General features: G+C 43.9%; 56 protein-coding genes and 1 pseudogene (2 of these 57 cut by a window edge). 41 read left to right on the forward strand and 16 right to left on the reverse strand.

Annotation, left to right across the window (positions count from 1 at the left end; genetic code table 11):
- From BMX69_RS01190 to BMX69_RS01200, 3 genes are all read right to left on the reverse strand, one after another.
- A protein-coding gene (locus BMX69_RS01190) for a YgeY family selenium metabolism-linked hydrolase (RefSeq protein WP_100041320.1) crosses the window boundary here: on the reverse strand, positions 1-1,063 show its 5' portion. 248 nt of this gene lie to the left of the window's left edge; 1,063 of the gene's 1,311 nt are visible here — the first part of the coding sequence; the start codon lies at positions 1,061-1,063; the stop codon falls past the left edge of the window.
- Between the two features lie 118 nt (positions 1,064-1,181).
- A complete protein-coding gene (gene dpaL / locus BMX69_RS01195) occupies positions 1,182-2,387 on the reverse strand; it encodes a diaminopropionate ammonia-lyase (protein ID WP_029701503.1) in 1,206 nt (401 codons plus the stop codon).
- 34 nt (positions 2,388-2,421) lie between these two features.
- Positions 2,422-3,066: a helix-turn-helix transcriptional regulator gene (locus BMX69_RS01200; protein WP_054791407.1), complete on the reverse strand. Its 645-nt coding sequence runs from the start codon at positions 3,064-3,066 to the stop codon at positions 2,422-2,424.
- Between the two features lie 330 nt (positions 3,067-3,396).
- Between BMX69_RS01200 and ssnA the strand changes: the two genes are divergently transcribed.
- From ssnA to BMX69_RS01295, 19 genes are all read left to right on the forward strand, one after another.
- Positions 3,397-4,731, forward strand: a complete 1,335-nt coding sequence (gene ssnA, locus BMX69_RS01205; protein ID WP_054791408.1) for a putative aminohydrolase SsnA — start codon at positions 3,397-3,399, stop codon at positions 4,729-4,731.
- Between the two features lie 110 nt (positions 4,732-4,841).
- Complete coding sequence (gene ygfK / locus BMX69_RS01210) at positions 4,842-7,832, forward strand: putative selenate reductase subunit YgfK (protein WP_100041321.1); 2,991 nt, start codon at positions 4,842-4,844, stop codon at positions 7,830-7,832.
- A 180-nt stretch (positions 7,833-8,012) separates the two neighbouring features.
- Positions 8,013-9,398 (forward strand): dihydropyrimidinase, encoded by a 1,386-nt coding sequence (gene hydA / locus BMX69_RS01215; RefSeq protein WP_100041322.1) that lies wholly within the window; start codon positions 8,013-8,015, stop codon positions 9,396-9,398.
- Entirely contained in the window at positions 9,389-10,186 is a 798-nt protein-coding gene (gene yqeC, locus BMX69_RS01220; RefSeq protein ID WP_100041323.1) for a selenium cofactor biosynthesis protein YqeC, read from the forward strand. The genes hydA and yqeC overlap by 10 nt, the downstream gene beginning before the upstream one ends.
- A 12-nt stretch (positions 10,187-10,198) precedes the next feature.
- The gene (locus BMX69_RS01225) at positions 10,199-10,558 is read left to right on the forward strand and encodes a winged helix-turn-helix domain-containing protein (protein WP_025231753.1); all 360 of its coding nucleotides are present in this window, start codon (positions 10,199-10,201) and stop codon (positions 10,556-10,558) included.
- A 133-nt stretch (positions 10,559-10,691) separates the two neighbouring features.
- Positions 10,692-11,726, forward strand: a complete 1,035-nt coding sequence (locus tag BMX69_RS01230) for a molybdopterin-binding protein (protein ID WP_025231754.1) — start codon at positions 10,692-10,694, stop codon at positions 11,724-11,726.
- Between the two features lie 31 nt (positions 11,727-11,757).
- Positions 11,758-12,258 (forward strand): cyclic pyranopterin monophosphate synthase MoaC, encoded by a 501-nt coding sequence (moaC, locus tag BMX69_RS01235; RefSeq protein WP_054791410.1) that lies wholly within the window; start codon positions 11,758-11,760, stop codon positions 12,256-12,258.
- Positions 12,255-13,223, forward strand: coding sequence for a GTP 3',8-cyclase MoaA (gene moaA / locus BMX69_RS01240; RefSeq protein WP_100041324.1), 969 nt, complete (start codon positions 12,255-12,257; stop codon positions 13,221-13,223). Before moaC ends, moaA begins: the two co-directional genes overlap by 4 nt.
- 4 nt (positions 13,224-13,227) lie before the next feature.
- Positions 13,228-13,671: an MOSC domain-containing protein gene (locus BMX69_RS01245; RefSeq protein ID WP_054791411.1), complete on the forward strand. Its 444-nt coding sequence runs from the start codon at positions 13,228-13,230 to the stop codon at positions 13,669-13,671.
- The gene (locus BMX69_RS01250) at positions 13,650-14,141 is read left to right on the forward strand and encodes a MogA/MoaB family molybdenum cofactor biosynthesis protein (protein WP_092240100.1); all 492 of its coding nucleotides are present in this window, start codon (positions 13,650-13,652) and stop codon (positions 14,139-14,141) included. The genes BMX69_RS01245 and BMX69_RS01250 overlap by 22 nt, the downstream gene beginning before the upstream one ends.
- 22 nt (positions 14,142-14,163) lie before the next feature.
- Complete coding sequence (yqeB, locus tag BMX69_RS01255) at positions 14,164-14,976, forward strand: selenium-dependent molybdenum cofactor biosynthesis protein YqeB (protein WP_100041325.1); 813 nt, start codon at positions 14,164-14,166, stop codon at positions 14,974-14,976.
- A 22-nt stretch (positions 14,977-14,998) separates the two neighbouring features.
- Entirely contained in the window at positions 14,999-15,574 is a 576-nt protein-coding gene (locus BMX69_RS01260; RefSeq protein ID WP_054791412.1) for a nucleotidyltransferase family protein, read from the forward strand.
- A 71-nt stretch (positions 15,575-15,645) separates the two neighbouring features.
- A complete protein-coding gene (locus BMX69_RS01265; RefSeq protein WP_100041326.1) occupies positions 15,646-16,152 on the forward strand; it encodes a flavin reductase family protein in 507 nt (168 codons plus the stop codon).
- Positions 16,153-16,311: 159 nt separating this feature from the next.
- Positions 16,312-17,991: an HD domain-containing phosphohydrolase gene (locus BMX69_RS01270; RefSeq protein ID WP_100041327.1), complete on the forward strand. Its 1,680-nt coding sequence runs from the start codon at positions 16,312-16,314 to the stop codon at positions 17,989-17,991.
- A gap of 159 nt (positions 17,992-18,150) precedes the next feature.
- Positions 18,151-19,080 (forward strand): tocopherol cyclase family protein, encoded by a 930-nt coding sequence (locus tag BMX69_RS01275; protein WP_100041328.1) that lies wholly within the window; start codon positions 18,151-18,153, stop codon positions 19,078-19,080.
- 101 nt (positions 19,081-19,181) lie between these two features.
- Positions 19,182-19,682 (forward strand): C-GCAxxG-C-C family protein, encoded by a 501-nt coding sequence (locus BMX69_RS01280; RefSeq protein ID WP_054791416.1) that lies wholly within the window; start codon positions 19,182-19,184, stop codon positions 19,680-19,682.
- On the forward strand, positions 19,675-20,580 hold the full coding sequence (locus BMX69_RS01285; protein ID WP_054791417.1) for a TDT family transporter: 906 nt from the start codon (positions 19,675-19,677) through the stop codon (positions 20,578-20,580). Before BMX69_RS01280 ends, BMX69_RS01285 begins: the two co-directional genes overlap by 8 nt.
- An 89-nt stretch (positions 20,581-20,669) precedes the next feature.
- Complete coding sequence (locus BMX69_RS01290; protein ID WP_100041329.1) at positions 20,670-22,124, forward strand: NADP-dependent glyceraldehyde-3-phosphate dehydrogenase; 1,455 nt, start codon at positions 20,670-20,672, stop codon at positions 22,122-22,124.
- 255 nt (positions 22,125-22,379) lie between these two features.
- Positions 22,380-22,592: a hypothetical protein gene (locus tag BMX69_RS01295; RefSeq protein WP_100041330.1), complete on the forward strand. Its 213-nt coding sequence runs from the start codon at positions 22,380-22,382 to the stop codon at positions 22,590-22,592.
- A 24-nt stretch (positions 22,593-22,616) separates the two neighbouring features.
- On the opposite strand, the gene BMX69_RS01300 is transcribed toward BMX69_RS01295, so the two are convergent.
- Positions 22,617-22,874: a TfoX/Sxy family protein gene (locus tag BMX69_RS01300; protein ID WP_100041331.1), complete on the reverse strand. Its 258-nt coding sequence runs from the start codon at positions 22,872-22,874 to the stop codon at positions 22,617-22,619.
- An 82-nt stretch (positions 22,875-22,956) separates the two neighbouring features.
- Positions 22,957-23,850, reverse strand: coding sequence for an AraC family transcriptional regulator (locus tag BMX69_RS01305; protein WP_054791418.1), 894 nt, complete (start codon positions 23,848-23,850; stop codon positions 22,957-22,959).
- A 125-nt stretch (positions 23,851-23,975) separates the two neighbouring features.
- On the opposite strand from BMX69_RS01305, the gene BMX69_RS01310 reads away from it, so the two are divergent.
- The gene (locus tag BMX69_RS01310; RefSeq protein ID WP_100041332.1) at positions 23,976-25,202 is read left to right on the forward strand and encodes an MFS transporter; all 1,227 of its coding nucleotides are present in this window, start codon (positions 23,976-23,978) and stop codon (positions 25,200-25,202) included.
- Positions 25,203-25,308: 106 nt separating this feature from the next.
- A complete protein-coding gene (locus BMX69_RS01315; RefSeq protein ID WP_100041333.1) occupies positions 25,309-25,767 on the forward strand; it encodes a GyrI-like domain-containing protein in 459 nt (152 codons plus the stop codon).
- Positions 25,768-25,815: 48 nt separating this feature from the next.
- Here BMX69_RS01315 and BMX69_RS01320 read toward each other — a convergent pair whose 3' ends face one another.
- Complete coding sequence (locus tag BMX69_RS01320) at positions 25,816-26,826, reverse strand: hypothetical protein (RefSeq protein WP_054791420.1); 1,011 nt, start codon at positions 26,824-26,826, stop codon at positions 25,816-25,818.
- 350 nt (positions 26,827-27,176) lie between these two features.
- Here BMX69_RS01320 and BMX69_RS01325 point away from each other — a divergent pair, with 350 nt between their 5' ends.
- Both BMX69_RS01325 and BMX69_RS01330 read left to right on the forward strand, forming a co-directional pair.
- Positions 27,177-27,605, forward strand: a complete 429-nt coding sequence (locus BMX69_RS01325; RefSeq protein WP_100041334.1) for a DUF5684 domain-containing protein — start codon at positions 27,177-27,179, stop codon at positions 27,603-27,605.
- Between the two features lie 26 nt (positions 27,606-27,631).
- Positions 27,632-28,366 (forward strand): DUF1266 domain-containing protein, encoded by a 735-nt coding sequence (locus BMX69_RS01330; protein ID WP_100041335.1) that lies wholly within the window; start codon positions 27,632-27,634, stop codon positions 28,364-28,366.
- A gap of 154 nt (positions 28,367-28,520) precedes the next feature.
- Here the strand turns inward: BMX69_RS01330 and BMX69_RS01335 are convergent, their stop codons facing one another.
- Complete coding sequence (locus BMX69_RS01335) at positions 28,521-28,748, reverse strand: hypothetical protein (RefSeq protein WP_025231775.1); 228 nt, start codon at positions 28,746-28,748, stop codon at positions 28,521-28,523.
- A 141-nt stretch (positions 28,749-28,889) separates the two neighbouring features.
- Here BMX69_RS01335 and BMX69_RS01340 point away from each other — a divergent pair, with 141 nt between their 5' ends.
- From BMX69_RS01340 to BMX69_RS01380, 9 genes and pseudogenes are all read left to right on the forward strand, one after another.
- A complete protein-coding gene (locus BMX69_RS01340) occupies positions 28,890-29,852 on the forward strand; it encodes a helix-turn-helix transcriptional regulator (protein ID WP_100043738.1) in 963 nt (320 codons plus the stop codon).
- A gap of 23 nt (positions 29,853-29,875) precedes the next feature.
- A pseudogene (locus BMX69_RS01345) lies at positions 29,876-31,114 on the forward strand (endonuclease Q family protein); the annotation flags it as partial.
- A gap of 73 nt (positions 31,115-31,187) precedes the next feature.
- Positions 31,188-31,817, forward strand: coding sequence for an endonuclease III (gene nth / locus BMX69_RS01350; RefSeq protein WP_100043739.1), 630 nt, complete (start codon positions 31,188-31,190; stop codon positions 31,815-31,817).
- Between the two features lie 23 nt (positions 31,818-31,840).
- Positions 31,841-32,317, forward strand: a complete 477-nt coding sequence (locus BMX69_RS01355; protein WP_092240082.1) for an LURP-one-related/scramblase family protein — start codon at positions 31,841-31,843, stop codon at positions 32,315-32,317.
- A gap of 570 nt (positions 32,318-32,887) precedes the next feature.
- Positions 32,888-33,268, forward strand: a complete 381-nt coding sequence (locus BMX69_RS01360) for a hypothetical protein (RefSeq protein ID WP_054791423.1) — start codon at positions 32,888-32,890, stop codon at positions 33,266-33,268.
- A gap of 115 nt (positions 33,269-33,383) precedes the next feature.
- Positions 33,384-34,022 (forward strand): tetratricopeptide repeat protein, encoded by a 639-nt coding sequence (locus tag BMX69_RS01365; RefSeq protein ID WP_054791424.1) that lies wholly within the window; start codon positions 33,384-33,386, stop codon positions 34,020-34,022.
- 26 nt (positions 34,023-34,048) lie between these two features.
- Entirely contained in the window at positions 34,049-34,564 is a 516-nt protein-coding gene (locus BMX69_RS01370; protein WP_100041337.1) for a hypothetical protein, read from the forward strand.
- A gap of 477 nt (positions 34,565-35,041) precedes the next feature.
- The gene (locus BMX69_RS01375) at positions 35,042-35,788 is read left to right on the forward strand and encodes a LytR/AlgR family response regulator transcription factor (RefSeq protein ID WP_100041338.1); all 747 of its coding nucleotides are present in this window, start codon (positions 35,042-35,044) and stop codon (positions 35,786-35,788) included.
- Between the two features lie 9 nt (positions 35,789-35,797).
- Positions 35,798-37,132 carry a sensor histidine kinase gene (locus tag BMX69_RS01380; RefSeq protein WP_100041339.1) on the forward strand — a complete coding sequence of 445 codons (1,335 nt, stop codon included), beginning with the start codon at positions 35,798-35,800 and terminating at the stop codon, positions 37,130-37,132.
- A gap of 38 nt (positions 37,133-37,170) precedes the next feature.
- Here BMX69_RS01380 and BMX69_RS01385 read toward each other — a convergent pair whose 3' ends face one another.
- Genes BMX69_RS01385 through BMX69_RS01395 form a run of 3 tightly spaced genes read right to left on the reverse strand, consistent with a single transcriptional unit; the run spans position 37,171 to position 39,515 of the window.
- Positions 37,171-37,842, reverse strand: a complete 672-nt coding sequence (locus BMX69_RS01385) for an IbrB-like domain-containing protein (protein ID WP_100041340.1) — start codon at positions 37,840-37,842, stop codon at positions 37,171-37,173.
- Positions 37,793-38,260, reverse strand: a complete 468-nt coding sequence (locus BMX69_RS01390) for a GNAT family N-acetyltransferase (RefSeq protein ID WP_054791431.1) — start codon at positions 38,258-38,260, stop codon at positions 37,793-37,795. Before BMX69_RS01390 ends, BMX69_RS01385 begins: the two co-directional genes overlap by 50 nt.
- A complete protein-coding gene (locus BMX69_RS01395; RefSeq protein ID WP_242941336.1) occupies positions 38,238-39,515 on the reverse strand; it encodes a DUF3440 domain-containing protein in 1,278 nt (425 codons plus the stop codon). The genes BMX69_RS01390 and BMX69_RS01395 overlap by 23 nt, the downstream gene beginning before the upstream one ends.
- Before the next feature lie 361 nt (positions 39,516-39,876).
- Here BMX69_RS01395 and BMX69_RS01400 point away from each other — a divergent pair, with 361 nt between their 5' ends.
- The 4 genes from BMX69_RS01400 to BMX69_RS01410 all read left to right on the forward strand — a co-directional run bounded on the left by BMX69_RS01400 (position 39,877) and on the right by BMX69_RS01410 (position 43,321).
- Positions 39,877-40,227, forward strand: coding sequence for a polymer-forming cytoskeletal protein (locus BMX69_RS01400; RefSeq protein ID WP_100041341.1), 351 nt, complete (start codon positions 39,877-39,879; stop codon positions 40,225-40,227).
- A gap of 530 nt (positions 40,228-40,757) precedes the next feature.
- Positions 40,758-41,264, forward strand: coding sequence for a hypothetical protein (locus tag BMX69_RS01405; RefSeq protein WP_100041342.1), 507 nt, complete (start codon positions 40,758-40,760; stop codon positions 41,262-41,264).
- A 47-nt stretch (positions 41,265-41,311) separates the two neighbouring features.
- Positions 41,312-41,476: a hypothetical protein gene (locus tag BMX69_RS24015; RefSeq protein ID WP_157724378.1), complete on the forward strand. Its 165-nt coding sequence runs from the start codon at positions 41,312-41,314 to the stop codon at positions 41,474-41,476.
- A 450-nt stretch (positions 41,477-41,926) separates the two neighbouring features.
- On the forward strand, positions 41,927-43,321 hold the full coding sequence (locus BMX69_RS01410) for an L-cystine transporter (RefSeq protein ID WP_100041343.1): 1,395 nt from the start codon (positions 41,927-41,929) through the stop codon (positions 43,319-43,321).
- A gap of 188 nt (positions 43,322-43,509) precedes the next feature.
- Here the strand turns inward: BMX69_RS01410 and pdxR are convergent, their stop codons facing one another.
- Complete coding sequence (gene pdxR, locus BMX69_RS01415; RefSeq protein ID WP_242941416.1) at positions 43,510-44,916, reverse strand: MocR-like pyridoxine biosynthesis transcription factor PdxR; 1,407 nt, start codon at positions 44,914-44,916, stop codon at positions 43,510-43,512.
- A gap of 167 nt (positions 44,917-45,083) precedes the next feature.
- Here pdxR and BMX69_RS01420 point away from each other — a divergent pair, with 167 nt between their 5' ends.
- Entirely contained in the window at positions 45,084-45,698 is a 615-nt protein-coding gene (locus tag BMX69_RS01420; protein WP_166433159.1) for a hypothetical protein, read from the forward strand.
- On the forward strand, positions 45,688-46,599 hold the full coding sequence (locus BMX69_RS01425; RefSeq protein WP_054791436.1) for a DMT family transporter: 912 nt from the start codon (positions 45,688-45,690) through the stop codon (positions 46,597-46,599). The genes BMX69_RS01420 and BMX69_RS01425 overlap by 11 nt, the downstream gene beginning before the upstream one ends.
- Positions 46,600-46,820: 221 nt before the next feature.
- On the opposite strand, the gene BMX69_RS01430 is transcribed toward BMX69_RS01425, so the two are convergent.
- The 4 genes from BMX69_RS01430 to BMX69_RS01445 form a co-directional block, all read right to left on the reverse strand.
- Positions 46,821-47,912, reverse strand: coding sequence for a rhamnose ABC transporter substrate-binding protein (locus BMX69_RS01430; protein ID WP_100041345.1), 1,092 nt, complete (start codon positions 47,910-47,912; stop codon positions 46,821-46,823).
- A 63-nt stretch (positions 47,913-47,975) separates the two neighbouring features.
- Positions 47,976-48,971, reverse strand: a complete 996-nt coding sequence (locus tag BMX69_RS01435) for an ABC transporter permease (RefSeq protein ID WP_100041346.1) — start codon at positions 48,969-48,971, stop codon at positions 47,976-47,978.
- Between the two features lie 3 nt (positions 48,972-48,974).
- Entirely contained in the window at positions 48,975-49,970 is a 996-nt protein-coding gene (locus BMX69_RS01440) for an ABC transporter permease (RefSeq protein WP_100041347.1), read from the reverse strand.
- Complete coding sequence (locus tag BMX69_RS01445; protein WP_100041348.1) at positions 49,970-51,463, reverse strand: sugar ABC transporter ATP-binding protein; 1,494 nt, start codon at positions 51,461-51,463, stop codon at positions 49,970-49,972. Before BMX69_RS01445 ends, BMX69_RS01440 begins: the two co-directional genes overlap by 1 nt.
- 193 nt (positions 51,464-51,656) lie before the next feature.
- Here BMX69_RS01445 and BMX69_RS01450 point away from each other — a divergent pair, with 193 nt between their 5' ends.
- From BMX69_RS01450 to BMX69_RS01460, 3 genes are all read left to right on the forward strand, one after another.
- Complete coding sequence (locus tag BMX69_RS01450) at positions 51,657-53,219, forward strand: response regulator transcription factor (RefSeq protein WP_100041349.1); 1,563 nt, start codon at positions 51,657-51,659, stop codon at positions 53,217-53,219.
- Positions 53,216-55,060: a sensor histidine kinase gene (locus BMX69_RS01455; RefSeq protein WP_100041350.1), complete on the forward strand. Its 1,845-nt coding sequence runs from the start codon at positions 53,216-53,218 to the stop codon at positions 55,058-55,060. Before BMX69_RS01450 ends, BMX69_RS01455 begins: the two co-directional genes overlap by 4 nt.
- 176 nt (positions 55,061-55,236) lie before the next feature.
- Positions 55,237-57,369 carry an EAL domain-containing protein gene (locus BMX69_RS01460; protein WP_054791443.1) on the forward strand — a complete coding sequence of 711 codons (2,133 nt, stop codon included), beginning with the start codon at positions 55,237-55,239 and terminating at the stop codon, positions 57,367-57,369.
- 127 nt (positions 57,370-57,496) lie between these two features.
- On the opposite strand, the gene mgtA is transcribed toward BMX69_RS01460, so the two are convergent.
- Positions 57,497-57,671 carry the end of a magnesium-translocating P-type ATPase gene (gene mgtA / locus BMX69_RS01465; protein ID WP_100041352.1) on the reverse strand. The gene runs 2,543 nt beyond the window's last position, so only the last 175 of its 2,718 coding nucleotides appear in the window; its start codon lies beyond the right edge, outside the window; the stop codon is at positions 57,497-57,499.

Raw genomic sequence — 57,671 nt, forward strand, 5'->3', positions numbered from 1 at the left:
TCTTGTAAGCTTCTTCCAGTGCCTTGGTAACATCGTGATCCTCCGGAATAACCCAGGTTGGGAAGTAGCACTCGATCGGATAAGTAAGTCCTGTGTAGGAAGGACGGGAATATTCGTACATGGAAACAGTAACGTCATTGCCGTATTTCTTAACGTTTGGAAGATTGCGGATCTCTTCCAGGCAGCTTTCCCATGTTTCGCCTGCGGTCATACGACGGTCTAAGGATACGGAACAGGAGTCAGCAACTGCACAACGGCTTGGGGAGGTGAAGAAGATCTCGGAAGCAGTAACAGTACCGCGGCCTAAGAAGTTTGCTTCTTTCCACTCTTTGTTGTACTTCTCATCAAGCATTTTTACAAGGCCTTTGATTTCCTTGTCATCAGCAGCATCGTTCTCGTTAAGAGAGCGAACGTTCTGAAGAATATCAGCCATCTTGTAGATTGCGTTGTCACCGCGCTCTGGTGCGGAACCGTGGCAGGAGACACCCTTTACGTCGATACGGATTTCCATACGGCCTCTCTGTCCGCGGTAGATACCGCCGTCGGTTGGCTCTGTGGAAACAACGAATTCCGGACGAACCTTGCCTTCGTTGATGATATACTGCCAGCAAAGACCGTCACAGTCTTCTTCCTGAACAGTACCGGTAACTAATACGGTGTATTTGTCATTTAAAAGACCTAAGTCCTTCATGATTTTTGCACCGTAAACAGCAGATACGATACCGCCGCACTGATCGGATACTCCGCGGCCGCCGATTTCTGTATCATTCTCGTAGCCTTCGTATGGATCAAATGTCCAGTTGCTCTTGTTTCCGATACCAACAGTATCAATGTGAGCGTCAAAACCGATTAAAGTCTTGCCGGTTCCCATATAACCTAATACGTTGCCCATGCCGTCGATTTCTACTTTGTCGAAATCCAGCTTCCGCATTTCTTCTGCGATGCGGTCGATGTGAGCCTTCTCATCACAGCTCTCGCCTGGGAATTTAACGATTTCCCGTAAGAATTTTGTCATGTCGGCTTCATAATTTTTTGCTGCTTCTTTGATTTTGTTGTAATCCATGTTTTTGTCCTCCATATTTATAATTTATTTAAGAAGTTCGATTCGCCTTTGGCTCATCGAACGGCTAATTTTCTAAGTTCAGTCCGCACTGTGTTTGCCTTTACTAAGAAAATTATGCCTAACGTTCTTTTCCGTCCCAGACAATTGCTTTGTAACGCTCTGGATCGGTGTCACCCTCAGTAGAGAAGAGGAGAACTTTTGAATCCTTATTAAGTCCTAAATGCTCTTTTAACTCCTTGTATTCATCAAGAAGCATGATGCAGGCAAGAACTCCGAAAGGAGCAGCGCCTGATTCGCCGGAAGTTACCGGTGCATCGCCTTTGATAGGAGCAGCAAGCATTCTCATGCCCTGGGCAGCTACCCAGTCAGGAGCAGATACAAAGGTATCTACGTGATTCTTTAAAATATCCCAGGAAATTGTGTTTGGCTCTCCGCAGGCAAGGCCGGCCATAATGGTCTGCATATCGCCGTCTACGATGCGGATATCTCCGTCGCCGGCTTTTGCACCCTTATAGAGGCAGTCAGCTACATCAGCTTCCACAACGACTACCTTAGGAGGATTCTCTGGATAACGGTTTGCAAAATATCCCTGAACAGCTCCTGCAAGAGAACCTACACCAGCCTGAACAAATACATGGGTCGGTCTGTCGCAGCCGTTTTCCTCAAGCTGTTCATTCGCTTCCAGTGCCATGGTTCCGTAGCCCTGCATGATCCAGGCAGGAATCTCTTCGTAACCATCCCAGGCAGTATCCTGTACCACAACGCCGTTCTTTGTTTTAGAAGCAGCATCTGCAGCCATGCGGACACATTCGTCATAGTTGACTTCTTCAATGGTAACAGTAGCGCCTTCTGCTTTAATATTGTTGAAACGGGTGATCGTGGAGCCCTTTGGCATATAGACTACGGATTTCTGGCCTAACCGGTTTGCTGCCCATGCAACACCACGTCCGTGATTACCGTCGGTAGCAGTGAAGAAGGTCGCCTGGCCAAACTCTTCTCTTAATGCGTCAGATGTGAGGACACTGTAGGGAAGATCGGAAACATCTTTTCCAGTCTGCTTTGCAATGTACTTTGCAATAGCAAAGGATCCGCCTAATACCTTGAATGCATTTAAGCCGAACCGGTAAGATTCGTCTTTCATGTAAACCTGGCCAAGGCCTAAATAATCTGCCATGTGATCCAGCTTTACAAGAGGAGTCTTGCTGTACTGAGGAAAGCTTTCGTGGAAAACTCTTGCTTTCTTGATTTCATCAGTAGCCATAACCGGTAAATTTTTATCATCGGTCTTTGGCATGGTGTTTACAACCCATTGGATTGGTTTCATGATTTTTCATTCTCCTTTTTTCTACATTAATATATTACTTATCTTTATTTGTATCCATATAACTGTATAAAGTGAATTTGGATATGCCAAAATAATTGGAAACCTTGTCGCCTGATCTGGTAATAAGGAAAGCACCGGCATCATTTAAATACTGGATTGCCGCAACTTTGTCATCTTTGCTCATAAGAGCGACCGGTTTGCCAACCAAGGCAACAGACTGTTCGATCAGTGCATCAAGTAAATCATTCACATTATGGGTGATTCTTTTTGGCTGCTTCTCATCGTCTCCTGTTTCCGAGGTGGAGAGAAGAGATTTTAAGGAATTGTCTATGGTAAGCAGTCCTGTGATATCATAGTTAAGAGCCAGAATGTAATCAATGGTATTATTTTTGCCTCTTATATACATGGTGCTGGATTTAAGGATCCTGCCGTCATCGGTTCTTGTTAAATAGGATAAGCGGTCTTTTAAAAGATCCGGGTTCTTTTTTAACGTTTCAAGAACGATTTCAGAGGGACCATCCCCCAGCTTTCTGTTGCTTACCTGGCCGTTCTCAATATAGACAATAGAACTCTCTATATCTTCTTTCCTAATGTCGTGGATAACTACCTCACAGTTGTTACCAAAATGAGCAGCAATTCCACTAGCGATTTGCGTTAACAGTTCAAGCTTTGTATCCATCGTTTGCCCTCCCCTCATCGGAACATCTTATACACTCATCATAGCATAAAAAATTAAAATTACAAGTGGTTTTCTAAAAATTTTTTAGGTTCGCTAAAATTTTTTTGTTTTTTCACTTGCATTTCTTTATATGAAATGATACACTGTACCTAGTGAGGGATTTATGGTGTAATCTGTATAGAAAATGTCGAATTATAGGAGTGAGTATAAGCAGATTGCAAAAATTGAGTACAGGCATAGGATTGGTTCTTATGTGAGGTTTGTACAGTCGAATATTTTAAGGTTTAACCTAAATTATGATTAGAAAATGGAAAAAAAGGAGATGGAAACATGCTGATTATCGGTAATGGAAGAATGATTACAAGAGACCCCGGGAATCCGTTTTTTGAGAACGGCGCAGTTGCAATGGAGGGGAACGTGATCCGCAAAGTTGGAACCACAGAAGATATGAAGAAAGCATACCCGGATGCGGAGTACATCGACGCAAAGGGCGGAGTTATCATGCCAGCCTTTATTAATGCCCACGAACATATTTATAGCTCTTTTGCCCGAGGCTTAAGCATCAATGGATATGATCCTCACGGATTCTTAGAGATCCTTGACGGAATGTGGTGGACCATTGACCGCAACCTCACTTTAGAAGAAACACGGTTAAGCGCCATGGCGACTTACATCGATTCCATTAAGAACGGTGTGACGACAACCTTTGACCATCACGCAAGCTTCGGCCATATTACAGATTCTCTGTTTAAGATCGAAGAGGCTGCGAAAGAGACCGGTGTCCGTTCCTGTCTGTGCTATGAGGTTTCTGACAGAGACGGCAAAGAGAAGGCAAAAGAAGCAGTTCTTGAGAACGAAGCATTTATTAAGCACGCTTTGGCAGATGACAGCGACATGATTGCAGGAATGATGGGTATGCATGCCCAGTTCACCATTTCTGATGAGACCATGGAGCTTGCAGCTTCCCATAAGCCTGAAGGTGTTGGTTATCACATCCATGTAGCAGAGGGGATCGAAGATCTTCATGACTGCTTAAAGAAATATGGAAAACGTATCGTAGACCGTCTCATGGACTGCAATATCCTGGGAGAAAAGACCCTCCTTGGACACTGCATCTATATCAATCCTCATGAGATGCAGCTGATTAAGGATACGGATACCATGGTAGTTCACAATCCGGAATCCAACATGGGCAATGCATGCGGATGCCCGCCAACCATGGAACTGGTTCACAGAGGAATCTTAACAGGTCTTGGAACTGATGGTTATACTCACGACATGACAGAATCCTATAAAGTGGCCAATGTTCTGCACAAGCATCATTTATGCGATCCCAATGCAGCATGGGGCGAAGTTCCGAAGATGCTGTTTGAAGGAAATGCAAAGATTGCAGGACGTTACTTTAAGAAGCCATTGGGCGTATTAAAAGAGGGCGCGGCAGCAGATGTGATCGTTACCGACTATATTCCGTTAACCCCTATGAATGGGGATAACTGCAACAGTCATATCCTTTTCGGAATGACAGGACGCAGCGTGGTAACCACAGTAGGCAACGGAAAAGTGCTGATGAAGGATCGTATCCTTACGGCCATTGATGAAGAAAAGGTGATGGCAGACTGCAGACAGGCAGCAGCTGAACTTGCAAACCGGATTAATTCCAGATAATATTACTTTCATAAAATCAAAAAAAAGAGTAATATAAATAAATATAGAATATTCACGGAGGGTTGTCTGAGGAGAAATAATGCGGACAACCCCGTTACAGGAGGTAAAACATGGGAGATAGAATGACTCCAATGCCATTTGGGCAGTTAGTGGACTGGATCGTAAAAGAACAAGAAAAGAATGATACTGTTTTTGGTGTCTACAGACCTTATAAAGCAGACGAGAAAAACAACCGCAAAATATTCGGACGTAATTTGGAGACACCTATGGGACCGGCAGCCGGCCCTCATACCCAGCTTACACAGAATATTGTAGCTTCCTACTATGCCGGAAGCCGTTTCTTTGAATTAAAGACTGTCCAGATCTTAGACGGAGAAGATCTGCCTGTAAGCAAACCATGTATTAAGGCAGATGACGAGTGCTATAACTGTGAGTGGTCTACAGAACTTTATGTTCCACAGGCTCAGGACGAATACATCAAGGCATGGATCCTGCTTCACATCATTGCCAAAGAATACGGCCTTGGAGCAATGGATGGCTTCCAGTTCAACATGAGCGTTGGATATGATCTGGAAGGAATTAAATCCCCGAAGGTGAACTCCTTTATCGATAACATGAAGGATGCAAAAGATACAGAGATGTTTAAGGATTGCATAAAATATCTTTTCGATCATTTGGATCAGTTTAAGAACGTGACCAGAGAAGATATCGAGAGCATTCCTTCCGAAATCTGCAATTCCGTAACCCTTTCCACTCTTCACGGATGTCCTCCTCAGGAGATTCAGAGAATTGCTACTTACCTGATTGAGGAAAAGGGACTGAATACCTTCATTAAGTGCAACCCGACCCTTCTTGGATATGAATTTGCCAGAAAGACCATGGATGACATGGGATATGATTATGTATCATTCGGTGATTTCCACTTCCTTGATGACTTACAGTACGAGGATGCAATTCCCATGTTAAAGACCCTTATGGCTTTGGCTGGGAAAAAGAACTTGGAATTCGGTGTTAAGATTACCAATACCTTCCCGGTTGATGTAAAAAATAAAGAGCTTCCAAGCGAAGAGATGTATATGTCCGGAAAGTCTTTATATCCTCTTTCCATTACACTGGCAGCCAGACTGGCAAAGGAATTTGACGGAAAGTTAAGAATTTCCTTCTCAGGCGGTGCAGATTACCACAACATCAATGCAATTGTAGATGCAGGAATCTGGCCTGTAACCGTGGCAACCACTCTTTTAAAGCCAGGCGGCTATCAGAGACTTTACCAGATCGCAGAGAAGTTAGAAGGCGGACAGGTGGAGTTTACAAAAGTTGATCCGGAAAAGACTGCGAAACTGGCAGCAGATGCAGTTCATGATCCTCATCACAAAAAGGCAGTAAAACCACTTCCTATCAGGAAGATGCCTAAAAGCGTTCCCCTTATTGACTGTTATGTGGCTCCATGTAAGGAAGGCTGCCCCATTCATCAGGATATCACCACCTATTTACAGCTTTCCGGTGCAGGCAAATATGAGGATGCGATGAAGGTAATCGCAGAGAAGAATCCGCTTCCATTCATAACAGGAACCATCTGTGCCCATAACTGTATGAGCAAGTGTAACAGGAACTATTATGAAGATCCGGTAAATATCCGCGGAGTTAAGCTGGTCTGTGCAGAAGGCGGCTATGATGCCTTCATGAAGGAGATCAAAGCAGGTGAACTGAAGGGCAAAAAGACAGCAGTAGTAGGCGGCGGCCCGGCTGGCCTTGCAGCAGCTTATTTCCTGACAAAGAACGGAATGCCTGCAACCATCTTTGAAAAGAGCGGCAGCTTAGGAGGCGTGGTAAAACATGTGATCCCTGGATTCCGTATTCCGGATGAGGCGATTGATAAGGATGCAGCTCTGTCTCTGGCATATGGTGCTGAAGTTAGATTCAATGCTGAAGTGACAGATTTAGAAGCCTTAAAGAAGGAAGGATTCGATTATATTATCCTTGCAACAGGCGCGTCAAAACCAGGCGTGTTAAAGCTTGAAGCAGGAGAGACCATAAATGCTTTAGATTTCCTGGCTCAGTTTAAGGAGACCGACGGAAAACTAAACATCGGTAAAAATGTAGTAGTCATCGGCGGCGGCAATACTGCCATGGATACAGCCAGAGCGGTAAAGAGAACAGAAGGCGTGGAACACTCCTACCTTGTTTACCGCAGAACCAAGCGCTATATGCCTGCAGATGAGGAAGAATTAGAGATGGCACTGGAAGACGGCGTGGAATTCAAGGAACTGCTGTCTCCGGTAGAGCTTAAAAACGGTAAACTCCTTTGCAAAGTGATGAAGCTTGGTGATACCGATGCTACCGGCAGAAGAGGTATTGTAGAAACAGAAGAAACTGTAGAGATTCCTGCAGATACAGTGATTGCAGCAGTAGGCGAGCAGGTTCCCACTGAATTCTATGAATCAAACGGCATTAACGTAAGCAACCGCGGCAAAGTCCTTGTAAACGAGGAAACGTTAGAAACCAGCGCTGCAGGCGTTTATGTGGTAGGCGACGGACTCTTTGGACCGGCTACAGTAGTAGAGGCTATGAGAGATGCACGTGTGGCTGCAGAAGCTATTTTAGGCAAGAAAGCTGCGGTGGACTTTGATGACACCGTAGATAACTTAGATAAGATTTATGACAAGCGCGGTATCCTTGAAGGAACAAAGGATTATAAGGTAGAAGATGCAAGATGCCTTGGCTGCTCCAACGTTTGCGAAAACTGTGCTGAGGTCTGTCCAAACCGTGCAAACCTTGCGCTGAATATTCCAGGCCTGTCCATGCACCAGATTGTCCATGTGGACTATATGTGCAATGAGTGCGGAAACTGTAAGAGCTTCTGTCCATATGACAGTGCTCCTTACCTGGATAAGTTTACCTTATTCGCCAATGAAGCTGACATGGAAAACAGCAAAAATGAGGGCTTTGTTGTATTAGATAAAGAAGCAGCAGCCTGCAAAGTACGTTACCTTGGCAATATTCTCAATTGGAAAGCCGGTGAAAAGGACAGCGTGATTCCGGAAGGACTTAGAAAAGTTATGGAAACTGTCTGCAGTGACTATGACTATATCTTAGGATAAAAAAAGTCCCGAAAGAAGCAAAAAGAATAAGTAGTTGTATTGGTAATGAATCGGCGCAGTCGGAGAATGAGTTTCTCCCTGCGCCTTTCAAGCTTTGAAAATGACTGCAGCCAATACAAAAAATGAAAAGCAGGCCAAAAGAATGGCCGATACAGCTGAAAGAAAGGATGTAGATATTTTATGAAGACGCTATTAAAGGGTGGAACTGTAGTATCAGGAAGCGGCATAATCCAGGCGGATGTCCTTATGGATGAGGGAAAGATCCAGGCAGTGGAAGCAGGAATCCAGGCTGAAGAAGCGGAGGTTATTGATGTGACGGGAAAGCTTTTGTTCCCGGGCTTCATCGATGCACATACGCATTTTGATCTTCATGTGGCAGGTACCGTTACAGCAGATAATTTTGAAACGGGAACAAAGGCCGCTTTGTCAGGCGGAACTACGATGATCATTGATTTTGCCACCCAGTATCAGGGAGAGACCCTGGAAAAGGCGCTGGAAAACTGGCATAAAAAAGCAGATGGAAACGCATCCTGTGATTATGGTTTTCACCTGGCGATCTCCGACTGGAATCCTTCTATCAGCAAGGAACTGGAAGAAATTGTTGCAGGCGGCGTAACCTCCTTTAAGCTATACATGACTTATGATGAGATGTACTTAAATGATAAGAAAATATATCAGGTACTGAAGCGGCTGAAGGAAGTCGGCGGAATTGCCGGTATCCATTGTGAAAATATGGGACTCATAGAAGCACTGGTGGAAGAAGAGAAAGCAAAAGGCAATTTGTCCGTCAGCTCCCATAAAAAAACCAGACCGGCTGCAGTAGAGGCAGAAGCCATTGGCAGACTGTTAAAAATCGCAGGCCTTGCAGATGCTCCGGTGATCATCGTCCACCTAAGTTCCGGTGAAGGTTATCAGGAAGTAAAGTATGCAAGGGAAAGGGGCCAGGAGATTTATCTGGAGACTTGTCCCCAGTACCTGCTTCTTGATGAGAGCGTTTATGACCTTCCCGGCTTTGAGGGAAGCAAGTATGTGATTTCTCCTACGATTAAGAAGGAAAAGGACAGCACCAGACTGTGGAATGCCCTTCTTAAGAATCATATCCAGACCATTGCAACAGATCACTGCAGCTTCACCACCAGCCAGAAGGCGGCGGGAAAAGAAGATTTTACAAAGATTCCAAACGGAATGCCGGGAGTGGAATCCCGTCCTGTCCTCATCTACAGCTTCGGTGTGCTGGAGCATAACTTAAAACTGGAGCAGATGTGCAGTGTGCTGTCAGAGAATCCGGCTAAGCTTTACGGTGTTTATCCCCAGAAAGGAGCCATTGCTCCCGGAAGCGATGGGGATATCGTCGTGTGGGATCCGGATGTCCAGTGGACGATGTCTGTAGAAAACCAGGTGGCAAATGTAGATTATTGTCCTTTTGAAGGAACCTCTGTCAAGGGAAAAGCTGAGCTTGTATTCTTAAATGGCCGCCTGGCTGCAAAAGACGGTCAGGTCGTATTGGAGAAAACCGGTTCTTATGTCCCCAGAAAGAGACGTATGGAGCTGTATGAATGGGATTAAAGAAAGTCTATACCTTAAATGCCTGTGGAGAAAAGACGGCCGTGGTAAGAAGAGATTCCCTGTGGGAAGCCCTGGGATTTCCTCTTAAGGATCATATGGTCATTTGCTTAACCGGCGGAGGCGGTAAGACGACCACCATGTTTTCCCTGGCCGATGAACTGGCGGCCAGGGGAAAACGGGTGATAGTCACCACCAGTACCCATATCTTCTATCCTGAGGACCGGGAAGTAGTGCTGGCGGACCGGGCTGAAACCGTAAAAGATTACTTAAAAGACAGGAAAGAGTGGCATTCCGGCCATACAGGCCAGGTTCTGGTAACAGGGCAGACTGCACTTCATGGAAAATTAAAAGGCATGGATCTCCTGGAAATGGAGCAGCTTTCAGGCCTTTCCGATGTGCTTCTTGTAGAGGCAGACGGTGCAAAACGTCTGCCTCTGAAGATCCCAAGGGAAGGGGAACCTGTTCTTTTAAAAGGCACCCATGGGGTGATTGGCTGCGCCGGTCTGGATGCCATTGGTAGCCCATGGGTAGAAACTTGCTTCCGGTGGGAACTTGCGGAGTCCGTATTTGGCTGGAAGACGGAAAAAGAGCTTATTACGCAGTCCCAGGCAGCCAGAATACTTGTAAGCAGCCAGGGAACCAGAAAGGGAGCGGAATCCATGGAATACCGGATTTTGTTAAATAAAGCTGATAATGAATACAGGCTGTCCGATGGGATCCGTGTCATGGAGTGCATGGGAGAAGAATGGGCCGGCCGCTGTGTGATGACCAGTTTCCATACATCGTAGAAAAGGATTGAAATGGAAGAAATAAAAAAAGAGGAAAGAACGCTTAAGTATCATTTAAAACTCCGCGTTTACTATGAAGAGCGCAACTTCGGTCCTGGAGTGGCAGCTTTAATGAAGCTTGTAAGGGAGAGGGGGTCCCTTTCGGCTGCCTGCCAGGAACTGCATATGGCATATTCGAAAGCGTGGAAGATTATTAACAAAGCAGAAGAGGATCTGGGACTTTCATTGATGGAAGGAAGAAGAGGTGGGGAAAATGGGGGAACCACCGTTTTAACCGAAGAGGGTGAAAAATTCTTAAACCAGTATCTGGCTTTTGCTGAGGAAGCAGAAGCTGCAGTGGAAGAATTATTTTACAAATATTTTCCCGGATGATATAATGAACGGATATGAAAAATTTCTGCAAAGATGGATATTCTTACTTGAGAATAACATTAATTTTCTAAGCACAGCCGTGCTGCGCCTGCGCTAATAAGTAAATTATGCCAAGAACGAAAGGAGAGGGAAAATGAAGGAAATCAAGACAGTAGATGCGGTAGGACAGGTTCTCTGCCATGATATGACTCAGATCATACCGGGAGTAATAAAAGATGCAAGATTCAGAAAAGGACATGTGGTGACAGAGGAGGATATTCCGGTGCTGCTGTCTATGGGAAAAGAACATATTTATGTTTGGGAAAAGGATGATTCCCTTTACCATGAAAATGAAGCTGCTGAAATCCTGTGCAGCCTTTGCCTGGGTGACCATATGGACCGCAGTGAGGTAAAGGAAGGTAAAATTGAATTGAAATCAACCGTCCGGGGCTTATTAAAGATAGATACCGGACTTTTAGATAAAATAAACAGCTTAGGGAATATGATGATCGCTTCCAGACATCCTAACACTCCCGTGGAGCCTGGGGACAAGCTGTGCGGGACAAGGATCATTCCCCTTGTCATTGAAAAGGAAAAGATGGAAGAGGCCAGAGAAGTTTGCGCGGGTAAAAAGATCTTTGCCGTGCTGCCCTACCTGGATAAAAAGGTGGGAATCGTAACCACAGGAAGCGAAGTATACCATGGCAGAATAAAGGATTCCTTTGGACCTGTATTAAAAGCAAAGGTGGAAGAACTGGGCGGCCAGATTCTTGGCCAGACAATCACAGATGATAAGCCGGAGCATACCACGGATGCGATTCTTGACCTTATCCGTCAGGGGGCTGACATGGTGCTTGTCAGCGGAGGCATGAGCGTTGACCCGGATGACAAGACTCCGCTTGCTATCCGTAATACAGGTGCAGAGGTGATATCCTACGGCGCTCCGGTGCTTCCGGGAGCCATGTTCTTACTTTCCTACTACAGGCAGGATGGGAAAAATATTCCCATAGCCGGACTTCCCGGATGTGTCATGTATTCTAAGAGGACTGTATTTGATCTGGTGCTCCCAAGGCTTATGGCGGACGATCCGGTAACAAAGGAAGACCTTGATAAGCTGGGAAAAGGAGGGCTCTGTCTCTCCTGCGACGTATGCTATTATCCAAACTGCGGCTTCGGAAAGGGCTGGTAAAGCACTACAGAAGGAAAGGTTGAACGAAAATATGAATGGACTGACACATTTTGATGAACAGGGAAATGCCCGCATGGTAGATGTTGGAGAAAAGTCGGAGACAGACCGGATTGCCGTTGCCCATGGGTTTATTACGGTCAATCATGAGGTTTTTGAAGCCATTTCCCTTGGTACCGCGAAAAAGGGCGATGTTCTGGGAGTGGCCAGGGTGGCTGGTATCATGGGAGCGAAAAGAACTTCTGAACTGATCCCTTTGTGTCATGGACTGATGCTAACAAAATGCGCGGTGGATTTTGTACTTCATGAGGAACGGCTTTCTGTAGAGGCGGTTTGTACGGTGAAAACCCAGGGAAAGACGGGCGTGGAGATGGAAGCTCTGACAGGGGTGAACATAGCACTGCTCACCATATATGACATGTGTAAAGCCATGGACCGGGGGATGGTGATCAGTGATATCTGCCTTTTGAAAAAGGCTGGCGGGAAAAGCGGACTTTATGAAAAGGACTCAGGCGGCAGGGGGAGCGGATTATGAAAGACAGCTGCAACAGAACCATTGATTATATCCGGATATCCGTTACAGACCGGTGCAATTTAAGGTGTCTCTACTGCATGCCGGAGGAGGGGATAGCCCCTCTTCGTCATGAGGACATCCTCACGTATCAGGAAATCGTGAGAATCTGTGAGGCCGGCGCCCGCCTTGGAATCCATAAGGTAAAAGTAACCGGCGGGGAGCCTTTGGTGAGAAAGGGCATAGAGGTCCTGATCAAAGAATTGGCGGAAATCCCGGGAATTGAAGATGTGACCATGACAACCAATGGCTGCCTGTTAAAGGAAAAGTCAGAAGAGCTGAAAGCTGCGGGCTTATCAAGCGTCAATGTAAGCCTGGATACTCTGGATCCCCGGCGGTTTGCCAGGATCACAAGAAGAGACTGCTTTGAATCCGTTATGGAAGGAATCGACAGCGCATTGGCAGCGGGGCTCAAGGTAAAAATAAACTGTGCGGTCATGGAGGACTTAACAAAGGAAGAGGTACTGGCCTTTGCCCGTTTTTCCATGGAACGCAGGATCCCGGTCCGTTTTATCGAAATGATGCCCATTGGTCAGGGAAAAAATTATAAAGCACTGGAAAATGATGACTTGGCAGGGATTCTGTCAGAGGCATTTGGAGAGCTTAAGGAAAGCCGTAAGGTGAAAGGCAACGGTCCTGCCGTTTATTATACATGGGGAGATGAAACCGGTTTTATCGGCTTTATCAGTGCCGTCAGTCACAAATTCTGCCATAACTGCAACCGGGTCAGGCTGACATCTGACGGATTTTTAAAGCTTTGCCTGGACAGTCCCGCAGGAGTGGATTTAAAAGGGCCTTTGCGGGAAGGAATTTCTGATGACGGTCTTTTCGATTTGATGAATGAGAGTATCCGTAACAAACCGGAGAGCCATCATTTTGAAGAAGGCCAGGGAGAAGCAGGCCTGAACATGAACCAGATAGGAGGATAAGCAGATGGGAAAGGTAATGGCTGTCTGTATCAGTGAAAAAAAGGGAACCCAGAAAACCAGAGTGGATGAAGGGCATTTTATAGAAGAATTCGGGATAGAAGGGGATGCACATGCAGGCAAATGGCATAGGCAGGTAAGCCTGTTATCCTTTGATACCATAGAGGACTTTAAGGCAAGAGGCGCAGAGATCGGAAACGGAGCCTTTGGGGAAAATGTCATTGTACAGGGAATTGACCTCATTCATCTTCCTGTCGGCACCAGGTTAACGTGCGGGGATATCCTTTTGGAGGTGACACAGATAGGAAAGGAATGTCACAGCCACTGTGAGATATACAAGAAAATGGGAGAATGCATCATGCCGACAAACGGAATCTTTACAAGGGTTCTCCATGGAGGATTCATGAAGGAAGGGGATGAAATCACAGTATGTACCGAGCTGGAATCGTAACCTTAAGTGATAAAGGGGCTGCCGGAGAACGGGAAGATGTAAGCGGCGCAGTCATAAGAGAGATATTGGAGAATGCAGGCTTTGAAGTGGTCAGCTATAAACTCCTTGCCGATGAAGGAGAGGACTTAAAAGAGGAACTCATGCGCTTAAGCGATGAGGTGGAATGCGATCTGGTTCTGACCACCGGTGGGACCGGCTTTTCTCCCAGGGATGTGACTCCGGAGGCCACTCTGGCTGTTGCGGACCGCAATGCACCGGGAATTGCCGAGGCCATACGGGCTTACAGCATGACTGTGACCAAGCGGGCCATGTTAAGCAGAGGCGCCAGCGTCATCCGGGGATCGACCCTTATCATCAACCTTCCGGGAAGTCCTAAGGCGGTGAGAGAGAGTCTGGAATATATTCTGGATACTCTTTTCCATGGTCTGGAAATCCTGTCGGGCCGGGGCGGAGAATGCGCCAGAAAATAAACCAAAAGATCAGGAGATTATAATGAAGGTACTAATAAAAGGAGCCGGTGATCTGGCATCAGGCATTGGATGCCGGCTGCAGCGCTGCGGCTTTGAACTGGTCATGACGGATATCGCCGTTCCCACTACAGTGCGGCGGACGGTGGCCTTTTCAAGGGCAGTCTATGAGGGAAAGGCAATGGTGGAGGATGTCACCGGAGTTTTATGCCACAGCCTGGAGGAAATCCATGAGGCCATAGCAGGGGATCAGGTTGCAGTTGTGGTCGATGAGGAATGCAAAATCCGGGAAACCTGGAAGCCGGATGTAGTGGTGGATGCTATTATTGCCAAAAAGAATTTGGGAACCAGGATAACGGACGCAGATGTGGTAGTAGGTGTTGGCCCCGGGTTTACGGCAGGACTTGACTGCCATGTGGTGGTGGAGACAAAAAGAGGCCATAACCTGGGCCGCTGTATCTGGGAAGGAAGCGCGTTTCCCAACACAGGAGTTCCAGGCATGATCGGCGGTTATGATAAAGAACGAATTATCCGTGCAACGGCTGACGGAACCTTTAAAGGCCATGTCATGATCGGCGATCTGGTGGAAGAAGGCGGCCTGGTGGGCTATTCAGGCGATGCTCCCATATATGCCCAGGTGGGCGGCGTTGTCAGAGGGCTGCTTCAGGATGGTGTAACAGTGACAAAGGGAATGAAATCAGGAGATGTTGATCCCAGAGGAAACGCCCAAAACTGCTACACGATCTCAGACAAGGCGTCCTCCATAGGAGGAGGCGTCCTTGAGGCGATTTTAAGCATGAAGAAGAAAAAAGGGGCGGCGGAAAAAACAGAAAAGTAATGAAAAGAGGAGGTTTGATGGCATGAAACTGGCACTTATCCTTCTGGCAGCAGGTAACAGCCGCAGATTTAACGGCAATAAGCTGCTTCATGAATTCAAGGGGAAACCCATGTACCAATACATTTTAGAGGAAGTGGAAAAGCTTCCGGACGGCATCTTTGACAGGAAAGTGGTTGTTACCCAGTACCAGGAAATCATGGACTGCTTGAACAATTATGGCTATGAGATAGTGGTAAACGAGGAAAGCAGCCTCGGTATTTCCCATTCCATTCATCTGGCGCTGGAAGTGTTAAAAAGTGAAGAAACAGATTATTGCTTTGCGGTCTGCGACCAGCCATATTTAAAGGCAGCTACCATAAGAGATCTGGTAAATGGCTGGAAAAACAGCGGAAAGGGAATCGGCTGTCTGTGCAACATGGGCGCTTTGGGAAACCCGGCCATCTTTTCCAGAAACTACTTAAAGGAGCTTCTGAAATTAGAGGGAGATGTGGGAGGAAAGCGGGTTATCCGGAGACATATTGAAGATTTGTACCTTCACGAGGTACCGGATGGCCTGGAACTGGTGGATATTGATGTGCGGAAAAATTCCGAATCCTGATCTTCAGATAAATTTGTTATATAATATGAGAATATATAATAAACAAATATTAAAAGTATGGAGGTATTAATATGTTAAAACCAGTTGATTTAAAGCAAATAACCATGGACCCATTTACAATGATAGGAAAAGAGTGGATGCTGATTTCCGCCGGCAGCGAGGAAAAATTTAATATGATGACAGCCAGCTGGGGAGGGCTTGGAATCATGTGGAATAAGAGCGTATCTACCATTGTGCTCCGTCCCCAGAGATATACCCTGGAATTTATTGACCAGAGCGAGTATTACGCCCTTAGCTTTTTCGGTGATAATTGCAGAACCGCTTTAAATTACTGCGGCGCCCATTCCGGACGTGACGTGGATAAGGAGAAAGAGACTGGACTTACCCCTGTCTTTGATGCAGAGGCACCTTATTTTTCAGAAGCAAGACTGGTACTTATCTGCCGCAAGCTTTATAAGCAGAGGATCGATCCCACTGGTTTTTTTGATCAAACCATTGATAAGCAAAATTATCCGCAAAAGGATTACCACGATACGATCATAGGAGAAATCGTAAAAGTATTAAAGGCAGATGAATAGGCCGATTTGGTAAATAAAATACTGTTATAGTTATAAAAAGGAGGGTGCCGCTTACCCTTCTTTTTTTCTTGTGCATGGTCATTATTAAGATGAAAAAACTGGTAAAATGTTTCTTATGGAATTAAAATAGTGTATAATACCATTTAAAGGGGGAGTAGTATGATTAAATGGTTAAAGGGCAAAATGAGTGATTTTAAGCGAAAAAAAGATCCTTTAAAACAGGAAAGAATTAAAATCTGCTTCATGTATTTGATTTTTGGTTTTGTCTGGATTTATTTTTCCGACAGAATCGTGAACCGGCTCGTTTACAATCCTTCTGTAAGGATGGTGATTCATACTTATAAGGGGATGGTGTATGTTTTGTTTACCGCCTCTGTTCTCTACTATTTAATTTCCAATCTTTTAAGAAAGGTGGAACAGGCTGACCAAAAGTTAAGGGTAAGCGAAGAGAAATATAAGGCTGTCATAAACCAGATGCAGTTTGGCATGGCATTGTATGAGGGGGCCTCCGGCGAAGATCTATTTAAGTACAGGCTGGTGGACTCTAATCACAGCTATGAGATACTGACCGGATTAAAGAAAGAAGAGATAATAGGAAAATATTTTTTCCAAATACATGAAGATATGGCACCGGAAAACTTGGAAAAGCTGATCCGGACCATTAAAACAGGAGAATCAACCAGCTACGAACAGTTTCAGAAGAATACATATTATTACTACGAGGTCCTGGCGTCCCGGCCAAAGGAAAACCAGCTGGCTATTATCTTAAATGATATTACCAAAAGCAAACAGGCGGAGGATCGGCTGCATTATTTAAGCTATCATGACCAGCTGACTGGATTATACAACAGAAGATTTTTTGAAGAACAGCTGCTGCAGCTGAATTCCCGGATCTATTATCCGTTAATTATTACCATGGCTGATATCAATGGGTTAAAGCTTATGAACGATTCCTTTGGACACACAGCGGGAGATATCTATATTCAAAAAGTGGCCGAAGTATTAAGAGAGGGCTTCAGGGAAAAAGACATCATAAGCCGTCTGGGAGGTGATGAATTCATTATACTGTCTCCCAATACCGATACAGCGGAAATTAAAGAATTGATCGGCAGGATCAATGAACGGACAAAACATGAAGCTGTTAATAAGGTCACTCTTTCCGTTTCCTTTGGATACAGTGTAAAATACAGGGAGGAAGAATCCATACTGGAGGTGCTCAGAAAAGCTGAGGATTTTATGTATAAAAAAAAGCTGCTGATTAGTGCGGGAATTAGGGGAAAGACCATATATACGGTTATGGCGGCCCTTCATGAGAAAAATCCGAGGGAAGAACAGCATTCCCTCCGCGTGTCAGAGCTGTGCGAAAAGATGGGGACAGCCCTCGGACTGCAGGAAGATGAAGTAAAAGAGTTAAAGACCGTTGGATTGCTCCATGATATCGGCAAGGTGGCAATTGAAGAAGGGATATTGAATAAAAATGGAAAGCTGGTGGATCAGGAGTGGGTGGAAATTAAAAAGCACCCGGAAATCGGATACCGCATTTTAAGCTCGGTCAATGAGCTGTCAGAGATGGCGGGTTACGTTCTGGCACACCATGAACGGTGGGATGGAAATGGCTATCCAAAGGGGCTTAAAGGGAATGAAATACCGGTCCAGTCCAGGATCATTGCCATTGCAGATGCATACGATGCTATGATCAGTGAAAGAAGCTACCGCCATGCATTACCCAAGGAATATGCGATCAGTGAGCTGGTTAAGGGAGCCGGTACGCAGTTTTGCAGGGAATACGTCCATGTATTTATCGATAAGGTCGTTTATGACGTAAAAGTCAGCGTTTAGAATAAAGAGGATTTTAAGAAGGCTCGTCCCAAAAAGGGACGGCCTTTTTCTGTTTAATTCCATAAATTATAAAACATACTTTTTCTGACTATGTTTCCTGATATTTGGAAACCCTATGTTTAGAAACAGCAATGATGAAAGAAAGGGACGAGATCCATCATGGAGATGAAAGATCTTAATAAAATCATAAAAACCAGAATGGTCAGGTTAAGGCATGCGTTTTTTGAGGGATGGTATTTTAAACATCAGAATGCAGATACGGTCTTAGCCTTTATTCCCGGCCATAGTGTAGACGAAAAGGGAGTGAAGCACCCGTTTTTGCAGATCATATGGAATGAAAACTCTTATTCTCTGGACTTTGAAGAGGAGGATTATCTGGTTGACAGAAAGAGCAAAAGGATCATTCTTGGAAATAATATCTTTTCCTTGACCGGCGTTAAGGTGGATATCCAGTCAAAGGATATTTCCATTCAGGGAATGATCCGTTACGGATCCTTAAGTCCCATCGAATATACCATCATGGGCCCCTTTCAATGGATTCCCTTTATGGAATGCAGGCATGAGATCATCAGCATGTCCCACTCCCTGAAAGGAAGCCTTACCGTCAATGGAAAGGTCCTGGATTTTGACGGGGAAAAGGGATATATAGAGGGAGACAGGGGAAGATCCTTTCCAAGGGACTATTTATGGCTTCAGTGCAACCGGTTTTCACAGGAGGCATCAGTCATGGTTTCCATTGCCCACATTCCTTTTATCGGACACAGCTTTCAGGGCTGTATCTGTGTCATCCAGTATAAAGGACAGGAATACCGCTTTGCCACCTATCTGGGAGTCAAGATGGTATGCAAAAGGGAAACTGCGGTCATATTAAAGCAGGGCCAATACACATTTAAAATATTTTTAACAAACCGGAACAGGATAAAGAAACCAGGGTTTTCCCACAGGCTTTTGGCTCCGGATATGGGAAATATGGTGCGTTTTATAAAAGAGGAGCATTTATTGCTGGCAAGGTTTTTGCTGTATAAAGAGGAGGAACTGATATTTGATTTAACAAGTGACCATGTAAGCTTCGAGTATGTTGATAGATAGTTTCTATAAGTACGGCTTATTTATAGAGTTTATGAATTGGACGTAAGCCTTAAATCTTAATAGAATATAAGTATCAATATACATGCAGGAGGATACAAGAGATGAATGTGAAACAGGCGGTTAGTGTGAAGAAGATCGGAGATGATGCGGAAGCTCTGTTTCGGGGAGGATTTTTTTGCTCAGAGGCAGTCGTAAGTTCCATGAGATCTAACTTTGAACTGGATTTACCGGAGGAAATCATAGCCATGGCATCCGGCTTCCCTGTTGGAATCGGTCGATCCAAGTGTCTGTGCGGGGCGGTTTCCGGCGGAGTAATGGCTCTTGGCATATTCTTTGGGCGGACAAAGCAGGGAGATCCCAAGGTAGAAAAGAACTTAGAAGTGTCAAAGGAGCTACACGACTGGTTTAAGGAAAGCAACGGGAAGAATGCACTATGCTGCCGGATCCTGACCAAAGAGTTTGATATGGGAAAAGGAGAGCACAAGGAACAGTGCATCCGTTTCACAGGAATGGTAGCTAAAAAAGTGGCTGAGATCGTGGTTCGGGAATACGGCCTTACGAATACCGATGAGACAGGGTCTGCGGAGGAATGTCATGATTAAAAAGGTTCCCATTCCCATGGCAGGGCTTTCCCTTGGGTTTGCGGCCCTGGGAAATCTCCTTCAAAGCTATTCAGAATCCATCCGCCTGGTATGCGGAAGCCTCTCCGCTGTATTGGCGATTTTATTTTTGTGTAAATGCGTGTTTCATTTTGATATGGTAAAAGAGGATATGAAAAATCCGGTGATGGCAAGCGTATCAGGGACCTTTTCCATGGCAGTAATTCTGTTATCTGTTTATGCAAAGCCTTTTATTGGAGGCAGTGCGGTCTATATCTGGTATTTTGGAATTGCTCTGCACGTTCTGCTCATGTTGTATTTTACGGCACGTTTTCTATACAAGCTGAATATGAAAACCGTATTTGCCAGCTATTACATCGTGTATGTGGGAATTGTGACAGCCAGTGTTACGGCTCCGGCATTTGGGCACACTGGACTGGGAACCGGCATTTTCTGGTTTGGCCTGATCTGGTGTTTCATTTTACTGGCCCTTGTGACGGCCCGGTATGTAAAATACAAAGAAATTGCAGAACCGGCAAGGCCGCTTTTTTGCATCTATACGGCTCCGGTGAGCCTGTGCCTGGCTGGATACCTTCAGTCTGTAGAAGCCAAATCCATGGCAATGGTTTTCTTTCTCATGGTAATGGCAGGAATATTATATATAACTGTGCTGGTTTATCTGCCAAGGTTTCTTGCACTGCCTTTTTATCCAAGCTATGCAGCCTTTACATTCCCGGTGGTGATCAGTGCCATTGCAATGAAGATGTCAACAGCGTTTCTGTCAAAAATGGGATATGCCGTAGGATTTTTACCTGTCATAGTGCTTGCTGAAACCGTTATTGCAGTCTGTTTGGTGGTTTATGTATTCATTCGTTATATGAAGTTTTTATTTAGCAGATAAGCAGCCAATGTTATTGACATTTGATTCTTGTCTCCATGATATATTACATACAAATAGAAATTGCAAAGGTATGGAAAGGAGAAGATAATATGTCTGAATTATGTAATGAAAAGCATACTTATGGAAATTTAATCAATGGCAGGTGGGTGGAATCCGCATCAGGGAATGTCATTACCATAACATCCCCTGCAGACGGTTCTTTTATCGGTGAGATACAGGCAGTAAGCAGAGAAGAGGTCGATGAGGTCATCCGTTATTCCAAAGAAGGTCTTTCTTTGTGGGCCGGTGTTCCGATATTTGAAAAGGCACAGATCCTGTACAATGCTGCAGAGCTTTTGGAGGAAAGGGCGGAAGAGATAGCGGATATTCTGATGATGGAGATTGCAAAAGACAGGAAATCTTCTGTATCAGAAGTGAAGCGGACCGCAGATTTTCTCCGGTTTACGGCAGATGCAGGAAAAAGTCTGGAAGGAATCGCAGTAAGCGGGGAGAATTTTCCGGGTGGTTCCCGAAATAAAATATCCTATGTTAGAAGGGTTCCGCTAGGTACAGTATTAGCCATATCACCCTTTAATTACCCCATTAATCTATCCGCCTCCAAGATTGCACCGGCGCTGATGGGGGGCAATACGGTAATATTAAAACCGGCGACCCAGGGGGCCATCAGCGCCCTTCATCTTGTAAACGCATTGCAGGATGCCGGACTGCCGGGGGGAGTACTGCAGACAGTTACCGGAAAAGGCAGTGAGATCGGTGACTATATCGTAACTCATGAAAACATTAATTTTATTAATTTTACAGGAAGTACGGAAGTAGGCAGGCATTTATCTAAGATATCCTGCATGACCCCTCTGTTGCTGGAACTAGGCGGCAAGGATGCGGCTCTTGTACTGGAAGATGCAGATTTAAAATATGCGGCAAGTAATATTGTAGAAGGTGCTTTTTCTTATTCCGGCCAGCGCTGTACAGCAGTGAAGCGTATTATTACCACAGATAAGGTAGCGGATCAGCTGGTAGATATGCTGAAAACAGGAATTGAAAAACTAACGGTGGGAGATCCCAGGGAGAATGTGGTGGTCACTCCTCTGATCGATCAGAAATCTGCTGATTTTGCAGAATTCTTAATTCAGGATGCCATTGCAAAAGGTGCAGAACTTATTGTAGGAAATAAGAGAGAAGGAAATTTAGTCTATCCTACTTTACTGGATAAAGTTACCGTGGATATGGAGATTGCATGGAAAGAACCGTTTTCACCCATTCTTCCTATTATCCGGGTTAAAGATATGGATGAAGCGGTAGAGATTGCTAACCGCTCAGAATATGGCTTACAATCTTCCGTATTTACCAAAGATATTAATAAAGCCTTTCGTATTGCTGAAAAGTTAGAAGTGGGAACTGTTCAGATTAACAATAAAACAGAAAGAGGCCCGGATCACTTCCCATTTTTGGGAGTAAAAGCTTCCGGTATGGGTACCCAGGGAGTAAGGTATTCCATAGAAGCAATGACAAGGCCAAAAGCAATCACCATTAATTTAACAGAATAACTGGAATCAGGCTGTCAGTCAGGCAAAGTGTGAAACCCGCCCTCTTGTATGGAGCGGGTTTTTTGCAATATAGCTTTAGACGGTTGGGAAGGGGCAGCGTCAAGTCAATAACGTAGTTGCCTGAACAAAGGAATCTGAAGCAAGTAAGTGTGTATGGTTAAATTAAGGTGAAAAAGTAATTCCTGCCAAACCTTTGCTTATAAGAGGGGAGAAAGAGGGGAAGATAAGGACAGGACGGTTTTTAGGAGTAATGCGATGAATCTTATCTTTCTTTTAATGGCCTTGCTGCCAATCATAATTGGAGCTTTGGGAATTGTTTTGATTTTTTATTATTTCTATCAATGGATGAAAGGCTTTCGGTTAATAAAATACCGATTGGCAGGTGAAATCTGCCTTTTGGCGGTTCTCGCGTATTTTTTGGTATTCTTTATTTTCTGGTTTATGGGGCTTGGTCTGGCTTCTGGTTAAGCGGAGGAGGCAGGCCTTGCCTATCTATAATTTATGAGAATTATAAAATACCTTTAATTCCTCTTTCCTCACCTGAGGCAGGAGTATTTTTTTTATTCCCTGAATGGCCCCTTCCAGAGCATACAAACGATGGATGCAGGCGGAAGGGTCCATGGCCTGGATCTTCAGCCAGGTCTTTTCTGTGCCTGTTGCCTTTAATTCTTCATAAGTAAAGATTCCGGTTTCATTTAGCTGCCGTTCTACTTCTTTTCCGATATTAGGAAGGTTAGATAATTCTCCCATTGTACTCCTCCTTTTGTTTGCTTGGTTTTTTTTCATTATAACTCACAGAAAAAGGGGAGTAAAGGAGTTACATGAGTGATGTTTATGAGTTTTTCCCACTGTTCCGGTGCTTCCTGGGTGTTATATGAAATTCTCTTTTAAACAAACGGTCAAAATAGCTGGTACTTTCAAATCCGGTATGCTCCGCAATGTCTGTTATGGAGCGGTCCGTTTGAAGGAGCAGTTTCCATGCCTGATGGAGTCGGTATTTATTTAAGTATTCTATAGGCGACAAGGGAACGGAACATTGAAAGCAGCGGAGGGCTTCCCGCTTGCTTACCCCTACGGATGCGGCGATTTCTTTCAGTGTAATCTTTTTCCAGTAGTTTTCTTCAATAAAACAGGTCATTCCTTTAAACCGGGCCTGGGAAATCCTGCTTACCCCCGTATTTTCCATGGTTGCAAATTCCAGCCTGTGTTCAAATAAGCCGGACCAAACCATGCAGATGATGATGTGGGCCTCCAGCTCCCAGGACGGACCGGGATTTTCGCATATATCATATAGTCTTGAAAGAGAAGAAAGAATGTCTTTCTGCCAGGAGGTACTTCTTTTCAGGACAACATGGGAAATACCCGAAGTGAGAAAAGGAAGCATGTATTTATTATATATAGAACTGTTTTCAGGAGCTATGAAATCGGATGCAAACAAAACGTTTGGGATAACTGCGGTCCCGGCAGAAAGAAAACGGTGAATGACTCCGGAATTGATGAAAATCCCATCTCCAGCCTCCAGTATGTAATTGATATTGCCGATGGAACACTGCAGGATTCCTTCTGTAACAGACACCAGTTCAAATTCCCTATGCCAGTGCCAGTCAATGCACTTATTATCGAATTTTCCTACATCTTCATAATAATATTGAAATGGAAAGGTGGAGGAGCCGTGGGAGACAAGCTCCATCATGGATTCATCGGTGAGTATTTTTGTGCTTTGCATAGAGCGTTCTCCTTTGGCTTTATCTGGCTGATTGGCTAGATTGTATCATAAACTGGCGGTAAATTACAAGATTTCGAATAAAAAATGCGGTATAATACAAAAAAATGAATAGCAGGTGATTCTCAATGAATAAAGATTATACCAAAACCGTCCATGCCTGTTTCATGAGCTATATCGTGCAGGCGATCATTAACAATTTTGTACCTCTTTTATTTCTTACGTTACAGTCAGAGTATGGCATTTCCTTAACCAGGATTACCATGCTTGTGACTTTTAATTTTGGAATTCAGCTGATCGTGGATTTACTGTCTGCGGGAATCGTCGACCGGGTCGGTTACCGGGCTTCCATGATAACGGCTCATATATTGTCAGCAATAGGTCTGGTGTCCTTAACCATTCTGCCCGGATTGTTTTCGGAGGCCTGGATCGGTCTTTTTGCAGCAGTGGTCATCTACGCAGCGGGAGGCGGCCTTTTGGAGGTTCTGGTCAGCCCCATTGTAGAAGCCTGTCCCACGGATAATAAGGAAAAGGCCATGAGCATGCTTCATTCCTTTTATTGCTGGGGGCATGTGGGAGTAGTCCTGGTGTCCACCATATTTTTCAGTATTGCCGGGCTAAAAAACTGGAGGCTTCTGGCACTTTTCTGGGCACTGATTCCTTTTGTCAACATGTTTTTATTTTTTAAGGTACCCATTGCGCCGCTTGTGGAAGAGGAAGAAGGCCTTTCCTTAAAGGGACTCATTAGAAAACGGATATTCTGGGTATTTATGCTTTTAATGGTATGTGCCGGAGCCAGCGAACAGGCGGTAAGCCAGTGGGCATCCGCTTTTGCAGAGAAGGGACTTGGAGTGAGTAAGGCTATAGGAGATTTAGCTGGTCCCATGCTTTTTGCTACAATGATGGGAATTTCCAGGGCTCTCTATGGAAAGTACGGAGAAAAGGTGAATTTAAAAAAGATGATGATTGCAAGCGGAATCCTATGTATAGGTTCTTATTTTCTGATCTCTCTTTCCCCCTATCCTGCGCTGGGCCTTTTGGGCTGCGGCTTGTGCGGTCTGTCTGTAGGAATCATGTGGCCCGGTTCCTTTAGCATGGCTTCTGCCTCCATACGGGGAGGAGGGACCGCAATGTTCGCATTTCTGGCTCTGGCAGGGGACCTGGGCTGTTCCGGCGGGCCTACCTTTGTGGGTATTGTATCCGGGTTTTTTGGGAACAACTTAAAAATCGGAATATTAGGGGCTGTCCTGTTCCCAATTATTCTGGTCTTCACCCTGATCTACTTTTACAAAGCAGACAGAAAAACAGAGGGTTTCATGAAAAATAATCAGGAACAAATGAATTGTGACATATAGATGTCATATTCGGTATGCTATCATCCTCTTACCATAGAAAGAATTGCCTGACAGATATCCTATTATGCTGCAAAACAGGCAGGAAAGAGGAAAAGAGGTAAGATAAATGGACTTTGAGAGGGTTGAGCTTAAGGAAAAAAAAGTAGTGGGGCTGATGGCCCGGACAAACAATGCATCACCGGACATGGGAAATGTGATCGGCGGTCTTTGGGAAAGCTTTTACGGGAAGGGGATTTATTCCGCTATTAAAAATAAGAGCAATGATAAAGCCCTGGGGATCTATACGGATTATGTAGAAAATGAATTAGATGATTACAGTGTCATAGTGGCCTGTGAAGTTGAAGCAGCGGATGAGTTCCCGGAAGGTACGGTGGCAAGGACCATTCCGTCAGGAACGTATGCCAAGTTTGTTGTTAGGGGAAACATGATAGTGGCAGTAGCAAAATTCTGGCAGGAGCTTTGGAAGTTGGATCTGCCAAGAGCTTTTGTGTGCGATTTTGAAGAATATCAGAACGGGGACATGGAAGATGCACTGGTCCATATTTATATTGGTTTAAGGAATTAAGAAAAGAAAAGGAGGGAGCCGTCAACGGTATTCCCTCCTATTGTTTTATTAGTAAATGACTTCTTCATATCCTTCTGTGGAAGGAAATTCAATGGAAACGGCTTTCCCAGGATTATTATAATCCAGATTCATATTCATGAGCATGCCCAAAGACTCTTCCTCTTCGGTGATGGTCATGTAAATGGAAATGGATTCTTTGGAAAAATAGCCTTCCGGGCTTATGACTGCTTTCCCGTCAATCCGGTCGATCTTATAATTGGAATCAGAAAGAGTCGGCCAAATCTCATCGTAGAAATTGGTGAGATATGTTTCAAGGCCTTCCGCTTTGCTGGAGTACATAAGGATTTTATTACCGGCGTCACCGTCTGCAATTTGTACGTTATCCAGGAATGCCCCAAACTGTCCGGTCAGTCCTCCCAAAGTGATATTTCTTGTCATATCTTCATATCCGATGTTCATTTTGTATTTATCATACATTCCCGCATCCAGATAATAGCAGCCCCTGGTGTAGAAGGAAGTCTCTGACGTACTTATCCCCAGCATATCCATAGTAGTCAGGGAAAGAAATTCCATGTTTGGAGTATTTAGGTCATGATATTTAAGCTGCATATTCATGGAGACCGGGATATCCAGCCAGTCATAAGTAAGATTCATCTGGATGTCTGCAGTGATATCCAGGCCGGGCAGACCGGAACTCTTCTGGTCTGCTTCCTGGTAAAGCTCCATCCCCTTCTGGTTTGTGATCCGCGCGGCAGCAGGATTAGCGGCCTTTTGGCGGACAATGCCCTGATCGGTCCATGCGCCGGATTCATTGACCGTGCTGCCGTCGGGGGCAGTGGTCCCGGTCAGTAGATAACCATTTTCATCAAAATAGTAACATTCTGCCATTCCATCCCCGTCAGAGTCGATCCATTTCCAGGCCGAAGCGGGATAGGACTTATCTCCGTCCTGCCACCACCAGCCATGGCTGTCCTGCTTCCAGGTTCCTGCATGGGCGGTCGATGCTATGGATATGGATAGAAGCGATGCGACTGCAAATAATTTTATCATCTTTTTCATGCTGTTTTTATTCCTCCTGCTTGTTATATTCGCCCTTGTGGTGAGAAAGGCTTGGACAAAGCTTCCGGGTTATTGCACTTATTTGTTCATTGTACCATAATTTGGTAAATACAACAAGAAAATGCTGTCTCATGTTCCCAACAATGAATTTCTTGTTCCGTACGACATTGATGAATATTTGTCAATGTGGTAAAATATGGAAGAACAAGAGAAAAGGAGAAAGGTAGAATGTACGAGTTTATGAGTAATTTAGAGAACACACCTCTTTTTGCGGCGTCAGATTAAATCCGCTGAGGTGGGGACAGGTATAATTGGTACTTAATAATTTAAAACATATGGAGGAATTGAGCGTGAATAATGATTTATATGCTGTTTTAGCTGGATTTGGTATTTTACTTTTTGTATTTCTTTTAATTGTATGTATTTTACTTTTAGTTTCTAATTGGAAGATTTTTTCGAAAGCCGGTAAGCCGGGCTGGGCGTCATTGATTCCATTTTATAATTTTTACATAATGTCTGATATCGCATTTGGAAATTTAAGCTATTTTATTGCGGTTCTGATAACAGGGGGAGTTTCTTTTTTTGGAGGATTTTTAGATAGCAGCATCTTAAGCAGCCTTGCAGGTTTGGCTTCGTTTGTTATATATATCATTTATTGCGTTAAGCTTTCTAAAGCATTTGGAAGAAGCGGCGGTTTTGCAGTTGGCTTAGTGCTGCTGCCATTGATATTTTTCCCAATACTGGGACTTGGCAGCGCTGAGTACGTAGGACCTCAATAGAAGGAAGGCGCGAGATAAAACAAGACATGAACAAACAAAAATCTATTAAATATACATTTCTTCTTTGTATCATAGGACTCATCTTATGTGGAAGTGCCGGCTGTGTGCAGCAGAAAAAAGTACAACCGGAAATTCTCTGGGTCAATGGTACTTATGCTGTTTTAACAGAGCTTAACGGTGGAGATTATACGCTCCTGGGAGGCATGAAAGCGAATGAATTCAATAAACGGCTTGAGCTTGCGTCATTGGAGGAATGGTGGGATGTGACGGACAGGGCCAGCGCGGACGAAACCTTAAACTGGCTGCTTGACACAGGGCACCGGACCGACTATGCATCGCTGATGCAGGTGATGGAAGAGGACGATGTTTCGGGACTGGAACGGGAGGAACTGGCCAAATATCTTAGTGAAGTTGTGGGTGACGAAGAGGAAGCTTATTATCTTGTGAACGCGTATGATAACTACGTAAATTACGGAGCAGGGGCCATCGACGGCTGGGATTACAGTCGCGCAGTATCCTTGTGCGGCTGGTATTATATTGCCGGGTTTTATACGGAGCAGGAAGCAATGGATAAGTCACTTGAAATAGCACAGATAATTCAAAAAAGGTTTTCATCATGGGATGAGATGATGGACAGTTACTTAAGAGGGTATGAATTTTGGTCTTATGAAAGCGGAGATGCCCGGCGGGAAATCTATGAAGATATCAAAACAAGGAATGACAATCCCTATCTGCTGGATTGGAATCTGCCGTTGACTTAGGAAAAACATGACCTGCACAATGAAAGAATAGTTAACATAAGAATAATCAATAAAGGAATTAGCAAAAGCTAATTCCTTTATTTTATGCCTTTAAAACACGTAGGCGATCAAAGTACTTTCAATTACTACTCAGCAAGTCCTGAAAAGTGCCAATTTATTTTAAGGAGTCTTTCCATTGTTCAAACAGCTCCAGATCAGAAGCCTTGAGCTTTAAATTAGTGGTAAGGGTTTTTCCTTCCGGCGGCGTAATATGGATTTCCACCACGCTTCCTTCTTTCAGGGAGCTTTTTAAGGCTGCTTTTAAGAACAGGGGAAATTTGGGGTGGTTATCTTTAAAAACAGCCCAGGATTCCTTTAACTGCATTAAGTTCATTAAATTCATTTAACAGGTCCTTTCTTTCTTGATTATTAGGCACATCCTAGCATAAATGGAAAAGGGAGTCAATGAGTGAAGATAGAAAGAACGGTCTTTTCTGAGACCTTTTGCCGTGATATAATAAGGACATCAAAGAAAGGAACGCCTATGAAGATTGACAGACTTATTGGAATTTTATCTATCCTGCTTCAAGAGGAAAAGGTAACGGCCTCTTATCTCGCAGAAATCTTTGAGGTTTCAAGAAGGACCATAAACAGGGATGTGGAGGCCCTGTTAAGGGCAGGTATTCCCATTGCCACTTCACAGGGGCAGAACGGGGGAATATCTATCATGCCGGCCTACCGGATCGACCGGACCGTGCTGACCTCCTTTGAAATGCAGTCCATACTGACCGGACTTAGAAGCTTAGACAGCGTGGCAGGGACGAACCGGTACCAGCAGCTCATGAAAAAACTGTCATCAGACCAGGCATCGGTGCAGGTTCCGGAAAGCCACATCATGATCAACCTCTCCTCCTGGTATAAATCCTCCCTGTCCCCTAAAATCGATCTGATCCAGAAAGCCATTGAAGCAGGCCATTCGGTGAAATTCTGTTATTATGCTCCAAGTGGTGAAACAGAGAGAACCATTGACCCTTATCTTTTGGTATTCCAGTGGTCCTCCTGGTATGTGTGGGGATTTTGCAGGGACAGGAAAGATTTCCGCATGTTCAAGCTAAACCGGATCCAGGAGCTTTCAGACACCGGGGACCATTATGAAAAGCGTCCCTTACCTCCCATTGAGTACTTTCCGGAAAATCCGTATCCCAATCAATTCCATATCACTGCGGTTTGTGAACCGGAGATAAAATGGCATCTGATCGAGGAGTATGGAATGAACAGTTTTAAGGAACGGGAGGATGGAAAGCTATTATTTGAGTTTGATTTTTCCAGCAAGGAGAATCTTTTTAGCTGGCTGTTAAGTATGGGTGATCAGATTGAACTTACGGAACCGGCGGAATTCAGAAGGGACATGGCAGAGCTGACCATGGGAATTTATGAGAAATATGCCGATAAAAGGAAGGACCCGATCCTTGCAACCCTTAGAAAACAAAGCTATAATAAAACATAAATCGACAAAAGCAGGTGAAATTTATGTATATAGCAGATTTACACATCCATTCCCATTATTCCAGAGCGACCAGTAAGGATTGTTCTCTGGAATATTTGGATTTATGGGCGAGGCGCAAAGGGATCGGCATTCTGGGGACCGGTGATTTTACCCACCAGGCATGGCGTGAGGAATTAAAGGAAAAGCTGATTCCTGCAGAGGAAGGGCTTTACATATTAAAAGAAGAATACCGTATAGACAAGGGAGCTATGTCAGAAGCCATGACTCCCCGGTTCGTGGTCTCCGGAGAGATCAGCTCCATCTATAAGAAAAACGGGAAAGTAAGAAAGGTTCACAGCGTCATTTTGCTTCCGGGTATTGAGGAGGCAGAGCTGATTTCAAAAAAGCTGGAGACTATTGGGAACCTTCATTCAGATGGCAGGCCCATATTGGGACTGGATTGTCATGACCTTCTGGAAATAACACTGGAATTATGCCCCAGGGCTATCTATATCCCGGCACATATCTGGACGCCGCATTTTTCGTTGTTTGGGGCATTCTCCGGTTTTGATACGATCGAGGAATGCTTTGAGGATTTAACTCCCTATGTGCATGCATTGGAGACAGGACTTTCTTCCGATCCATCTATGATATGGCGTTTGTCGTCTCTGGACCGTTTTCAGCTTGTTTCTAACTCTGATGCCCACTCTCCCTCAAAGCTTGGCAGGGAAGCCAATCTTCTGGATATGGACTTGTCCTATACCGGGCTTTGGAATGCCATACAAAAGGGAGAGGGATTAGAGGGAACCGTAGAGTTTTTTCCGGAAGAGGGAAAATATCATTATGATGGCCACCGAAAATGCAATCTATGCCTCTCTCCGTCAGAAGCGAAACAATATTCCGGCAAGTGCCCGGTATGCGGCCGAAAGCTGACCACAGGCGTGTCCCACCGGATCGAACAGCTGGCTGACCGCAGGGAAGGATTTGTTCTTCCCGGCGGGAGGCCGTTTGAGAATCTGGTTCCTCTTACTGAAGTGATCGCGGCTTCTATCGGATTTACAACCGCAAGTAAGAAAGTCCAAAACCAGTATGAATCCATGATAAGGGATTTAGGACCGGAATTTCATATCCTTCGGGAGCTGCCTTTGGAGGATATCAGGCATGCTTCCGGCAATATGATATCAGAGGGAATCAGGCGGTTAAGAGAGGGTAAGGTTCAGTGCAGTCCCGGATATGATGGGGAATATGGGATCATTCGGCTGTTTGAGCCGGAGGAGATTGACAAGAGGAGAAACAACAGCCGAACCTGAAAAGGAAAGCAGATATTATACAGTGACGGAAGGTTGGGAAATACGTATGAAAAAGAAAGATGTCAGTTATATACTTGAAAAATTGGACCAGATTTACGGTGTGACAAAGGAGGGGTTCTACCATCAGCAGCCATGGCAGCTACTGGCGGCTATCATGCTCAGCGCCCAAAGCACAGACAAACAAGTGGAAGAGGTGCTTCCCCAGCTGTTTTGGCGTTATCAGACCGTGGAGCAGATGGCAGAAGCGCCGCTGGAAGAAATCGAGGATTCCATACGATCCATTGGGCTTTATAAAAATAAAGCCAAGAATTTAAAAAAATGCTGCAGTCAGATCGCAGAGGAATATGGGGGCGAGGTCCCAAAGAATATAGAAGGGGTCTTAAATCTGGCAGGAGTGGGCAGAAAAACCGCCACCTTATTTCTGGCAGATGCTTACGGAATCCCTGGGGTCACTGTGGATACCCATGTATTTCGCATTGCCAGGCGTATGGGCTGGGCCTCCGGGAAAAATCCGGCGGAGGTGGAAGTGGAATTGCAACGGATACTGCCAAAAGACCACTGGAATAGGATCAATTTTCAGCTGATTTATCATGGCAGGGCAATCTGCACGGCAAGGAAGGCAAAGTGCGGGGAATGCATGCTAAAGGAATGGTGCGGGCAGATAATGGATAAATAAGAAAAAGGAGATAGAAAAATATCATGAAGCTAATGTTTAAACAGCGATTTTTTTCCTGGTTTGACAGCTACGACATCTATGATGAAAATGGAGCTACCATATATACAGTCTGTGGAAGGCCCGCCTGGGGCCACAAGCTGGAAATTTATGACAACAACGATAATCACCTTGCCACCTTAAGAGAGCAGGTGCTGACCTTTCTGCCCCGGTTTGACATCCAGATCGGCGGACAAACGGCGGGAACCATCACCAAGGATTTTACTTTTTTCAAACCCTCTTTTTCCGTTGACTGCAATGGGTGGCATGTGGAAGGCAGCTTCCTGGAATGGGATTACCGTATTCTTTCCCAGACCGGCAGTGTTGTGGCCCGGATTGAAAAGCAGCTTTTTCATTTTACTGATACCTACTTGATCGACGTGACCGACGGACAGGACAGTCTTTTGGCACTTATGGTAGTTCTTGCTATTGATGCGATCAAATGCAGCCAAAACAAAGGCTGACGGCTTTACACTCCGTTGGCCTAAAAACAGAAAATCATGAGACAATAAAGCTAAAGCCTCCCTGCCGGATTCCTGGAAACCGGCAGGGAGGCTTTATTATTTTGTGCCATGATCCAGTTATACTCGCACATCTAATGACCGTTCGCTTTTCTTGCACTTTTCATTTTCGCTCTCCAACTTATGCACCAATCAATGCACCAGCAAAAGGTTATCCTTTAAAGGATATTAAATTTAGGACAATAAACTCGTGTTTTGGAACATTCTAAAAGACTTTTTAGATGAAAAATATTAATAATAGAAAAAGTGAATTTCCAGGCTTTATCATTGATGCAGCTGAAAGGGGAGAAATTCGGGCAGTCATCCGGTATCTAACGATTAAGGAGGATATATCAAAATAGCCTGTGAATATGATAATGGCTCGTATTAAAAAGAATAATAGGAAGCGGGTTCAAGCAAAAGCATGAAAAGATCAGGAAAAGCATATCAGCCAAAACATGCCGCAGCAATGGCTTACTTCAACCGGTCATACTGGTTCTCGCTTATGAAGGCAATTTTGATGTTGCAGAAGCCATGGAAGCTGCGCATACGGCCCTTTTTGATCACATCGATTATATTGCCGGTTTGCTTGATATTTCTGATGATTATACGCTCATAGAGGGCGAGGATAATTTTAGCGAAGCGCTTGCAGTCTATGCCATAAAACATAATCAGACCAGGAATTATCCGTATGATGTGGAGATAGCAGGAGAGGCTGATTTTGATGAACTTCAATCCATCTATTGGAGCCTGAACAGAATAAGTGGAGCCAAAAACGAAGAAGAATCAATTATTCGCGTAATACGGCTGCCAGGTGAGGATGTACATTCCATGTCCAGTTCTGAGAAAAAGGTTTTTAAAACACTCATTTCTAATGATAACAGAGACAAAGTCAATGTTCTGCTTTTGGACTGATAAATGTTCTATCTGCCCTGAACGTTTCGCTGTAAGGCCGGGGCCAGGGCAGTAGAAGAAAGTACCAGGTTTGCCTGTATGAAACTATAATACGATACATTTGGAGGCTAGTAAAATGTCTGATAGTACCAAGGATATACTAAAAGAGGTTTGCCAGGAAATCACCGGTTTATATGAATTGTATTTTGATGAACACTTACATGACGCATTCAAATGGTATTTAAGGGCTGCCTATGAAGGAAACGTTGACGCTCAATATTTAATCGGTAACTTTTATTATTATGGCGTTATTATTAATAAGAACTATAAAATAGCACGTAAATGGTATGAAAAATCAGCGGAACAAGGCAAAGATGATGCTCAGGCGAGGCTGGGATCAATGTATCTCAATGGGAAAGGCGTCGAAAGGGATTATCAAAAAGCTTTCATATACCTTACAGAGGCAGCAGGAAATAACAATGGCAGTGCTTTAAATAATTTAGGCTGGATGTATAAAACAGGATCGGGGGTTATCCAGAACTATCAGACAGCAAATGAATACTTCCAAAAGGCCATTGAAAACAGCTGCTCAACTTCGCACAAGCATTTGGGCGATCTATACCTAAATGGTTGGGGCGTTAAACAAGATATAGAGAAAGCGATGTATCATTATCAGATAGCTTCTAATGATGGGAATGAACTTTCAACGAAAGCTCTTGCGGAAATATTTGAGAACAACTTATATAACAGAAAAGATTATGTACCTGAACCATAAATATATAATAATAGGCGGTGAAGAGGATGGAATATTTTTTAATTATGGCTGACACAGATATACCTATTGCAGAAAGCCGGTTTGATATCTGGGATATAAAACAGGAGCGGGAGCATAAACTTCCGGGGCGTGAATTACTGTTTTTTCATGGAAACTCCTATACGACGTTTAATGATATTCTATTCCAACCTTTCTTGCTGGTATCGGAGAAAATTCAAAGTGTTATTGCATTATATGAACCTGACACCGTTTTTACGGAAATTGTTTTGATGGATACGTTCAATGAACTTGCAGAATTGTACTTCTGTCCAGAGTTACATAAAGTGGATTGCCTGACCGAACAAAGCAAGTTCAATACGGATCGCAATGTGATTAAAAAGGCAGTCATAGATGTTTCCAAAATCGGAGATAAAAAGGTGTTTTCTCTGGCAGGCGTTCAAGGATTTCATGTAGTAGGACGGAGGGATTTCATTGAAAGCGTGCTATGTAGAGATATAAGAGGGATGATGCTCCTCCCAATTAAGACAATTAACGAAGGATAAGAAATCGAAGCTCTGGCAGCATGTGCTTCATGGCTGAATAAAGGCCCCAGAAAAGTTTTATTTCTGAGGCCACTTTTTTATTTAATACTCTTTATTAAATCACATTTAAAAGAACTGGTAAGATATACTGTTCCATCTTCTGCTATTACTTGTATCTGCTCGCCTTCATAATCTGACCATGATTTGATTTTCGTACGCGTATTATAATATGTTTGTATGATAAACAGATACTCTAAAGTCAATCATTTATACGTTTCTTTTACGAGTTTTTAAGGAATATATTATATAATACCAACAATGAAATTCCTTATATAATACCAACAAAGGAGTATATTATATAATTGAAAAAATAATTACAGAGTGTTATACTATTAATGCATTTTCATGAAACCGGGGGAAGAGTAAGGTGCAGAGCCAATACATAGGATTAAGGCTTTGATGAGATAGATTACCTTGGAGAAAGGTTGGTGAACAGTCATGTTGAAGATATTTTTGTGTGATGATGATCTGGAAGCACGAGCTCAATATGCCGGGTTGATTAAAAAGGCTGCAAAGAAAAACAAGGTGGAAATCACCATTTCCTATTTCAAAAGCGGAGAAGAACTTTTGTTTTTTTTAGCTGATTCACCAAACCAGGCAGACATCATCTACCTGGATATATTGATGAACAAGCTGAATGGTCTGGACACAGCGAAGAGGCTTCGGGAACTTGGCTGCAGTTCAGAAATTATCTTTTTGACTATAAGTGAAGATTATGTTTTCGATGCTTATGATATTTCTCCTGTCCAATATTTAATAAAGTCAAAAATTACTACTGCTAAATTTGAGGAAGTATTTAACAGGGCGATTACTTTGGCCTCAAAAAAAGAAAATGATATGTTCCTTTGTGAGACAGGGAAGAATAATATTAGAAAAGTAATTCCGTTCAGGGAAATCTCCTTTTTTGAGATCTGGAAACGAATTATAGCTGTTCACTATAATGGAGGGGAAGTCTTTCAATTTTATGCAACAATGGAGCAGATAGAGAATCAGTTACTCCATAGAGGGTTCGTTCGCATTCACCGTTCCTATATTGTAAACATGTCCTACATTCTGCAATTTGAACAGAATATCTTGATTTTGAAAACTGGTGAAAAGATTCCGATCGGTGCAACTTATATCAAGCAGATGAAACAGATTTTTGTCGATTATATCAGCCGTACCAACATTCACGATAGTGGTTAGGAGAATATCATGATAAGTCTTGTTTCGCTGATTACATATGATACATTTACTCTTCTGCGTTTTAAAAAGCTGTTTCAGGTGAAAAGGGATCATTGGATTTATTATATTATTGCAATTGCTATAAATGCCATTACAACGGCAGCTGCCTATACACGGTTGGATTCAAGGTTCGCTGTATATTTGGTGTTTGTATCATTTATGATATCTTTCCGATTATTATTCAGTGGAACCGCAGCTCAAACTCTTTATGCAGGCAGTATTTATACGTTTTCCTTGTATTCCAGCCGGGGAATTATCTTTTCAATCTATTCTATTGTTTTGCATATAAGCATTAAAAGTGTTCTTCAACAGTATTATGATATGATTTCTGTATTAGCAGTACTTCTTGCAATTTTATATTTTTTGATTATACGCGATGTCTTCATTCCTAAACAAAAGGCCAAGTATTTAATGAACAATCAAGGCCAGCTGAAATTTGTTGTCATTTATCTGTTTTTTCAATGGTTGTTTCTCACACTTATTAATGATGGACGTTACTATGATGATGTCAGGCAATATTGGTATTCTTCTCTCTATATGGGCTCCTGCATCATAAGTAATCTGTGGCTGCTGGTTATCCTGAATCATGCATCAAGGATATCAGAATTGTTTGAATACGAATTATTTACTCATCAATTACAAGAACAGCTATCCCGTCAAATGCGTCACTACCAATCCTATCGTAAATATACAGAAAGCTATCGGGCCTTTCGTCATGATTATGAAAAGTTGATGGCTTCTTTAAAAACCTTAATGCGCCGCCAGGAATATAAAAAGGCAATCAGGATGCTGGATGATATTCACGATACGATGCAGCGGAGCGTGCAGATTCACAAAGACTATTCCGACAATATTGTCCTGGATGCCATATTGCAGGATGCTGCTGGTGTCTGTGAAGAAAAGAATATCCGTTTCCAGGCACATGCACATCTTCCTGAATCCGTGTCAATGAAAGAGCTGGATATTGTCCGTGTTTTTTCCAATATCATTAACAATGCCATAGAAGCCTGTAGTAAGGTATCCGGCTCCGAACGTTTTATTGAGGTGACAAGCAACAGCACTCAGGATTGGACAATCATTGAGGTAACCAATTCCTTTGACGGAGAGCTGTTAATTGCGGGCGGTGAACCGAAGACTACAAAGAAAGACAAGGATTATCATGGTTTTGGGTTGCAAATCATAAGAGAAACGATCGAGGGAATGGGTGGACTGGTATTTATTGAACCGGACAGTGAAAAGGGGATATTTAAAATAAAGAGCTGCATACCTATAAATCCCCGCTCGAAAGCAATCGAAACAAAATAGAATGAGGCGGCGGTTTCATTGAGATGGAAGCTGCCTTTTTATTTATAATATTTATATTCAAATTCGTTCCAGGATTTGGAAAACTCATGGTTTTGGAAGGCTTCTTTCAATCCGCTGATTTGCTTCAGCCGAATGACTTCATCCAATTCCATGCCCAGATTTTTTTCTATTTTAGCATCTGACCACCCCATTGATGCCAGGCCGACAACAATCTCACTCATCGAACGGATCTGGTGGGTTCCTCTTGCCCGGTTGTGGCGGATCGTAGAGCCAATGCGTTCGTCCAGAGGCTTATCAATGATGGTTAAAGGCAGGTAGCCATGGCGCTTTTTCGCAATTTCGGGATATCTGCCAATTTTGTTGCGGTGAAATCCATCTGTTATCTCATAGTGATCATTGTCGATGCGGTAGGATACGATAGGTTGGGTAAAATCATCCAAACGAATCGATGTGTAAAGCAGTTCCATCTCATCCGGAGCAACCTTATTGGGATTATAATCGTTTGCCTGTACCTTTTGGGCAGGAATCCACTCCACGAGATCTACGGGATCTTGAAACGGAGAACATTCACTTAACGCGCGGCGAATTTTATTTAGTGCCTGCACTTTTTCATGCAATCTCATTGTTTTAAGGAGCTGTGTCATTTTTTCGACACAAGCCTCAAGCTCCGAATAACAGGTTTCTGTTATTTTCTCTTTCTTGTATATCATAGGTAACCTCCTGAATCCTTCCGGATAAAAACCAGTAATTTTTCGTTTTTCTATATACTGAAAATCCCCGCCGCATGTAGAAGTCTTTGACCAATTCGATGCTGGTAGAGGTCCGCACAGGCATTTTGATTTCCTGGCAATATTCGAACCGGGCATCTGTTAAGGCTCTGAACAGGCCTTGTCTGCGGTATCTTATCTCCACATATTCTGTAGAAAATAAAATGTATTCATCCTTAATTACCAGAGAGGAAAAAGCGGCGACCTGCCCTTCTTTTTCAATCAGAAACCAGACCCGGTCAGGCTCATTGCGCAGGTAGGGCATCTGACGAATGTATCGCTCCTCTGCGAAAAAGCGCCCCATCTTTGAATAAAATAGCGCTTTATCATAGTTCCCTTCAAAGCATTGTATCTTTTCCATCGTCTTCCTCCTCGGTAATGATCTTACGCATCTGCTTATCCTGGGCGTCGTCAAAATTTATAAAATTCTGATATTGCTTTCTAAGCTGCATCAAAAGCTTTACGTCTGACTTCGATGGCGCAAAGCTGAGCCGGCGCAGCCAGAAATCGTTCTTTTCGATAGCTCTGGCTATCCGCCGCCAGGATGGAACCTTTTTTTGGGTCTCCAGCTTCCGGTCTGCTTCGTCTGGTATCTTCTCTAACGGGTATCCGCGTGTGTTCCACCACTCCATATACGTATTGATTTTACGATAGTAGTGATCCCTCAGCTCTGGTGAATATAGGCCGAGACTTTCAAGCAATAATACAGTATACTGCTGCCAGGTCATTTCCCCGGGCTTTTCTGATTTTATATTTCCGAGCAGTGATGATCTTGCATAGATATTTCCAAAATTCACGCCATGAACTCGATTGACCACCCGCTCCCAGGTCTCCGGTTCCAATGCACGGAACTGGTTCAGCCCGTTGCGTTGGTCATCTCCATAAGGCTGACAAAGCCGCTGCTGATGGATGCTCAGCCCGTTCTTGTACATCAGTTCATAAATTTCATTAAAGGCAAGATCCAGCTGGCTTACTGCGCCCCAAATGTCTTCGGTCCGCCAATCGTATAACGGATAGAAATGAAAAATCTCGCAACCGGGATCAGAAACACGAAGCTTTGTAGTCCAGCCATAATCCTGAAACCGCTCCTTCTTTTTACTGATGATGGTATTAAAACGGTTAAGGCTCTCATTGCTCCGGATAGCGATGCCCACACCAACAGTATTGCCATGGGTTTTTTGAAACCATTGACTGAACCGGTATGTATATTCCTCAAACTCCATGCCTTTGTAAAACCATGTCCAATCTTCTGGCATGTTGTTTTCATTTATTACGCAATCGTAATCAGGCATATCCCGTACCCATTTATCCTGATCATTACGGTCCCAGCAAATCCATTTAGGCTGTATGACGGAAACCGCATTACGAAGTGACAGAGGCAGGCAGCACCAGTAAAACCTGTCTACGACGTCTGCCGTCATCCTGCGCAGTTCCTCAATATGCTGAATGGTTGCCTGATATTGTGCTTCCAGGTCAATATACTGAATGCTGAATTTCCTGCCCCTTTGCCGGGCTACGTGCGCACAGAGCTGAAGCATAACAGATGAATCTTTGCCGCCGGATACGCAGAGGTATAGATGGGAGAAATGTGTGAATGCGATGTTAATTCGTTCCATTGCTGCAGTTAAAACGTCTTCCGATGAATATATCTTGGGAATACAGATCACCTCCGTTTTGTATACTGATAAGATAGGCAGGATGAGCGGCGGGAGCGCCACATGTTGCCTAATTTCACGCTTTAAATATACTACTTTTAAAATATTTATAGGACAATTTGTTCCAAAATGCCGGAATAATGTTCTTAATTAACAAAATATTCCAAATTAGTTAATATGGTTATCAATATTTATCAATTATCGTTTGGTACAACATAAAGCCAGTTAGGAACAATATTTACTTAGGTAAGATAAAAAAACATATAATATTGATTAAATCAGGTTCCTGATAGTTCGGCGTGAAAAGGAGGTGATTGATGGAATGAATCATAAATTCTTTCAATCCGAAAAGTTTAATGGAATGCAAAATGATGAAATATATGGATATCTTGAAAGCAGCGATGATCTGCTCATCAAAGGTGACGTGAATGGTGATGTTTTTTGCAGAGGGACAGTTTACTGCAGCGGTACCGTTACCGGAAATATCCGGGCAAATCAAGTGCAGCTATACCACTCCCATGTCGCAGGGGATATTACATGCAGAAAAATCATAACAGATGATGTAAGCGATGTACAAGGTTTTATTATTGCGGAAAGCGGATTGGTAAGCTGCCGTGTCGGCGGAGAAATCACGATCACTGGAACCCGAAGGCCGGCCATATTTATAGAATAACGCCTCATACATTACGACATTTATGCCATTCATAACATTATCGCTCCGATTATTGCTGGATACAGTATTATTTATATTGAGAATCACAAAAGTCAGGAGAGGAGTGTACCAATGGAATTAAAAGAAGCAATTGATACACGCCGTTCTGACCATATTTATTGGCTTTGCAGCGGAAGTTATCTCAAGAGGCAAAGAAGTCTTTGCTTGATACATTGGAATCATATTATGCTGATGGAATTCCGCCGAAACCGTTCAAAATGTTTTCATGGCTTCATTGGATGGCCTTTTTGCACGTGTGATTAAGACGGATGAATTTATCAACTTTTAAATAAATATAATATAGCAACGAAGTAAAGGCCGCAGTTTTAAGCTGCGGCTTTTGTCATGCCTGCAGATATTATTTTTAAATTAGGATCAAAAAAATGCAGGTTAAGGACAGATTAAAGCAAAAAAGTCCTCTATTATTTTAATATAAAGAATATAGTAGTCTGAAACTTGATAAACTATGATATAAAAGAGGATAAGTACGAATGATATATAGCGAAGAAATACTAAACGTCTGTCAAGGCTTGACTGAAACAGACCGCATCAGTACAATGCTTATTTGTTTTCATGAAGAAAATGATGGAAATTTAAATGGTGAAATTCTAAACTGCTACATCGATGAACCAGTCTGGTTTTCCAGCGTAGGTGATTTGATTCTTAAATTGGATGAAATATGCAACTGGATTGGGACCCCCCAGCCATCTACGAATCCAAGGTTTCTTAATAGAAAGATGGCGGAGGAATATGCATACAGGACCCAAGGGAAAAACAGACTGCCAGTAAAGGCAAAGATTCAGCTGCAGGATAGTAAGACCCTAGGTTCCAGGGCGCATCTGGCTAAAGAAACATTGACAGTCAAGATAGAGTATCGCCAGAATGCCAGCATGCAGGGAAGAGTGATTGGAAGGCTGACGAAGAAAAAATATGTGAGTTTTCGAAGCGCTTTAGAACTGATGCGCATGTTGGAAGAAATGGCTGCAATAACTATATAAAAAGTTTTGAAGAATGATAAGTCTCAACTTTTTAAAAAGGAGGAATAATGCGCATTTATAAAGGAATGGTTTACTTTTTATCAATTATTGGACTGATGGCCTTATTAACATACTTTATTTTCGCACTGGTGCTTTTTAAAGAGGAATTAGAAACCGGAAGAATCCTTCGGATCGGTCGCCGTGTATATGGAGTTGTTGCAAGAGAATTATGATGCAGAAGAGAAGCTTTGAAGGAACGGCGGGCAGTAGTCCGTCTTTTTTTAGTTTTTTAATTCCGGCAGAAGACCGGTATCTGACAGGAGAACGGAGTGCATATGCAAGATGCACTCCGTTTTTTGCACCTCCGCGATGGTTTAATCAAGCAAAAATAAATTGACAAATTTACCACATAATGTTAACATACTAAACATATATGTTATATAGGGTAAGATCGGTTGAAATCATTAATAAACTGTATCATTAAGGTTATTCCTTGTGAATATACTTTATCAATCCGGGGGCGTATGGGTAAAGGAATATCTGATGCCGTAACAGTTCCAAAGCCGCCGTAGAATCATCGTACCATGAAAGATTTCAGTAGTTTCACAATCTCCCCGTCACTATGCAAACAAATTTCTGATACTGCAGTGTTCAATATGTGTGATTTTTAAGGAGGAAAATGTATGGATTTGTTATGGACTTTGGTTATAATCGCTATGATCCTTGTGCTTGTCGGAATTCTCTACTATATGCAGAAGAAGCATATATCGTTTGCTAAGAGAGTATTTTCTGCTCTGCTTATGGGAATTGTTATAGGCAGTATCATGCAGCTTGCTTTTGCACCTGACAGCCCAGTACTAAAAACTTCGTTGGATTGGATATCCATTATCGGTACTGGTTATGTGAATCTTCTGAAAATGATTGTTATTCCACTAATTATGGTCTCCATTATATCGGCCATCGTTAATCTGAAGTCCCATACAAGCTTGGGGAAAATCAGTACATATGTGCTGGCAACATTACTGCTGACTGTGTTCATTTCCGCTTTGGTGGGCATAGCAACTGCAAATACCTTTCATCTGACAGCAGAAGAAATAACCGTTGGCCAGGCGGAGTCAGACCGGGCCGAGTATCTTGAAGGAAAAGTTTCAACCGTCCAGGATCAGACGATACCGCAGCAGATTTTGAGTTTTATCCCCCAAAATCCCTTCCAGGATATGACAGGTGACAGGGCTACCTCTACCATAGCAGTAGTTATTTTTTCCGCATTTCTTGGCATATCCGCATTGGGAATACAAAAGAAAAAACCGGAAGAAGCTGAAACTTTCCAGAAAATCATTAATTCCCTTTATGCTGTAGTGATGCGGATGGTAACTTTTATACTAAGATTAACGCCTTATGGTATTCTGGGACTTATGACAAAGACAATTGCGACAACGAACATAGCAGGCATTATTGCCCTGTCTAAGTTTGTCATTGCAAACTATGTCGCATTGATTGTTATGTTTGCCATACACTTTTTAATCATCCTGTTGATGAAATTGAATCCCGCAATATACATCAAGAAGGCCTTCCCAACGCTTACCATTGCGTTTACATCAAGATCCAGTGCGGGTACGCTGCCCTTAACGATTGAAACACAAACTAAGAAGCTTGGTATTCCTGAAAGTATTGCCAACTTTGCCGCATCTTTCGGAACAACGATTGGCCAGAATGGCTGCGCAGGTGTTTATCCCGCTATGCTTGCTGTCATGATCGCCCCTGCGGTTGGTATTAACCCTATGAGTATTGGTTTCATTGCAAAACTGTCTATTATCGTTGCAATCAGCTCCTTTGGTATTGCCGGGGTTGGCGGCGGTGCGACATTTGCCGCGTTGATGGTTTTATCCGCCATGAATCTGCCTGTTGGCCTGGCCGGATTGTTAATATCAGTGGAACCTTTAATTGACATGGGACGGACCGCTTTGAATGTGAATGATGCTATGCTGGCCGGCCTCGTAACAGCAAGGCTGACATCAGAGCTTGACGTGGATTTGTATAATACACCAGTGGATGAGTATTCGGCAATGTCATTATAATATGGTTTATCTGAATCTGAAATCAAAGTGAAGATAAAAGGGCAGCTTTTTAGCCCGTCCTGCCGAGTATCGGAAGGGGTTTTGAAAAATCGAGAGGGTATCCCAAGTCGTGAAATGACTGAGGGGTGCCCTCTCTTGTCCTATTCATTTAAAGTTTTAAAGTTTCCGGTAACCCATATCTCTGCCGTCTATAAAATAATGTCACTGATAATTTTAACCCCCTCTGCGATCTCTTCAGAGGACAAATGGGAATATCCCAATATGATTTCATTATTGCGCTCCTGATTTTCTTTCAGATAAAAGCTCCCTGCTCGATAGATACTTACGCCACTATCGGCTATTGCATGAACCATTTTATCAGTAATCATTTTGTTGTGGAATTGTACAACAAGGTGTAAGCCCGTAGCGTGTCCTAAGACATCATACTGGCCGGGAAAATGTTTTGATAGTTCAGAAAGGAGTAAACTGCGGTTTCTGCCATAATGCTTTTTCATTTTCCATATGTGCTTTTCAAACCCACCGTTTTGTATGAACTTTGCCAATGTGTATTGGCCCAATGCATCCGTATGGACATCGGAATACATTTTAAGCTTTTTACACGAAGAGACCAGCTCTTTAGGCAAAATCATAAATCCTAACCGGAATGCGGGGGCCAGTATCTTACTAAACGAGCCGAGATAAATCACACGTTCCGGATTTAATTCGTAAAGAGAGCTTACAGGCTGTCCTTCGTATCGAAATTCGCTGTCGTAATCGTCTTCTACAATATAGCAGTTATTTTGTTCGGCATACCGGACTAAGTCCAACCGCCTTTGAATGGGCAGAATACTTCCCATGGGATACTGGTGTGATGGTGTGGTATAAATAAATGAGACTTCTCTTGGGATATCCAGCAATTCTGTGCGCAAACCTTTATCATCTACGGAAATGCCTTCGATCAAGCATCCCGCCGTTGTAATTACCCTCCGCAGTCCTGCATGGGAAGGATCTTCCATTAAGACCACCTTTTGCTTGTCCTGTAGTACATGGGAAATCAACGATAAGCCCTGCGTGGAACCGGAGGTAATTATGACTTGGGCAGGGTTGCATGACAGGCCCCTTGTCCGATATAAGTATTGGGCGATTGCCACCCTTAACTCCCATACTCCAGATGTACTGCAATAGCCGAAAGCGCAGGCAGGGATTTGGCTGCATATTTCCCGATAGAGATTGCCCCATTCCTTGCGGGGGAAATATTCGAGCGCCGGTATTCCTGTTCGGAAGTCAATCATTTTCTTTGGCAGCGGTATTTTATCCTTTTCTGGAATTGTATTTTGATTGAAAGATATTCCAATATCGAAAGCGTTTAATCCTTCTGCAACAACGGTACCTGAACCTTTATAGGTATTTAAGTACCCTTCTGCAATTAGCTGGCTATATGCTTCAATTACAGTATTTCTTGAGACAGATAAATCAGAAGATAATTTTCTTGTAGAGGGAAGCCGGTGCCCGGATTCCAGTGTGCCGCTTAATATCATTTGACAGATTTGTTTATAAATTTGGCGGGCAAGTGTTAGCTGGCTTTGGCGGTCAATCGTAATCCACATTCCGATCATTCCTTTCAAAAGTGGTTCTATAAAATTAGAGGAAAAGTGGAACTTTTAAGACCACTTTCCGGATGATAGAATTATAACACATACCATTGCTAAAAGGAAAGGACGGAAAGAACATGATAAAAATATCACCCTCTGTGAAAAGCACTTTTCCAGAAACGAAATTCGGCATGATGATTGTTAATGGGCTTTGTTCACCGATTGAACGTGCTGTTATGGATAACATAATAGCAACAGAAATAGAGCAGATGAAGTTAAATAACTCCGGTTACGAGCGCAAATCCTTCTTGACAAAAGAACCACTTAGTCATTACGCGGCCTACTACAAGCGGTATAATAAAACCTATCATGTATTGGGGCAGTTAGAGTCGGTTTTGCTAAAGGGTAAAAGTATCCCACCTGTTGGCATACCCGTAGAAGCCATGTTTTTAGCCGAGGTGAAGAATTTACTGCTTACTGCCGGACACGATTTAGAAATGATTGAAGGTGATCTGACAGTTAATATCGCTACAGAACCATTGAATTATAAAGGCATATCCGGGAAAGAACAGCAGCTTATAAAAAACGATCTGTACTTATCTGATGAAAGAGGGATACTTTCAAGCATAATGACCGGACCTGATTACAGGACAAGAATTACAGAATCCACTCAAAATGCTCTCTATTTTGTATACGGAGTTGAAGGCGTGACCGGACCGCTGATCCATGCGCACTTAAAAACCATATCTTCCTATCTGTCGCAAGCGATTCCAGGTGTGGAAATACAATCCATAAATGTCTATTGAGGCCGTCATGGGGAGACTATATTTAACGGTAGCATTTATTTTGGCTGGTTCTTCGGTGATTGCCGCAAGTTTTATATCCGCATATCTTCCGACTTTTACCACCACGTTTTTAAGCCTGGTATTCGCATCCTTAACTGCGGTACTGTTTTGCGGTAAGAACATGTATGATACAGCAAAGTGTCTGTCAAGAAAAACCTGGACGGTCATTCTGTTGCAGGCTATATTTGGCAGTTTTCTTTTTCGGGTGTTTTTAACAACAGGATTGCAATATATTGGAGCTGCAGAAGCAGGGATTATTACAGGGGCCACGCCGGCAATCACTGCATTGCTCACCTGGATAATGCTGCACGAATATTTAAGCTTACACACGGTGATAGGTATTCTTATAACATTTGCCGGAGTACTGTTGGTACAAGGCTTTTCATTTGAGACAACGCTTGAAAATTTTCAGCCAATCGGAGCAATCTATGTTTTATGCGCGGCAGCTTGTGAATCGCTTTTTACAACGTTTTCACGGAAAATCCATATGGGTATAAATGATGAAACACTGCCCCCATTGGTCCACGCTGGATTTGTAAGTATTTGCGCTATGGTACTATGCCTTATTCCTGCCTTATTGGAACATCCCTGGGCAGCAATCGCAGCGCTGCCGATCAGCGGCTGGATTGCCTTCGTATGGTATGGCAGTATTGTTACAATCGTTGCTTTTGCGTTTATGTTCGCAGGGGCAAAAAGGTGTAGCGGTTATACCATTGCGGCCTTTTCAGGTATTATTCCAATTAGTTCAACATTGTTTTCTGTCACCATATTAAAAGAATCAATCAGCATGTATCAAGATGCAGGTTGCGTACTTGTAGTTTTTGCAACGCTTATAATAAGTTATCAAAAGAAAGCAGCTTAAAAACTTGAAGATCATTAATGAGGGGAAGTGTCCATCAGCAAAGAAAAGCCGCAGTTTTAAACTGCGGCCTTTTCCGTACCTATAGATGTTATCTCATTAATTTCTTTCTGTAAATGCTATCCGCTATCTTGAGGAAATATAGTAGAGTTTTATCCTTATAACTTAGGTTTAGGCAGGAGAGTACCAGAGTGGTACGGCAGCCATTTCTTTCCCCTATTTTATTAATAAACAGATTTCCACTCGTCAATATTGGAACTGTCAAATTTAAATGGAGGCCCAAGAATAATCTCCGTTCCGCCATCCGATGCCCCGATCACTTCGTAATCGCCCATTTCCCCGGCAGCGAACTTGTCACCGGCTTTCCCTGTGATAGACCCGTCTACCAGGGCGATGGAAGTATAAGCCCCTAAGGAACCTACGTCAATAGGATTCCATAAGTACATATAAGGACAGGAGTGAGCGTCATCATTGCCGATGTATTCCGCCATTTCAGAGGGAAGTCCAAGGCCAGTCAGCTTGACTTTGGATTTTTCATCCTGAAGAACCTTTGCGGCTGCATTGATCCCAACGGTGGTTGGCGCGCAGATAACCTTTAAATCAGGGTATTTGGATAAAAGCGCCTGAGTCTGGTCCGTGGATTTCTGGGGTTCGTCATCTCCATAGACAACTTCTACCAGATTGAGCTTTGAATACTTACCTTCCTTCATGACCTCTTTCATGGCTTCGATCCAGGCATTCTGGTTGGTAGCCTGGGAGGTGGCAGAAAGAATGGCCCAGTCTCCCTCACCGCCTGAAATATCATAGACGGCATCCATTAAGGCCTGGCCTATTTCCGTGGTTCCGGCCTGGTTGACAAAGGTCTGGCGGCTGTCTTTATTCACCTTGGAATCCAGACAGGAAACCTTGATCCCGGCTGTCATGGCCTCCTCCAAAGCTGCCTGAAGGGCGTTTTCATCATTTCCCGCGATGCAGAGAGCATCCACGCCCTGGGAGATCAGGGACTGGATAACGGAAACCTGGGCGTCTGCCGTAGCGGACTCCGGATGCTTGATAATGCAGGTACCTCCCTCCGCTTCAATGACCTTCTGAAAACCTTGTGCCATTTTTTCATTATACGGATTGCCTGCCGCCTTTGTAACGATGGCAAAGGTCTTTCCGTCGGCTCCCCCGGTTCCCGTCCGGTCTTTGGACGCAGCCTCGGTTTTCTGTGGGGACGCCGTACTTTCCGTCGTACTGCTTTTACTGCTGCAGCCTGCAAGGATTCCTGAAATCGCAGCGGTACACAGGATTGCATAAACCAATTGTTTTCTCATGTTACAATAACCTCCCTTTCCATTTCTTAGTTTTTTATACTGAACACCTTCTGGTGTTACGTATCACACATGCTTCCGTTTTCCGTTTTTTAAAAGTTCCGGTATCATAACTGCCAGAATTAACAGGGTACCAAGAATCACCAGAATGACCTGGGGATTCATGTTTATCTGGCCTAAGCCGATACGGAGACAGATAATGATAAATGCTGATATCATGGCTCCGGTTAATTTACCCTTACCGCCTGCCGTGGAAATCCCGCCGAACACAGCCATGGCAATGGCATCCAGTTCAAAGCCTGTTCCAGTAGTGGTATTTGCACCGTAAAGGACCGAAACCAGAAACATGGCACTGATGCCCGCCATCATGCCGGTAACAGAATAAACTGCCAGACGCATTTTCTGCACATGGATGCCGGAATAGAAAGATGTGGTCCGGTTGCTTCCAATGGCATAGAGCCTTCGCCCAAAGGAGGTCCTGTTTAAAATAAAAATGAAAATAACTGCCGCAAACAGGACTGCAAAAAAGATATAAGGTATAGGTCCGATTTTCCCTGCCAGTGCCCGAAAGCCTTCATTATGCTTTAAGGACACAGACCCTCCGCTTCCCAGTGCAATTTCTGCAATTCCCCGGAATATGATCATCGTAGCCAGTGTGACGATCATGGATGGCAGCTCTGTAAACAGGGTGACTGCAATCCCGTTAAAAAGCCCGCAGGCTGTTCCGACAAGAATGCCGGTTAAAATGACAACCGGAAATGGAATGCCTGCATTTCCCGCCAGGCAGGCGGTGGTTGCCGATAAGCAGACTGTAGCGCCCACTGATAGATCGATCTCCCCTAAAATAAGGACATAAGCCATGGGAAGCAGAAGAAACACCTCAGTTAAATATTTTGGCATTTCCCGCAGCACATTGGTAAGCTTATAGCTTGGAGATATGATCATGCATAACAGGTTTACAGCAAAAAACAGAAATACCAGCATCCCTTCCCAGCTGAGAAGGCTTTTTCTCCAGCTTTGCTCTGCCTGCGCAGATATTGTTCTTCCCGATTTTCCCGCCATGAATTACATCTCCCTTCCTTTTAAGTTTTCCTTTTGCATCATGCGCTGCGTCACTACGTTGAAAATGATGACAGCCAGAATAATACAGCCTTTAACCGTATTTTGTACGATGGAATCGATCCCGACGAGAGGAAGAGCCTTGGCAATGACAGCCAGGATCAGGGAGCCTAACAAAGCGCCTGCCACCGTTCCCCGGCCTCCCGACATGCTCACCCCCCCGATGACACAGGCCGCGATCACATCCATTTCCTTTCCGTAAAGCATGTTAGGCTGGGCGGAGGAATAGACAGCAACTGCAAGGGCGCCGCACAAACCTGCCAGCATTCCCATAAGGGTATAGACTAACAGCTTGATCCTTCTGGTATTGATGCCGGATACGGCAGCTGCTTCCGGGTTGCTGCCTACCGCATATATCTTTCTCCCTGTTCTGGTCCATTTCATGACTGCAAAAAAGATGATATAGCACACCAGGACAATGACAATCACATTATTTAATATACCAAGCCCCAGTTCCTTTTCCAACGCGAAATTCTTAAAGCCTCCCAGATTTTCCGCGCTGGCCCACTGGCTTTTAGCAATCAAATAGGCAAGTCCTCTGTATATGTACATGAATCCCATGGTTGCGATAATCGGAAGCACCTTTCCTCTTGCTACCACAAAACCAATGATTGCCCCGCATAAAGCGCCTACTATAATGGCGATGAGAAACAGCAGGAGCGTATTATGAATGATGTTATATTTAAGAAGCATTCCTACGGTCATTCCGGAAAGAGCCAGGGTGGAGGTAATGGAGATGTCGATCCCTCCCACCAGCAGGACGCAAAGCATTCCCAGGGCCATAATCATGATGACCGCATTGTTTTTCAGCATATCCAGAATGGATTTTGCTGTCAGAAATGATGGGCTGAATATCTGGATCACCATGCAGAGGATCACCAGAACAAGGAACAGGCTGGCTTCTCTGGAGCCTGTGATTTTCTTAAGCAATTTTTTCTCCATTATTGGGAACTCCTTTCCATGGCATGCTGGAGAATGGCTTCCTGAGTCGCCTCCCCGCGGTTTAACTCACCGGACAGCCTGCCATTGCACATGACCAGGATGCGGTCGCTCATGCCCAAAATCTCCGGCATCTCCGAGGATATGAGAAGAATACCGTATCCTTTTTTCGCTAAATCCCCCATGATCTGATAGATCTCGGCCTTTGCTCCTACATCCACGCCCTTGGTGGGCTCATCCATAATGACGACTTTCATATCCTGGCTTAAAGCCTTAGCCACCACCACTTTCTGCTGGTTTCCGCCCGATAAGGAGCTGGCAGGATCAAAGATGGAAACTGCCTTTGTATCCACTTCTTCCAAAAGCTGTTTTGCGGTCTCACATTCCATTGTTTCATTTGTGATGCCGCATTTCGCATATTTTCCCATGATGGGCAGGGTCACATTGCGTCCAAGGCCCCAGGTGAGGATAAGACCTGCTCTCTGGCGGTCCTCCGGAAGAAGGACAAGCCCTTCTCTCATGGCATCAGCCGGGTGTTTTATGGAGACGTGCCTTCCCTCAATATAAACATTTCCGGTATCAGGCCTTGTGATGCCGCAGATACTTTCCGCAACCTCTGTTCTCCCTGCCCCTACAAGTCCCGTAAGTCCCAGAATCTCCCCCTGATGCAGAGTAAAGTTTATGTCTTTAAAATATCCGGTCCTTGACATGTTTTCCACCTTAAGGACCTCCGGGCCGGTCTTTACCTCCGGCTTTGGGTAAAGGTCCTTGATCTCACGGCCTACCATGGCCTTAATAAGCTCCCCATGGGTGATTCCCCCCGATTCATAAGTTCCGATGTATCGGGAATCCCGGAAAACGGTTACCCGGTCCGCAAGCCGGTACATATCCTCAAACCGGTGGGAAATAAAGATAATTGAAACACCGGCGGCCTTTAACTGATCCACGATCCGGTACAAGTCTTCGGATTCATTTTTTGTCAGAGCTGCTGTGGGTTCATCAAGAATGATGATTCTGGCCCGGGTGGATAGTGCCTTTGCAATTTCCACCATCTGCTGCTGGGCCACACTCAGCGTTCCCATTTCATCAGCGGCCGTAAAATCTGCATTCAGCTCCATTAAAAGCTTATCCGCCTCCTGATTCATCCGCTTCCACTGGATCATGCCGTTTTTCACGATCTCATGGCCCATAAATATATTCTCCGTCACCGTAAGGTCCGGGTAGGAGGTGGGATGCTGGTAAACAGCAGCTATTCCTGCTGTCTGGGCATCCTTTGGCCCTTTAAATTCTGTCTTACTCCCGTCCAGAAAGATTTCTCCTTCGTCGGCCCTGTGAACTCCTGTTATCACTTTGATAAATGTGGATTTTCCCGCACCGTTTTCCCCCATCAGTGCATGAACCTCGCCCTTTTTCAGACTGAAATGAACCTGGTCTAAGGCTTTCACGCCGGGAAATATTCTTGTAACGCCCTTTAATTCCAGAACATATTCGGACACGGCTGCTTCCTCCCTTCTTAAGCTGGGATCATTTTACCATCGGTGGGATATGGAAGAAACAGTATAATCTTTTGATAACGGGTAATATATTTTTGAGTTTTTCGTTCATAACGGCGATAATAAGGCTTTTATATTGTATTTTTTGGTTATTTTGCTAGAATAATAATGGATTAAAAGCAGGAAGGAGACCGTTATGAAATTGCTGATCGTTGATGATGAAGAGCTCACACGTACCGGGCTGATTGATTCCATTGACTGGGAGTCTCTGGGCGTCTTTCAGCTGTTCCAGGCTGAGGACGGCATAAGCGGGCTTCGCATTGCAAAGGATGTGAAGCCTGAAATCGTTTTATGCGATGTAAGGATGCCAAGAATGGATGGAATTGAGATGGTGGAACGGCTGGAAAAGCTGCTTCCTCATTCGGCCTTTATCTTTATGAGCGGTTATTCGGATAAAGAATATTTAAAAGCGGCCATTCGCTTAAAGGCCATCAACTATGTGGAAAAGCCTCTGGACCCCGCAGAGGTGAAAAACTCGATCAAGGAAGCCTACAACTGCGTTTGTCAGAATATGAGGACTGTAAAAAATGAGCTGTTTTATTCCAGGGGAACCGCCTCTTCCTTTGCAGCATCCCTTACCCAACCTTACAGGGACAATAAGGAAACCGTCGCAGCCCTTGCAAAAGAGCTGGGCCTTAAGCTCACCTCCTATGCAGGCTTCACCTCTTTTGTTGTCAAGCTGGAACAGAGCCAGACAGACCAGAACCTTATGGATCAGGTACTTACAGATCTGGAGGTATTTCTTTCCCATTCCCATATGCAGGTTTACTATGTATCAAAATATATCCAGTACCATGTGTTCCATATCCTATCCCCTGTGTTGCCTTCCTATGGAGCTTTAAACCGGATCGGTGTTTTCTTAAAGAATTGCTTTGATCCGGCCTGTACCTTCTATATCAGCAGAGGAGAAACTTCTACAGGCATTGCAAGGGCCTATGATTCCTATGCATCTGCGGTTACTCTCATGCAGAGCAGCTTTTTCTTTGATCCGGGAACATTATTTACTCCTGAAGAGAATCAGACGGTACATACGGATAAACAGGGCAGGAATAAGTCCGCCGAGGCTGCTTATATCACCCTTTTATCGGAGGCAGTTTTAAATAAGGATCAGAAAAAAGGAAAGGAACTGCTTTTGCACCTTTATGAAGATTTTTACCAGAGGAGTGAGGTCTCTCCCCATGAGGCAAAGGATCTTTATTATAAGCTTTTTATGGTTTTGGAGGACTGCCGCCAGACTCTTAGGCTGGCACCTGTTATGGAGCCGGAAAATGCCATGAAGCTTCTTGAAAGCTGCTTTAGCTTTCGGGAGCTGCACCAAAAGCTGACGCAAAAAACCGAATTGCTTTTTGAAGCAGCCCGGTCCCATATGTCGGAAGATACCACTATTTTCCTAATTAAAGAGTACATCCACAATCATTATCACGACGAAGCCCTTTCGGTACGGGATATTGGCGGCCAGGTTTACTTATCCGCTTCTTATGTGTGCACGTATTTTAAAAATGAAACAGGACAAACCATTAACCAATACCTTACGGATTACCGGATGAAAAAAGCCAAAGAGCTTCTGGCTGATTCCCGTTATCAGATTACCGATATTTCAAACAAGGTAGGATACAGCAACGGAAATTATTTCAGCAAGAGTTTTAAAAAAATGACTGGCTTGTCGCCGTCTGATTACCGGGAGAAAATGTTGAAATGAAAAATATGATACAAAGAGGAAAGTTCTTCTACAACAACATGATGCTACAGACAAAGTTTACCATCACCCATTTGGTCATCACCACCATACCCATGCTGGTCTTGTTCTTCTTTTTCCATGGAAAGCTTTATGACATGGTTTTGGCGGATACCATCCGGACGGAACAAACCGCCTCTGCCATGACCATGCCGCAGATTGATCAGCTGATCGAAACATGTCTGGAGACGCAGAAAAGCCTGGAAGCCCATCCATACTATAAAAAGCTGTTCCGTATGATCGGATATCAGCCTTCCAACTGGATTGATGATTCTTCAGAGGCAGCAGATTTTTACGGGGCAGCAGAAGCCATCATTGACGGTGAATACATAACGAATATTCTTATTTATCTGGATATTCCCGAATTTCAGGAAATCTTTCACAATGAAACTTCCAGCCGGATCTTCCGCCCAATGAGAGAGGCCAGAGGGTCTTACTGGCACGGAATTTTCCAGGGGGACCGGTCTATAAATTCTCTCTTTTGTCCGGAATTCTATTTAAGTCCTATAGAGGTAAGGGAATCAGGAGACATGGCCTATATTACCAAAACCACCATTTTATATAACAGTGAGTATCGCACCTGCTATACGGCTATCTATTACTCCAAAGCACCGTTTACAAGACTTTTAAAGAACAATTTAACAGAGGATACCAGCGTGGCCTATATCATCAATGACCGGGACAGCACCGTTGCCACCTCTGATGGCGGACTGGCGGGAATCTACCATTTCAGCTATGACAAGGTCCGGGATTTCTTTATGTCGTCCAATAATTTTGTCCTCAAGAATATTCTGGATCATGATGTTTATGCTGGTTTTTATTATATCAGGAAAGCGGACTGGTTTATGGTGGCTGTCATTCCGACCAGAGCCATCATTCAAAAAAGCTTCCTCCTTATGATCGGTTTTTTCTTCATATATTTACTTTGCATATTGATTTCATTTTTAATTGCAAACCGGCTGTCCCATTCCATTACCAACCGGATTTCCTCTGTCATCGGGCAAATGGCAAAGGTGCGCACAGAGCCGCCCACCCCTCTGCCCGCATCTCTTTACCATGATGAGATCGGAGGCCTGATCGACACTTACAATTATATGACCAGGATGATGAACCGGCTCATCGGGGAGCAGGCAAAAGCGGCAGAGGACTTACGAGCCGCTGAATTTAATTCTCTTCAAGCCCAGATCAATCCCCATTTTCTATACAACACCATGGACATGATCAACTGGCTGGCGCAGCAGGGCCGGACGGAAGAGGTTTCTGAGGCAGTCGTGGACCTTTCCCGTTTTTACAAGCTGACTTTAAGCCATAAGGGAATCTTAAGCAACATTGCCGATGAGCTGGAACATGTGAAAACCTATGTACGGCTTCAAAATATGCGTTACCATCAGATCATTGACTTTGTGGATGATATACCGGATCATATGATGGACTTGCCAATACCAAAACTGACCTTTCAGCCAGTGGTGGAAAATTCTATCCTCCATGGGCTTTTGGAAAAGGTGCCAAAGGGAGGTACCATTGTCATTACCGGCTGGCTGGAGGACAATACAGCCGTCATACTGATTTCCGATGATGGGGTGGGAATGGACACCGGAAAGCTTTCCGGCATTCTCTCCGGAAACGGGTCCAGTAAAAATGGGACAAACATTGCCGTATTCAATACCCACCGACGTCTGGAGATCCTTTATGGTCCAGGATATGGCCTGACCTATAACAGCCTGCAGGGAAAGGGGACAGAGGTGGAGATCAGGATTTTTACAAAACAGGAATCTGGTTTTACATTCGACACATTCGACCGTTAGTTGGTACAAAATGAAATTGAGAACAAAATTATATAGATTGATTACACTTAGCAACAAGAAACTGATTAAAAATTTTATAATAAAGTGTAAGATTTTGTCATAAGGTGTGGGAAACTATAGTTAAGATGTCGCAGCCGTTAGTTCCCGTATAACGAATGGAGGTATTCATAAAAGTAATGCAAGAATTTGATATATTTATATCTAAGCTGGCAAATCAGCAGATGGTCCGCGTACTCCGCAGAGGATTACTATACTTAATGCCGTTTGTTTTAATCGGTTCCATTGTGCTTGCGCTGCTAAATTTGCCCATACCGGCATACCAGTCATTTATGTCTTATATTTTTGGAGAAGGCTGGCGGGAAATTGGTTTGCTCATATATGAAGGTACACTCCAAATTATGGCGATTATTACGTTGATTACCGTAAGCCATGCGGTTGCGAGCGAAAAAGAGCTCATTAAGTCCGGGGAGGTCAGTACAACTGTCTTACAGGCAGTAGCACTGATCGTTTTCATTATATGGATGAAGACTTCAGATGGTATTGTTATAAGTACAGCAAATGCCGGTTCCTCAGGGATGTTCGGAGCCATTATCATATCATTTCTTGCATGTGGTTTATATTGCTTCTTCCATAAAATACAGGATTGCATCCGGCCTAAAAATCTTATCAGTTATCATGGCAGTCCCCTGACCCGGGAAGCCTTTCGGACGGTATTGCCTGCTTTGCTCACTGTATTCACCTTCAGTATGGGAAAAGTGATGCTTGATTTAATAGGATTTGGCAATTACCAGTTTTTACATAAGATCCATGACATGTGGTTATCGGGACAAAATTTCTATTCAGCAGTAATTATTATTCTCATCACTCACATCTTATGGTTTTTCGGTATCCATGGAGGAAATGTCATTATGGATGCCATGCCTGTTGCTGCTTCGCCAGTATCGTCAGCAATGGATGCGGTTATTTTTAACAAAGAATTTTTTGACACCTATGTTTATTTAGGAGGTGCAGGAGCAACCTTTGGACTGCTGATTGCCTTGCTCCTGGTTGGAAAAAACAGCAGCGAAACCCGGTTGGCAAAGATTTCGGTACTGCCCGGTATATTTAATATCAATGAAGTCATGATATTTGGTTTGCCCATAATATTCAATCCGTATTTTTTTGCTCCATTTGTGTTAGCACCTGTTTTTTTATGCCTTAACGCCTGGATATACGTGAGCGTGGGCTGGGTTCCTCCGGTTACTCAGGCGGTAAAATGGACTACTCCCATTTTCTTATCCGGTTATCTCAGTACGGGATCCGTTGTCGGAGCCGTGATGCAAGCTGTTAATCTGGTGCTGGCTGTGCTGATTTATATTCCCTTCATCAGGCTGCAGGAAAAGCACCAGCAGTGCGCACGCATTGAAGTGTTTAAAGGACTGGCTGACGAAATTCAATATATTCAGGAACGGCAGACTAAAACTATCCTCAACCGTCACGATGAAACAGGCTCTCTTGCCCGTGCTTTGGCGGAAGAGATCAGGGAAGGCTTTAAGAGCCAGGCACAAACCCTTCATATGGAATATCAGCCGAAAGTAAACTATAAAGGCCAGGTCGTGGGAGCAGAAGCTCTTCTGCGATGGAATCATCCCGTATTTGGTTATGTATCCCCTATTGTTATATTAAATATATGTGATGAGGCCAATTTGACGAATGAGCTGGGGCAATGGATTATGAACCGGTCATTCAGCGATATGAAATGCTGGCATGAACAGGGGTTTAAGGTACCCCTTTCCGTAAATCTTAGTCCGCGGCAGCTGAAAGAGGATGGATCCTTGGTTCGATCTGTGCAGGATTGCATCAATCAGTTGGGCATCGAGCCTCAGTATATGGAGCTGGAGCTTACAGAAAACGCTACTATTGATGCGACTGACGCGATATGCAATAAATTAGGGGAGATTACGGCCATGGGACTTAATCTTTCTATTGACGATTTTGGCATGGGTCACAGTTCGCTTCTCTATATATGTGATTTTTACGCGAATGTCATAAAATTAGATGCATCCCTGGTAGGATTGGTAACCAGCGACGAACAGCGCCGGCAGATTATAAAATCAATTCTTACTCTTTGCGAACAGCTGCATGTCAAGGCTGTGGCGGAAGGTGTGGAAACCAGGGAACAGGTCGAAATGCTTCATGAACTTGGATGTGAGTGTTATCAGGGTTTTTATTACAGCAGGTCCTTGAACTATCATAGTTTTCTGGAATATATAAGCCGGCATGGTACGGCGGAGGAGGAGAAACAAAAGGTTAAGGCCGTGGAGTGTTAGGAAGGTGAACCTCTGGGAACGGAAGTCCTGATCACATTACTGGAAATCAATTATAAAAGCCTGCAGGTATTATCTCACAATTGTGATAATACCTGCAGGCTTTTGCATGGATCATGGTAAATAGTTCTTATAATAACTCACCATACCTTCTGATAAAAATCTTCTTGAATACCGTAGCGAGCACCATATACAGGAAAATGGTCAGCGCCAGCCATGCGAAATATACAGGCGGCAGGGCGGCCAGGCCGATGGATGCTCCAAGTTTGGTAAATGGAATGATGGTCAGGGCTGCAATGCCTGTA

Source organism: Lacrimispora sphenoides JCM 1415, from assembly GCF_900105615.1.
GTDB lineage: Bacteria > Bacillota > Clostridia > Lachnospirales > Lachnospiraceae > Lacrimispora > Lacrimispora sphenoides.

Coding starts and splice junctions, on each gene's coding strand:
- dpaL (WP_029701503.1), bottom strand. CDS start 2,387: ATGAAACCAATCCAATGGGTTGTAAACACCATGCCAAAGACCGATGAT.
- BMX69_RS01200 (WP_054791407.1), bottom strand. CDS start 3,066: ATGGATACAAAGCTTGAACTGTTAACGCAAATCGCTAGTGGAATTGCT.
- ssnA (WP_054791408.1), top strand. CDS start 3,397: ATGCTGATTATCGGTAATGGAAGAATGATTACAAGAGACCCCGGGAAT.
- ygfK (WP_100041321.1), top strand. CDS start 4,842: ATGGGAGATAGAATGACTCCAATGCCATTTGGGCAGTTAGTGGACTGG.
- hydA (WP_100041322.1), top strand. CDS start 8,013: ATGAAGACGCTATTAAAGGGTGGAACTGTAGTATCAGGAAGCGGCATA.
- yqeC (WP_100041323.1), top strand. CDS start 9,389: ATGGGATTAAAGAAAGTCTATACCTTAAATGCCTGTGGAGAAAAGACG.
- BMX69_RS01225 (WP_025231753.1), top strand. CDS start 10,199: ATGGAAGAAATAAAAAAAGAGGAAAGAACGCTTAAGTATCATTTAAAA.
- BMX69_RS01230 (WP_025231754.1), top strand. CDS start 10,692: ATGAAGGAAATCAAGACAGTAGATGCGGTAGGACAGGTTCTCTGCCAT.
- moaC (WP_054791410.1), top strand. CDS start 11,758: ATGAATGGACTGACACATTTTGATGAACAGGGAAATGCCCGCATGGTA.
- moaA (WP_100041324.1), top strand. CDS start 12,255: ATGAAAGACAGCTGCAACAGAACCATTGATTATATCCGGATATCCGTT.
- BMX69_RS01245 (WP_054791411.1), top strand. CDS start 13,228: ATGGGAAAGGTAATGGCTGTCTGTATCAGTGAAAAAAAGGGAACCCAG.
- BMX69_RS01250 (WP_092240100.1), top strand. CDS start 13,650: ATGTACCGAGCTGGAATCGTAACCTTAAGTGATAAAGGGGCTGCCGGA.
- yqeB (WP_100041325.1), top strand. CDS start 14,164: ATGAAGGTACTAATAAAAGGAGCCGGTGATCTGGCATCAGGCATTGGA.
- BMX69_RS01260 (WP_054791412.1), top strand. CDS start 14,999: ATGAAACTGGCACTTATCCTTCTGGCAGCAGGTAACAGCCGCAGATTT.
- BMX69_RS01265 (WP_100041326.1), top strand. CDS start 15,646: ATGTTAAAACCAGTTGATTTAAAGCAAATAACCATGGACCCATTTACA.
- BMX69_RS01270 (WP_100041327.1), top strand. CDS start 16,312: ATGATTAAATGGTTAAAGGGCAAAATGAGTGATTTTAAGCGAAAAAAA.
- BMX69_RS01275 (WP_100041328.1), top strand. CDS start 18,151: ATGGAGATGAAAGATCTTAATAAAATCATAAAAACCAGAATGGTCAGG.
- BMX69_RS01280 (WP_054791416.1), top strand. CDS start 19,182: ATGAATGTGAAACAGGCGGTTAGTGTGAAGAAGATCGGAGATGATGCG.
- BMX69_RS01285 (WP_054791417.1), top strand. CDS start 19,675: ATGATTAAAAAGGTTCCCATTCCCATGGCAGGGCTTTCCCTTGGGTTT.
- BMX69_RS01290 (WP_100041329.1), top strand. CDS start 20,670: ATGTCTGAATTATGTAATGAAAAGCATACTTATGGAAATTTAATCAAT.
- BMX69_RS01295 (WP_100041330.1), top strand. CDS start 22,380: ATGAATCTTATCTTTCTTTTAATGGCCTTGCTGCCAATCATAATTGGA.
- BMX69_RS01300 (WP_100041331.1), bottom strand. CDS start 22,874: ATGGGAGAATTATCTAACCTTCCTAATATCGGAAAAGAAGTAGAACGG.
- BMX69_RS01305 (WP_054791418.1), bottom strand. CDS start 23,850: ATGCAAAGCACAAAAATACTCACCGATGAATCCATGATGGAGCTTGTC.
- BMX69_RS01310 (WP_100041332.1), top strand. CDS start 23,976: ATGAATAAAGATTATACCAAAACCGTCCATGCCTGTTTCATGAGCTAT.
- BMX69_RS01315 (WP_100041333.1), top strand. CDS start 25,309: ATGGACTTTGAGAGGGTTGAGCTTAAGGAAAAAAAAGTAGTGGGGCTG.
- BMX69_RS01320 (WP_054791420.1), bottom strand. CDS start 26,826: ATGAAAAAGATGATAAAATTATTTGCAGTCGCATCGCTTCTATCCATA.
- BMX69_RS01330 (WP_100041335.1), top strand. CDS start 27,632: ATGAACAAACAAAAATCTATTAAATATACATTTCTTCTTTGTATCATA.
- BMX69_RS01335 (WP_025231775.1), bottom strand. CDS start 28,748: ATGAATTTAATGAACTTAATGCAGTTAAAGGAATCCTGGGCTGTTTTT.
- BMX69_RS01340 (WP_100043738.1), top strand. CDS start 28,890: ATGAAGATTGACAGACTTATTGGAATTTTATCTATCCTGCTTCAAGAG.
- nth (WP_100043739.1), top strand. CDS start 31,188: ATGAAAAAGAAAGATGTCAGTTATATACTTGAAAAATTGGACCAGATT.
- BMX69_RS01355 (WP_092240082.1), top strand. CDS start 31,841: ATGAAGCTAATGTTTAAACAGCGATTTTTTTCCTGGTTTGACAGCTAC.
- BMX69_RS01360 (WP_054791423.1), top strand. CDS start 32,888: ATGGAAGCTGCGCATACGGCCCTTTTTGATCACATCGATTATATTGCC.
- BMX69_RS01365 (WP_054791424.1), top strand. CDS start 33,384: ATGTCTGATAGTACCAAGGATATACTAAAAGAGGTTTGCCAGGAAATC.
- BMX69_RS01370 (WP_100041337.1), top strand. CDS start 34,049: ATGGAATATTTTTTAATTATGGCTGACACAGATATACCTATTGCAGAA.
- BMX69_RS01375 (WP_100041338.1), top strand. CDS start 35,042: ATGTTGAAGATATTTTTGTGTGATGATGATCTGGAAGCACGAGCTCAA.
- BMX69_RS01380 (WP_100041339.1), top strand. CDS start 35,798: ATGATAAGTCTTGTTTCGCTGATTACATATGATACATTTACTCTTCTG.
- BMX69_RS01385 (WP_100041340.1), bottom strand. CDS start 37,842: ATGATATACAAGAAAGAGAAAATAACAGAAACCTGTTATTCGGAGCTT.
- BMX69_RS01390 (WP_054791431.1), bottom strand. CDS start 38,260: ATGGAAAAGATACAATGCTTTGAAGGGAACTATGATAAAGCGCTATTT.
- BMX69_RS01395 (WP_242941336.1), bottom strand. CDS start 39,515: ATGGAACGAATTAACATCGCATTCACACATTTCTCCCATCTATACCTC.
- BMX69_RS01400 (WP_100041341.1), top strand. CDS start 39,877: ATGAATCATAAATTCTTTCAATCCGAAAAGTTTAATGGAATGCAAAAT.
- BMX69_RS01405 (WP_100041342.1), top strand. CDS start 40,758: ATGATATATAGCGAAGAAATACTAAACGTCTGTCAAGGCTTGACTGAA.
- BMX69_RS24015 (WP_157724378.1), top strand. CDS start 41,312: ATGCGCATTTATAAAGGAATGGTTTACTTTTTATCAATTATTGGACTG.
- BMX69_RS01410 (WP_100041343.1), top strand. CDS start 41,927: ATGGATTTGTTATGGACTTTGGTTATAATCGCTATGATCCTTGTGCTT.
- pdxR (WP_242941416.1), bottom strand. CDS start 44,916: ATGATCGGAATGTGGATTACGATTGACCGCCAAAGCCAGCTAACACTT.
- BMX69_RS01420 (WP_166433159.1), top strand. CDS start 45,084: ATGATGATTGTTAATGGGCTTTGTTCACCGATTGAACGTGCTGTTATG.
- BMX69_RS01425 (WP_054791436.1), top strand. CDS start 45,688: ATGTCTATTGAGGCCGTCATGGGGAGACTATATTTAACGGTAGCATTT.
- BMX69_RS01430 (WP_100041345.1), bottom strand. CDS start 47,912: ATGAGAAAACAATTGGTTTATGCAATCCTGTGTACCGCTGCGATTTCA.
- BMX69_RS01435 (WP_100041346.1), bottom strand. CDS start 48,971: ATGGCGGGAAAATCGGGAAGAACAATATCTGCGCAGGCAGAGCAAAGC.
- BMX69_RS01440 (WP_100041347.1), bottom strand. CDS start 49,970: ATGGAGAAAAAATTGCTTAAGAAAATCACAGGCTCCAGAGAAGCCAGC.
- BMX69_RS01450 (WP_100041349.1), top strand. CDS start 51,657: ATGAAATTGCTGATCGTTGATGATGAAGAGCTCACACGTACCGGGCTG.
- BMX69_RS01455 (WP_100041350.1), top strand. CDS start 53,216: ATGAAAAATATGATACAAAGAGGAAAGTTCTTCTACAACAACATGATG.
- BMX69_RS01460 (WP_054791443.1), top strand. CDS start 55,237: ATGCAAGAATTTGATATATTTATATCTAAGCTGGCAAATCAGCAGATG.